Consider the following 57,671-nt stretch of genomic DNA (forward strand, 5'->3'; position numbering starts at 1 on the left):
ACCAAGAAAAAATTATAAGGATTATTTAGAATGAAACTTAAATTAGTTGCAGTGGCAGTGACTACCCTGTTGGCAGCGGGTGCGGTAAACGCAGCTGAGATTTATAACAAAGACGGTAACAAACTGGATCTGTACGGTAAAGTTCACGCTCAGCATTACTTCTCTGACGATACCAGCAACGATGGTGACAAAACTTACGCGCGTCTGGGCTTCAAAGGCGAAACTCAGATCAACGACCAACTGGTTGGTTTCGGCCAGTGGGAATATGAATTCAAAGGCAACCGTTCTGAAGATCAAGGTTCCGAAGCAGACAAAACCCGTCTGGCATTCGCTGGCCTGAAATTCGCTGAATACGGTTCTTTCGACTACGGTCGTAACTACGGCGTAGCTTACGACATCGGCGCATGGACTGACGTCCTGCCAGAATTCGGCGGTGATACCTGGACCCAGACTGACGTCTTCATGACTCAGCGTGCTACCGGCGTTGCAACTTACCGTAACACTGACTTCTTCGGTCTGGTTGAAGGTCTGAACTTTGCTGCTCAGTATCAGGGCAAAAACGACCGCAGCAAAGACGTTGAAGCGAACGGCGACGGTTTCGGTCTGTCTTCTACTTATGAATACGAAGGCTTCGGCATCGGTGCAACCTATGCGAAATCTGACCGTACTGATGACCAGATGCGTGATGGTAACAACGAATTCTACGCTTCCGGTAAAAACGCAGAAGTATGGGCTGCTGGCCTGAAATATGATGCGAACAACATCTACCTGGCAACCACCTACTCTGAAACCCGCAACATGACCAAGTTCGGTAAAGTTAACGGTATCGCTAACAAAACGCAGAACTTTGAAGCTGTTGCTCAGTACCAGTTCGACTTCGGTCTGCGTCCGTCCATCGCTTACCTGAAATCCAAAGGTAAAGATCTGGGTGTTTACGGCGACCAGGATCTGGTTGAATACATCGATCTGGGTGCGACCTACTACTTCAACAAAAACATGTCTACCTTCGTTGATTACAAAATCAACCTGCTGGACGACAACAAATTCACTTCTGACGCCCGTGTTAGCACTGACAACATCGTGGCTGTTGGTCTGAACTACCAGTTCTAATTTTGTTGTAAGTTGAATACAAAGCCAGTCCATCCAGGGCTGGCTTTTTCTCTTGATATAGACTCGGTCATAAGGAGTATGCCGTGCAGACGTTCACTGGTCGTTGTCTTTGCGGACAGAGTCATTTTACCGTAAACGTCGAAATGCTTGATGTCTATGCCTGCCACTGCACGCTGTGCCAGAAATGGTCCGGTGGTGTCGCCATGTATCTGGAAGCCTGCGGTCATCCACTACTGTCCCCTGATTCAGCAGAACCTTCGCACTTTCCCTCATCAACGCGCGGAGAACGTTTCTTCTGTTCCGGCTGTGGATGCCCCTTATGGTTTACACTGACCGATAGCGATCGCTACTTTATTCCGTGGACATTGCTGGAGCTGAATGAGGTCGATCGTCGCCGTCTGATTCTGGCGGCTGAAATCTATACCGAAACACAGCCTGCTTTCTGGAGGTTGACGGGGCAATACGCTCGCCTGAGTGGAAAAGAAGTCGAAGCGATGGATTACCCCTGTCATTTAGCTCACTAGTTATTGACGGTTCACTTTTGCCAGGCTGAACCACATCCCTACCGCTAATACGATAAGCATGCTGCCAGCGCTGCTCAATGCCACGCTGTGCGACCAGGTAAATGCTTCTCTGGCAGCTGCAAGCAACGCGTCGCTAAGAGACGGCGAAAGGGAATGTGCTAATTGCACCGCCTCACCCATTGACGATGAAGCACGTTCCAGCTCCTGCGCATTTAGGCCGGCAGGCGGTAGAATCGACGCGGAAAAACTACGGCTTAGCAAGAGACCAAAAATCGCGATCCCAAGACCGGCCCCCAGTTCATAGGCCATGGTTTCGATAGCCCCCGCAGCGGCGGCTTTTTCAGCCGGGGCTGCCGCCATAATGGCCGCCGTTGAGGCCAGTAGCGCGCTGGCGGCACTGAACCCCAGTAACGCCATTAATATCCAGGCCTGGATCTGCTGAGTGCTGAAATCCGTCATTGCCAGGCCGTAGAAACTGACTGCACTCAACGCCATACCTGCCGTTGCCACGCAGCGCAATCCCAGCCGTGAAACCAACAGACCGGCAATCGGGCCGCTGAAGCCACTCGCCAGCATGACGGGTAGCATAAACAGCCCCGCCTGATACGGCGTTAAACCGTGAACAAACTGTAATTCCTGGGCCATCAGCAACTCGAACCCTACCAGGGTGATCATCGCAGTCATCGCCATTACCACGCCACTTAAGATAATGCGATGGGTGAACAACCGCATATCAATCATTGGGCGTGAGGCCGCGAGTTGAATACGCACAAATTTCCACAACAGCACTGCTCCGGTTAGCAGCGTCAATACGATAACCCCGGTCGCCATATGCCCTTTTAGCGCCGTTTTAGCACTGTAAACCAGCAGTAAAATCGCCACGATCAACATAATCGCATGGCCAAAATTTAACGACTGATCGCGACGTCCGCTCTGGCGTGGCACGTAACGTGCGGTCAAGGCCATCACCACCAGAACAATGGGCACATTGATTAAGAACACAGAGCCCCAGTAGAAATGCTCCAGCAACATACCACCGACTAAGGGACCAAATGCCGCACCGCCGGAACCGACGGCAGCCCAGACGCCAAGCGCCATATTGCGATGACGTTGTTCGGCAAAGGTGGCACGAATACCTGCCAGCGTCGCCGGAACGATCATCGCTGCACCAATGGCCAGCACGGCCCGGGTTGCGATTAGCCAGCCGGCACTGTGAGCAAACGCGGCAGCCAGCGAAGCCAGACCAAATAGCCCACCACCCAGCATCAACAAACGTTTAAAACCGATGCGATCGCCCAACGCCCCCATCGGTAACACCATACCGGCCATCACCAGAGAATAGATATCAATGATCCACAGCAGCTCGTTACCACTGGCACCCAGCGTCATACTCAGCGTGGGCGCGGCAACGTGCAGCACCGTTGCATCAATCGCAACAGGGATGTAGACCAGCACAATAATCACTAACGTTAACCACTGACGAAACATAAAACTCCCTACAAAACTGAAACTGGACACATGTCCAGCTTTAGCGATCCTACGGAAAATTGAACGCATGTCCAACTTTTTGTTAAACTGCCAATAATGTGAATATAGGGAGGAAGTATGAGCTATATGAATCGGGATGAACGTCGGGAATTGATCCTGCAGGCGGCAATGCGCGTGGCGCTTGAAGAAGGATTTACCGCCATGACCGTGAGACGCATTGCCGCAGAGGCTCAGGTAGCGACCGGGCAACTGCATCATCATTTTACCTCTGCCGGTGAGCTCAAATCCCAGGCTTTTGTCCGCTTGATCCGCACCCTTCTTGATGCCGAACTGGTCAGTGAAAATGCAACTTACCGTGAACGACTTCATGCCATGTTGGGAAGTGAAGACGGTGGGTTCGAACCGTATATCAAGCTGTGGCGCGAAGCGCAGATCCTGGCCGATAAGGACCCGGAAATCAAAAGCGCTTACCTGCTCACAATGCGTATGTGGCATGAAGAAACCGCTGCAATCATTACCCACGGGCAGAAAGCGGGTGAATTCTCCTCAGGGCCTGATGCCGCCGACGTCGCCTGGCGTTTAATTGCGCTGGTTTGCGGACTGGATGGGATGTATATGCTGGGCTTTGCAGAAATGGCCGATCCGGCTTTCGATCGCCACCTGGATCGCATGATAACGCTAGAGTTATTTATTTGATGTTATACATGAATTAACAATACATCTTTTCAGTTTACAATTAGTAACACTTAAGCAACGTGTTATTCCTCTGACACGCCGCGTTATTGCGCTTTTTTATCTATCCTTTCAGTCAATATTCCTAAAACTTTTCAATAATTTCTAATTAGCACCAGTGCGGAACCCCAGGCGTTTATTTATTGAACGACGTGCGCATGTGAGGAAAATATGTCATCACCAAATGAGAAGAATAATCGTTATCTTTTGACTGACTGGAAACCAGAAAATCCCGCTTTTTGGGAAAATAAAGGCAAACACATTGCGCGAAGAAACCTCTGGATATCAGTGAGTTGCTTACTACTCGCGTTCTGCGTCTGGATGTTATTTAGTGCGGTTGCGGTAAACTTAAATAAAATTGGTTTTAATTTCACCACCGATCAACTCTTTTTATTAACGGCATTACCCTCTCTGTCTGGCGCAATATTACGCGTCCCCTACTCCTTTATGGTACCTATATTTGGCGGCCGCCGTTGGACCGTTTTTAGTACGGTAATTCTGGTTATTCCCTGCGTATGGCTCGGTTTCGCTGTGCAAAATACCGCTACCCCTTTCGGTGTATTTATCATCATTGCGCTGATGTGTGGTTTTGCCGGTGCCAATTTTGCCTCCAGTATGGGGAATATCAGTTTCTTCTTCCCGAAAGCGAAGCAAGGCAGTGCGCTGGGCGTGAATGGCGGTCTCGGTAACCTTGGCGTCAGCGTGATGCAGTTAATCGCGCCGTTAGTCATTTTCCTACCCCTATTCACCTTTTTAGGGGTACAAGGCGTACCGCAGCCTGATGGTTCGTTATTGTCACTGGCAAACGCCGCATGGATTTGGGTTCCGCTGCTGCTGCTCTCAACGCTGGCTGCGGGCGTGGGAATGAATGACATCGCCAGTTCCAAGGCCTCAATCGCCTCTCAGTTACCGGTCCTTAAACGCTTTCATCTGTGGCTGCTAAGCCTGTTGTACCTTGCCACTTTCGGTTCGTTTATCGGCTTTTCAGCCGGTTTTGCCATGCTAGCGAAAACCCAGTTCCCCGACGTTAATATTCTGCAACTGGCGTTCTTTGGGCCGTTTATTGGCGCCCTGGCACGCTCGGCGGGCGGCGTTATCTCTGACAGGTTCGGCGGAGTACGGGTCACGTTAATCAACTTTATCTTTATGGCGCTGTTTAGTGCGCTGCTGTTTCTTACCCTCCCCGGCTCAGGAGAAGGAAATTTTGTTGCCTTCTATCTGGTGTTCATGGGCTTGTTCCTGACCGCGGGACTGGGCAGCGGTTCAACCTTCCAGATGATTGCAGTGATCTTTCGCAAAATCACCATCTACCGCGTGAAGCTGCAGGGTGGAACGGAAGAACAGGCCCAGCGTGAAGCGGTGACCGATACCGCAGCGGCACTGGGTTTTATCTCCGCCATCGGCGCCGTGGGGGGGTTCTTCATTCCAAAAGCCTTTGGTTCTTCTCTGGCGCTGACCGGTTCGCCGGTAGGAGCAATGAAAATCTTTTTAGTGTTTTACATCGTCTGCGTGCTGGTGACCTGGTTGGTCTATGGCCGCAAATCGCAAAAAAAATAACAACTATTTGGCCTGCAGATCGTAGGCAGCGTCCATTAGGAGCAGGAGAAATGTCATGAGTAAACTGTTGGATCGCTTTCGCTACTTTAAACAAAAGGGCGAGACATTTGCCGAGGGGCATGGGCAAGTGATGCACACCAACCGGGACTGGGAAGACAGCTATCGTCAACGCTGGCAGTTCGACAAAATTGTGCGGTCTACCCACGGCGTGAACTGTACCGGCTCATGCAGCTGGAAAATCTACGTCAAAAACGGGCTTGTGACCTGGGAAACACAACAAACTGACTACCCGCGAACCCGCCCTGACCTGCCCAACCATGAGCCACGCGGCTGCCCACGCGGTGCCAGCTATTCCTGGTATCTCTACAGCGCTAACCGACTAAAATACCCGCTGGTACGTAAACGTCTGATCGAACTGTGGCGTGACGCCCTGAGCCGCGAATCCGATCCGGTGCTGGCCTGGGAATCTATTATGAACGACCCGCAGAAGTGCCAGAGCTACAAACAGGTGCGCGGGCGCGGCGGGTTTATTCGTTCCAACTGGAAAGAGCTAAACCAACTGATTGCCGCCGCCAACGTCTGGACGGTAAAAACCTATGGCCCGGACCGGGTTGCCGGATTCTCACCCATTCCCGCCATGTCGATGGTTTCCTACGCGGCGGGTACGCGTTACCTCTCGCTGCTAGGTGGAACCTGCCTGAGCTTCTATGACTGGTACTGCGATTTACCGCCGGCATCACCCATGACCTGGGGTGAGCAGACCGACGTTCCGGAGTCAGCCGACTGGTATAACTCCAGCTATATCATTGCCTGGGGCTCAAACGTCCCACAAACCCGTACGCCAGACGCCCACTTCTTTACGGAAGTGCGTTACAAAGGCACCAAGACAATTGCCATTACGCCGGACTACTCGGAGGTCGCCAAGTTATGCGACCAGTGGCTGGCACCGAAACAAGGGACCGACAGCGCACTGGCCATGGCCATGGGGCACGTGATCCTCAAAGAATTCCACCTCGACAAACCCAGCGATTACTTCCTCAATTACTGCCGCCGCTACACCGATATGCCCATGCTGGTCCTGCTGGATGCCCGCGAAGATGGTAGTTTTGTTCCTGGTCGAATGATGCGTGCTTCAGACCTGATAGATGGTCTGGGTGAAACCAACAACCCGGAGTGGAAAACCGTAGCGTTTAACAGCAACGGTGAACTGGTCGTGCCGAACGGTTCGATTGGCTTTCGTTGGGGTGAAAAAGGGAAATGGAACCTGGAGCCGCTGGCGGCTGGCGCGGAAACGGAACTGTCGTTGTCATTGCTCGGACAGCACGATAACGTGGCCGGTGTCGCTTTCCCTTACTTTGGCGGCAATGAAAACCCACATTTTCGCAGCGTGAAGCAGGAACCGGTACTGATTCGACAATTGCCGGTAAAACGTCTCACCCTCGCGGATGGCAGCGTTTGCCCGGTGGTCAGCGTCTATGATCTGGTACTGGCAAATTATGGTCTGGACCGTGGACTGGATGATATCCATAGCGCGAAAGATTACACCGAAGTTAAAGCCTACACACCGGCCTGGGGCGAACAAATTACGGGTGTTCCGAGCCGTCATATCGAACAAATCGCCCGTGAGTTTGCCGATACCGCACACAAAACCCACGGTCGCTCGATGATCATCCTCGGTGCGGGTGTGAACCACTGGTACCACATGGACATGAACTATCGAGGGATGATCAACATCCTGGTGTTCTGTGGCTGTGTCGGACAAAGCGGCGGCGGCTGGGCACACTATGTGGGTCAGGAGAAACTGCGCCCGCAAACCGGCTGGTTGCCATTGGCCTTTGCGCTGGACTGGAACCGTCCACCGCGCCAGATGAACAGTACCTCGTTTTTCTACAACCACTCCAGCCAGTGGCGTTATGAGAAAGTCACCGCGCAGGAGCTGCTCTCTCCGTTGGCCGATGCCTCGAAGTTCACCGGACATCTGATCGACTTCAACGTCCGCGCCGAGCGGATGGGCTGGCTACCGTCTGCTCCGCAACTCAACCTTAACCCACTCACGGTAAAAGCAAAGGCACAACAAGCCGGATTATCCCCTGCTGAATATACCGCGCAGGCGCTGAAATCCGGTGATATCCGCTTTGCCTGCGAACAACCTGACAGCGGCAAAAACCATCCACGTAACCTGTTCGTCTGGCGTTCTAACCTGTTGGGCTCTTCCGGTAAAGGGCATGAATACATGCTCAAATATCTGCTGGGTACTGAAAGCGGGATTCAGGGTGAAGCGCTTGGCGAAACCGATGGCATTAAACCGGAGGAAGTGGAATGGCAGTCGGCGGCGATTGAAGGCAAGCTCGACCTGTTGGTGACGCTCGACTTCCGCATGTCCAGCACCTGTCTGTTCTCCGATATCGTGTTACCTACCGCCACCTGGTATGAAAAAGACGATATGAATACCTCGGATATGCATCCGTTTATTCACCCGCTGTCGGCTGCAGTCGATCCTGCCTGGGAGTCAAAAAGCGACTGGGAAATTTATAAAGGCATCGCCAAGGTGTTTTCTGAGGTGTGTGTCGGCCATCTGGGACAAGAAACCGATGTGGTACTGCAACCGCTGCAGCACGACTCCCCAGCTGAACTGGCGCAGCCGTTTGATATTTTGGACTGGCGTAAAGGCGAATGCGACCTTATTCCGGGTAAGACCGCGCCCAATATCGCCGTTGTGGAGCGTGATTATCCCGCCACTTACGAACGCTTCACCTCGCTCGGGCCGTTGATGGACAAGCTCGGCAACGGTGGGAAAGGTATTGCGTGGAATACCCAGGCAGAGGTCGATTTCCTCGGCAAGTTGAATTACACCAAGCGCGAAGGTCCGGCGAAAGGCCGCCCGCTGATCGACACCGCGCTGGATGCCTCGGAAGTGATCCTCGCACTGGCGCCGGAAACCAACGGTCAGGTGGCGGTGAAGGCGTGGGAAGCGCTGGGGGCAATGACCGGTCGGGACCATACGCATCTGGCGTTGAACAAAGAAGACGAAAAGATTCGTTTTCGCGACATTCAGGCGCAGCCGCGCAAAATCATCTCCAGCCCGACCTGGTCGGGTCTTGAAAGCGAGCACGTCTCCTATAACGCCGGTTATACCAACGTGCATGAGCTGATCCCATGGCGCACCCTGTCGGGTCGTCAGCAACTGTATCAGGATCACGCGTGGATGCGCGCCTTCGGGGAAAGTCTGGTGGCGTATCGTCCACCCATTGATACCCGTAGCGTCAGCGAAATGCGTGAGATACCGCCAAACGGCTTCCCGGAGAAAGCACTCAACTTCCTGACGCCGCACCAGAAATGGGGCATCCACTCTACCTACAGTGAAAACCTGCTGATGCTAACGCTGTCACGTGGCGGGCCGATTGTCTGGATCAGTGAAACTGATGCTAAGGAGTTAGGTATTGAAGACAACGACTGGATCGAAGCTTTCAATGCAAACGGAGCACTAACCGCACGCGCGGTGGTCAGCCAGCGTGTACCGCCAGGCATGACCATGATGTACCACGCACAGGAACGAATCATGAATATACCCGGCTCCGAAGTCACCGGAATGCGCGGCGGTATTCATAACTCCGTCACCCGTGTGTGTCCTAAACCGACCCACATGATTGGCGGCTATGCGCAGTTGGCGTACAGCTTCAACTATTACGGAACAGTCGGCTCTAACCGCGATGAGTTCATCATGATTAGGAAAATGAAAAATATTAACTGGCTGGATGATGAAGGTCGCGATCAGGTACAGGAGGCGAAAAAATGAAAATACGCTCACAGGTAGGCATGGTTCTGAATCTGGATAAGTGCATCGGCTGCCACACCTGCTCCGTCACCTGCAAAAACGTCTGGACCGGGCGTGAAGGGATGGAATATGCGTGGTTTAACAACGTCGAGACAAAACCCGGCATTGGTTACCCGAAAAACTGGGAGGACCAGGAAGAGTGGCAAGGCGGCTGGGTGCGCGATGTTAACGGTAAGATCAGACCGCGCCTGGGCGGCAAGATGGGGGTCATCACCAAAATTTTCGCCAACCCTGTCATTCCGCAAATCGATGATTATTACGAGCCGTTTACCTACGATTACCAGCACTTGCACAGTGCGCCGGAAGGCAAAAATCAGCCCACTGCCCGCCCGCGCTCGCTGATTGATGGTAAACGGATGGACAAAATTATCTGGGGCCCAAACTGGGAAGAATTACTTGGCGGTGAATTCTCAAAACGTGCCCGTGACCGTAACTTCGAGAAGATGCAAAAGGAGATGTACGGTCAGTTTGAAAACACCTTCATGATGTATTTGCCACGCCTGTGCGAACACTGCCTGAACCCAAGCTGTGTCGCCACCTGCCCGAGTGGCGCTATCTATAAGCGTGAAGAAGATGGCATCGTGCTGATCGACCAGGATAAGTGCCGTGGTTGGCGTTTGTGCATCAGCGGTTGTCCGTATAAGAAAATCTACTTTAACTGGAAGAGCGGCAAGTCAGAAAAATGCATCTTCTGCTATCCACGTATTGAATCCGGCCAACCTACCGTGTGTTCCGAAACCTGCGTCGGACGTATTCGCTATCTTGGCGTGCTGCTGTACGATGCCGATCGCATCGAGGAAGCGGCCAGCACCGAACATGAAACCGATCTTTATGAGCGTCAGTGCGATGTGTTCCTTAACCCGCACGATCCGGCCGTCATTGAAGAAGCGCTGAAACAGGGTATTCCGCACAACGTGATTGAGGCGGCTCAGCGTTCACCGGTTTACAAAATGGCGATGGACTGGAAGCTGGCACTGCCGCTGCACCCGGAATACCGCACTCTGCCGATGGTCTGGTATGTGCCGCCGTTGTCACCGATTCAGTCTTACGCTGATGCCGGTGGTCTGCCGCACAATGGCAACATTCTGCCCGCGGTTGAGTCACTGCGAATCCCTGTCCAGTACCTCGCCAACATGCTCAGTGCAGGTGATACCGGTCCGGTACTGCGCGCCCTGAAACGCATGATGGCGATGCGTCACTACATGCGCTCGCAAACCGTGGAAGGTGTAACCGATACCCGTGCAGTTGAGGAAGTGGGCTTAACCGTTGAACAGGTTGAGGAGATGTACCGCTATTTGGCCATTGCCAACTACGAAGACCGCTTTGTGATCCCAACCAGCCATCGTGAAATGGCGCGTGACGCTTTCCCGGAGAAAAACGGGTGCGGCTTCACCTTCGGCGACGGCTGTCACGGCTCGGACACCAAGTTCAATCTGTTTAACAGTAGCCGCATTGACGCTATCGATATCACCGAAGTACGCGATAAAGCGGAGGGTCAATGATGCAAATCCTCAAGGTTATCGGTCTGCTGATGGAATATCCGGACGCGTTGCTCTGGGAGTGCAAAGATGACGCTTTCGCGCTGGTCGCCAGTGATGCGCCCATGCTAAGCGGCTTTACCCACGAGCTGCTCAATGCCCCGTTACTGGATAAGCAAGCCGAATGGTGTGAAGTATTTGACCGTGGACGCGCCACCTCACTGCTGTTGTTCGAGCATGTGCATGCCGAATCCCGCGACCGCGGTCAGGCGATGGTCGACCTGCTGGCCCAGTACGAAAAAGTTGGGCTTCAACTCAACTGTCGCGAACTGCCGGATCACCTGCCGCTGTATCTGGAATATTTAAGCGTGCTGCCTGAAGCAGAAGCCAAAGAGGGATTGCAGAACGTTGCACCGATACTGGCGCTGCTCGGCGGTCGGTTAAAACAGCGCGATACCCCCTGGTATCAACTGTTTGACGCCCTGCTGTTGCTTGCCGGAAGCCCTCTATCAAGTGACAGTGTCACGAAGCAGGTTGGTGCTGAAACCCGCGATGATACCCGTCAGGCACTGGATGCCGTCTGGGAAGAGGAACAGGTGAAATTTATTGAGGATAATGCGACTGCCTGTGACAGTTCACCGTTACAAAACTATCAACGACGCTTTAGCCAGGACGTGGCACCACAATATGTCGACGTCAGCGCGGGAGGCCCGAAATGATACAGTATCTGAACGTCTTTTTTTACGACATCTACCCGTATCTGTGCGGTACAGTGTTTATCCTCGGGAGTTGGTTACGCTACGACTACGGACAGTACACCTGGCGTGCCTCCTCCAGCCAGATGCTGGATAAACGCGGTATGGTGCTATGGTCAAACTTGTTCCATATCGGCATTTTGGGGATCTTCTTTGGACACCTGTTTGGCATGTTAACCCCACACTGGATGTATGCCTGGTTCCTGCCAGTTGCCGTGAAACAACAGATGGCGATGATTGCCGGCGGTCTGTGTGGCGTATTGACGCTGGTAGGCGGCGCGGGTCTGCTGGTGCGCCGTCTGACGAACTCGCGTATTCGCGCAACGTCCTCCACTGCAGATATCCTGATCCTGTGTATCCTGTTGATTCAGTGTATCCTCGGCCTGACCACTATCCCGTTTTCGGCACAACATCCGGACGGCAGTGAAATGCTGAAACTGGTGGGCTGGGCGCAGTCGGTCGTCACCTTCCAGGGCGGTGCGTCTGCGCATCTGGATGGCGTGGCGTTAATCTTCCGGGTACACCTGGTGCTGGGGATGACGATTTTCCTGCTGTTCCCGTTCACTCGTCTGGTTCACGTCTGGAGCGCACCGGTTGAGTATTTCACCCGCCGTTACCAGATAGTACGTTCTCGCCGATAAATGTCTCTGATGCCAGATGACGATAGAACTTTCCCGGCCTACAGCAAGATTATGTAGGCCGGAAAAGATGCAGAGCGTCGCCATCTGGCATTTAGCACGTTATGATGCTTCTCCATTCCAGGAGAACGCCAATGAAACCACAGGTTTACCACGTTGATGCCTTTACCTCAGAACCCTTTCGCGGCAATTCAGCGGGGGTTGTACTGCATGCTGATGGCCTGAGTGACGCCCAGATGCAGTTGATTGCGCGTGAGCTGCGCCATTCGGAAACGGCTTTTCTACTGACCAGTGACGACAGCGATGTTCGTATTCGCTACTTCACGCCAACGGTCGAAGTGCCCATCTGTGGGCATGCTACCGTCGCCGCGCATTATGTTCGCGCCAACGTGCTGGGGCTGGGTGATACGACCGTCTGGCAAACGTCACTTGCCGGTCGGCACCGGGTCGACGTACATACGCACGGCGCTGACTACCGCATCAGCCTGGAGCAAGGGAAACCTGTTTTTGAGGCGCCGCTGGATGGGGCCATTCGCCGCGCGATTATTAACGCGCTGCACCTCACTGAAGACGATATGCTGCCTGGGTTGCCGATTCAGGTAGCATCTACCGGGCATTCAAAAGTGATGATCCCACTGAAGCCCGAGGTGAATATTGACGCCCTTTCCCCTGACCTGCCCGCGCTGACGGCAATTAGCAAAGAGATTGGCTGTAACGGCTTCTTCCCGTTTCAACTCCGTCCGGGCGAAAACGCAACCGATGGCCGCATGTTTTCACCGGCTATCGGAATTGTGGAAGATCCGGTTACCGGCAACGCGAATGGTCCAATGGGGGCCTGGCTGGTACACCATAACCTGATGGCCCATGATGGCAAAACGTTGCATGTTCAGGGGCACCAGGGGCGTGCGCTGGGACGCGACGGTGTGGTTGATGTGGCGGTAATAATCCGTGATAACCAGCCAGAAAAAGTGACGATTTCCGGCTCTGCAGTGATCCTGTTTCACGCCGAATGGGCGATCGATTTTTAAATCTTCAGGTAGGCCGGATAAGGCGATTACGCCGCATCCGGCATTAATTCTGATGCCCCTATTTTCCCGCCTCCGGATGCGTATCAAACGCCGCCATTACTGTCGCCAGTTCCTCCTCGCTAAAGCCGTGTTTTACATCGTCAACGCCCAGGCCGAAGCGTTCCTGCAACAGCGTATACAAGCTGGCAACGTCAGGCAGATTAATCTGCTCTACCGCGTGACCATCCTGATAATGAGTAAAGTGGAAATTGGTCAACGTCAGCTTGCCGCCGTCGGGTAAATGGCGACACATCAGCAAATGGTGGCGGAAATGCGACTGCGGCCAGTGTGCAGACCAGAAATTACCCATCAGATAATCGCTGTGATGTTGCACCACCAGATCGAATCGGTACATTGACTGCCAGTGATCATGATGGCGGAACTGCAATATCCAGTCTTCCCCCTCCTGAATCAGGCGATATTCGCCGTGTGGCGTCTTCTGCTCAATGTTAGCCTGCAGACGAATCGGCGCTGTCAGCGTTTGTCCGCCAAATCCAACATCAGCGATCCACTGTTCACCCTGTAATTCAACCAGTAACAGGCGATGTGTACGCGGCGGTAGGCTTGACGGATTCGCCAATACCACGCGTCCCAGCAAACTGCGTACGGTAAAGCCGATGTCGCGCAGCGCCCGTTCAAATACACCATTTTGTTCAAAGCAATAGCCACCGCGGCGAGCAGTGACCAACTTCTCTTCAAGGGACACATCGTCAAGCTGCATTTCACGCGGCAGCAGCACATCAAGATTTTCAAAGGGTATGGCACCGTTATGCAGTAAGTGCAGCGCTCTCAACGTTTCAATGTCGACGTTGGGCACACCTGGCCAGCCAATACGGGCAAAATAAGCGTTTAAAAAAGGCGTCATACGGGATTCCTGTTTGTTGAATGTTGTACTTATAACGCATTTTTAATTTTACGCTGTCGCTTTTGTGCGCTGTTCCCCCCGGCGAGGCGACAAAATCGCTAATCCCGTTACTATCTATGTTTATTGTGATGTCATTTTTATTCTGCCGAGGAGTCGCTATGAGTCATTTTCGTCCGGTTGAATTACAACACGCCAGCCGACTGCTTAATCACGGCCCCACCATTTTGATAACCAGTCGTGACGCGAATACAGAACGGCGTAATGTGATGGCGGCCGCGTGGTCAATGCCCGTGGAATTTGATCCGCCGCGGGTAGCCATTGTTGTCGACAAGACTGCCTGGTCGCGCGAACTGATCGAACGTAGCGGTCAATTTGGCATTGTTATTCCAGGTGTTGCCGCGACGAACTGGACCTATGCCGTAGGGAGTGTTTCCGGTCGAATAGAAGATAAGTTCAACTGCTACGGCATTCCGGTAGTCAAAGGCCCGGTATTGGGGCTGCCGCTAGTAGAAGCCAAGTGTCTCGCCTGGATGGAATGCCGCCTGCTTCCTGCCACAGCGGCTCAGGACAAATATGACACCTTGTTTGGCGAAGTGGTCTCGGCTGCCGCTGATGAGCGAGTCTTCGTGGAAGGTCGTTGGCAGTTTGATGATGGCAAACTTAATACCCTGCATCACCTTGGTGCCGGAACATTTGTCACCAGCGGGAAACAGGTTACTGCCGGTAAATAATCACCGACAAATGGATGGCAGATCCGCCTGTCATCCCCATCAGCCTTCTCAAAACTTCCGAAAAACCAGTCAGATAAATCGTTTCCCTTACCTTGCCGAATCATTCATGTGAATTATAGTTAATCGTGCACTAAGTCAAATATTGGTTCAAAACGCAATCCGTTAAAGCAGCATCCCCCCAGAACTGGACTTATGAAGTGTCAGAGAGGTTTTACGATGCAACTTAATAGAATCGCACAAAGCTTTATACTTGCTGGGTTATTAACGTCTTTTGCTGTTCCCGTCATGTCTGCTGAAGCCCCAAAAGAGGCGACGGCAGCCACGCAACAAGCCAACAATGCACTCTACAATCAACTCCCCTTTTCTGATAACACCGACTTTACCGACGCGCACAAAGGCTTTATCGCCCCGATTCCTCAGGACGTGATCAAAGGTGAACAAGGCAACGTTATCTGGAATCCGCAACAGTACGCGTTTATTAAGGAAGGCGATAAGGCACCGGATACGGTAAACCCGAGCTTGTGGCGCCAGTCTCAGTTGATCAATATCAGCGGGTTGTTTGAAGTCACGGAGGGAGTCTATCAGATCCGTAACCTCGATTTGTCGAATATGACCATCATCGAAGGTAAAGAAGGTATCACCGTTGTTGACCCATTAGTGTCGGCAGAAACGGCCAAAGTCGGCATGGATCTCTACTTTAAAAACCGTGGCAAAAAACCGGTTGTCGCGGTGATTTATACCCACAGCCACGTCGACCATTACGGTGGTGTGCGCGGTGTTGTTGATGAAGCCGATGTTAAAGCAGGCAAAGTGAAGGTCTATGCGCCTGCCGGTTTTATGGAAGCAGCGGTTGCTGAAAACATCATGGCCGGTAACGTCATGAGCCGCCGCGCCAGCTACATGTACGGCAACCTGCTAAAACCGGATGCTAAAGGCCAGGTCGGCGCGGGACTGGGAACCACCACTTCCGCAGGGACGGTTACACTGATTGCGCCAACGAATATCATCGAGAAAGATGGGCAAAAAGAGGTTATTGATGGCCTGACCTATGACTTCATGTTGGCTCCAGGCTCCGAAGCGCCTTCAGAAATGTTGTGGTACATCGAAGAGAAAAAACTCATCGAATCGGCTGAAGATGTCACCCATACCCTGCACAACACCTACTCTCTGCGCGGTGCAAAAATTCGCGAACCGTTGCCGTGGTCCAAATATATCAACGAAGCAATTGTTCGCTGGGGTGATAAAGCGGAAATTCTGATGGCACAGCACCATTGGCCGACCTGGGGCAATGACAAGGTGGTGAGCCTACTGAAAAGCCAACGCGATCTGTACCGTTATATTAACGACCAGACGCTGCGCATGGCCAATGAAGGTCTGACCCGTGATGAAATCGCGGCGAACTTTACGTTGCCGGATTCACTGGCACACACCTGGGCGAACCGCGGGTACTATGGCTCCGTTAGCCATGATGTGAAAGCCACCTACGTGCTGTACCTCGGCTGGTTTGACGGCAACCCAGCCACACTTGATGAACTGCCGCCGGAAGAAGCGGCGAAGAAATTCGTCGACTATATGGGCGGTGCGGATGCCATTCTGCAAAAAGCAAAAGCTGACTACGATCAGGGCAACTATCGCTGGGTTGCACAGGTGGTGAGCAAAGTCGTATTTGCCGATCCGAACAACCAGGCCGCGCGAAACCTGGAAGCCGATGCGCTGGAACAATTAGGCTATCAGGCAGAGTCTGGTCCGTGGCGTAACTTCTACCTGACGGGCGCACAAGAACTGCGCAACGGCGTGGTGAAAGGCCCGACGCCGAATACGGCCAGTCCGGATACTGTCCGCGCCATGACGCCAGAAATGTTCTTCGACTACCTGGCGGTACATATTAACGGGCAGAAAGCGGGCGATGCGAAATCAGTATTCAATATCGACCTTGGTAGCGATGGTGGTAAATACAAACTGGAGCTGGAAAACGGTGTTCTGAACCATACCGCTAATTCCGAAGCGAAAGATGCGGATGCCACTATCGCGCTCAATCGCGATACGCTGAACAAAATCATCCTCAAGGAAGTGACGCTGAAGCAGGCGCAAGACAGCGGTGACGTGAAAATTACCGGAGACGGCGCCAAGCTCGACGCCATGCTCGGTTACATGGACAAATTTGAATTCTGGTTCAATATTGTCACGCCATAATGGCATCAAAAACGGGCGAATGACTCGCCCGTTTTTTCTCACATACTGTAACCGGGTTTTTTAATCAACGTGTCCATCTGCGGCACGATTTCCGCATCCCATACGGCTTGCCACGCCTCAGGCTCAATCTCATTCAATGCCACGCTGACTGAGCTGTCTTTGCTTTGCAAATGACGAATAATGACATCTGTAATATCCGCCGCCAGCGCGGTTTTTTGTTCATCAGTAAGGGCGCGAGGAAAACATTTAATATCGATATGCGGCATTGCAGGTTCCTTATTGTTTTGGGCAAAAAAGCTATCACCTAATATGCGCCAGTTAGCAAAATTCCTCCAGACGTCTTTGGTCTACAATGATGCTCAGATGCACAACGTTACCGGCCTGGCAAACGTTGAAAGCCGATTTCGACGATCGGCTTTTTCAAAACTACCCGCGTTAATTCTTACAAACAAACCGCTCACCAAACGCAATATCTTGCCGCAGTTCGCTTTGCATTGCCTCGAGTGCATCCTGCTCAATGCGGCTCAGGTCAGTTAGCGCAATAACGCGAGATACACCGTTGACGCCCAATTCTACTGGCTGGGCAAAAAAACGGGCGTATGGGCTGCCGCTTTCTACATATGCGCATTCCACAATGCCTTGTTCCCCACTCAGTGCACGGAGTAACGACAAACAAAAACGTGCGGCTGCCTGCCCCATTGATAATGTGGCCGACCCGGCTCCCGCTTTAGCCTCGACGACCCGAGTCCCGGCATGTTGTACCTGGTCTGTCAGCGCACGGATCTCGTCATCGGAAAGTTTTATCTCCGTAAGCTGCGAGAACAACGGCAGGATCGTGACGCCCGAATGCCCGCCGATGACCGGAACCTCAACGTCCCACACGCTGCAGCCTTTCATTTGTGCAACAAACGTATTTGCGCGAATAACATCCAACGTGGTGATGCCAAAGAGCTTGCTTTTATCGTAGACGCCAGCCTTTTGCAGGACATTAGCGGCAATCGCCACTGTGGTATTAACCGGGTTAGTAATAATACCAATACAGGCATCCGGGCATATTTTTGCGACATCACCAATAAGCTGATGAATAATATTGGCATTAATACTGAAGAGGTCAGAACGATCCATTCCCGGCTTACGGGCAATACCAGCACAGACAATAACAATATTTGCACCATCTAACGCATGTTGGATCTAAGTGCCACAATATCCGTGAATATGCACATCGGTTGGGATATGGCTTAAATCAACAGCAATCCCTGGGGTTGCTGTTGATATATCGTAGAGTGCGAGTTCAGACCCCTCTGGCATGTTTAATTTAAGGAGTAACGACAAAGCTTGCCCTATTCCTCCGGCAGCGCCAAGAAGCGTAACTTTCATATAATATCCTTTACAAGGTTATCGACAGATATAATCAACCACGCGATGTTTCAGATAAACATCACGGTAAAATAATCGCTAATAACAAATCAATAATTATTCCTAAAAATCAAAATACGCCAAGCATTGGCCAATAATACAATGCGCATAATGCATAAATCAGACAAGCAATCGCACACAGTACAATACCGACGCGCGGATAATCATTGATAGCAACCTTCCCGGTACCAAAGACCAACACGCCCGGAATGGTGTTATAAAACATCAATAATGGATAAGCGCCAATAATCATCCCACCCGGTAACGCCAGCATTGCCGGTGGCAGACCTGCCGCATGGGCAATACCAATTAGTACAGGCAACATTGCTGCCGCCATCGCGGTCGTGCCCACAAAGAAAATATGCATGTATTGCACGACGATAAGCACGACAATCAGCAAGGCGATGGTACTCAGCGTGGATAAACCCAGATGGTTAAAGATCAACATCGATATCCATTCTGCCGCACCGGTTTTCATCAAAATAGCCCCCATACTGACACCGCCGCCGCAAATGAACAGCACTTGCCACGACACGCCTTTATTGGCTTCCGACCAATTAATCACGCCAATTTTAGGAAAGAAGAGCAGACAAGCCCCCAGCATACAGGCCGTGGTAGAATCGACACCTATCCAATCACCGGTGACCCACAGGAAGACCACGCCGAGGAAAATCCACAACGTTTTCCACTCGGCCGCAGACATTTTTCCCATCCCGTCCAGACTGTCTTTAATCAGTTGCTCTCCACCGGGGATATGCGATTGCTCAGGCGGATAAGCAAACTGCAGGTAGATCCAGGTAATAAACGTCATCAGTAATGCTGGCGGGAATCCGACTATCAAAAAATCCAGATAGGAGATCATTGGCCCACCGGCATTATGAATAAATTCAACGGTAATGGGGTTTGGTAAATTGGCTGTCAAAATACCGCCGCTGATCGTGGAATTAGTAAACGACATGGTGAGCAGCAAATTAACTGCAAATTTTGTTCGCCCTTCTTCTTTAAATAACGCAATCAAATTCAGACAAATGGGTAGCAGTATCGCGACTCTTGGCGTGGACGACGGAATAAAGAATGCCAGCACAATATTCGCAATGGTCACCCCCAGTGTTAAATTACGCACGCTACTGCCGGTAACTTTAAGTATTAAAAAAGTAATCCGTTCCGCTAAGCGTGTTTTGGTTAGCGCCACAGCCATAATAAATGCGCCAACCAGAAGATAAGAGGAAGATGAAGAAAATCCCGACAGTGCCATTTTTAAGCTGCATACTTTTAATAATACGGCAGCAGGAACAATCAGTAAGCTTGAAACAACAATGGGGATGGGTTCGGATAAGAACAGGATAAAAACACCCGCAAACAATACCAGCGCATGCTTCCCCTCCATGGAAAGTCCTGCCATGGGAAATGTATAGGTAATCGCCATCGCCAGGATCGCTAACGGAATTCCCCACCGTTTCTTAAACGACAACGCTTTTATTTTTTCTGCCATTATTATTAGCCTATTTGAGCAAGCCAGCCACAAACGTGGCTGGCATCTGTAGAGTTAACCCGGATAAACAGCGTCAATCGTTTCGCAGCCTTTCGCCGCGAGCGCTTTATCCACCCAACTGCGATCGGCTTTTCCGGTCTGCGCCGCAACCAGTTTTGCATGGTCGTTGGCAGAAAACTTGCGAGCTTCTTCCAGCAATTTTGCCGCATCATGTTTAGGGATCACAATGACGCCATCACTGTCACCGACGATAATATCGCCCGGCGTAACGTGAATATTGCCGCAGGCTACAGGAACATTGACTTCGCCTGGACCTTCTTTGAATGGGCCGCCAGGGGTGTGACCTGTCGCATAAACTGGAACCCCCATTGCATAGATGGTATCAAGATCACGCATTGGTCCGTCCAGCACGATGCCCGCAATGCCTTGAGATTTGGCGTAGGCGACCATGATCTCGCCCATCAGCGACTGGCTGCTGTCCCCTTCGTTGGAAACGATCAGAATGTCGCCAGGTTTAATCATGTTCAGCGCTTTATGCATCATCAGATTGTCGCCAGGACGCGCTTTTACCGTCAGCGCAACACCAACCATATTTTGTTCCGCAGGTGCCGTCATGCGTCGGATGCGGCAATTCATCGCGCTCAGTCGCCCCATACAGTCGGCAATATTTGCTGCTGGTATGGTTTTGAAACCTTCGATAACATCAGCTGTAGGCAGTTCACGTTGAGTAAAGACTCTGAATCCAATAGACATTTTATTCTCCAGTACGTCGTAAATATTATTTAATCAGGTGGTTAACACACAGACTCGGGGATAGTGGTTTTCCGTTAAGGAAATTAATCACGTTGTCAGCGGCATGCGCAGCCATCGCGTCTAACGCATCAGGCGTGGACCCGCCAACATGCGGGGTCATAACAACGGTGGGTTGTGAGGCAATAGCATCGCTGAGGGGCAGTGGTTCATTAACGAAAGTGTCCAGACCTGCACCTGCAATTTTTCCACTCTGCAAAGCCGCTACCAGCGCATTTTCATCAATCAGCGGCCCTCTGGCGGTATTAACCAGAATTGCACCATCAGGCAGTAGTGAAAGCGCCTCTTCGTTAATCAGATTTCGGGTAGCGGGAACCAGCGGACAATGTAGGCTGAGCACCTGGCTTTGGCGAAGCAACGCCGGTAAATCGTTGACAAGTGTGACCTGTTCGATTGGGCTGGCCTTGAGCATGGGATCGTAAGCGACGACCTTCATGCCCAGCGCTATACAGAATTGCGCCAGCGTTTGTCCTATTTGGCCAAAACCCACCAATCCCAAAGTGCGTCCACTTAATTGTTGGCCGTTTCCGGCGCGGCTCCAGTTCCCTGTGCGTAAATCTCGGTCATAGGATGCAATGCGCCTGGCGGCCGCCAGCATGAGCCCTAATGCCAGTTCGGCAACCGATTGTGAGTTTGTTCCCGGCGTCACGAGGACGGGAATATTTCGTTCCGTCGCCGCATCGACATCAATGTTGCTTACGCCTACGCCATGTTTGGTGATGACTTTCAGCGTTGGACAAGCACGGATAGCTTCGCCCGTTAGCGCCATCGTGCGTGAAATAACAGCATCAACAGGCTCAGTGGATAAAATCGACAGGATCGCCTGCGGATCCGTTGAATCATTTACATAGATTATTTTACAGTCAGCATCTATTAGTTTTTTAACACCCTTCGGCGCCAGTTTTGGTGCCGTCATTAATACGGTAAAACGCATCCTCTTCTCCTTGCCATAGTCGGGATGGGAGATTTTTACCCCAGGACAAGGCGACGCAACAGGCAATAATATTGATAGCGGCAATAACTTTTCGTTAAATAGCGTAAAAACAAAATTCGCTTATAAACATCATAAAATACAGTTGGTTGTATTAATTCACCAGGATGTTATTGCGTAATAATGCGGAACTGACAGGCGGCATGGTTCACACATTTCGCCGTATTTTCTTACTTTTTATGCAAGAGAAAACGTCATCTTTTTGCTGTCAGGTCAAAAAATAATGGCGCGTCATTCTCTACCATGCTGTGACGCTAATACCGGGCGGATGGGAAAAGGTGCTGTAGAGTCATGAATCTCAATATTCGCGATTTGACGTTTTTTTATGTTATTGCAGAAGTGGGTAGCCTCGCTCAAGCCTCAGAACGCCTTGGGCGCTCGCAACCTGCGCTGTCAAAATGCATCCAGCGTCTGGAAGAGGAAGTGGGTACACAATTATTGACCCGCAGCGGGCACGGTATAACGCTTACCGCCGCGGGTGAGTTACTGCGCGAACGGGCCAGAAAGCTCTGCTTTTTTATGGAGCAAACGGAACAGGACCTCGAAAACTATGTTCGCGGGGTGTCAGGCAAAATACGTATAGGCTGTGTACCGACTGTCGCTGAATATCTCATTCCTAAGCTTTGTCAGGCTTTTCTGACAGAAAACCCCCTCGCTATGCTCGAAATTGTTCCCGGAGTAAATAATTATCTCTGGGATAATCTGCAGAATTATCAGTTAGATATCATTATTGTTACTAAAACGATTAGCTATGAGAACGCTATTATTTACCCGATAATGGAGGATGCTGTGGTTTTAGTCGGCAGCTGCGAGCATCCTATTTTTACAAAAGAGTTGAAGTCAATTACGCCTCAAGACCTTGTCGAATACAAATGGTTGTTATCGGGGAAAAATACGGCCTCCCGACGCTGGATCGATCAGTTTTTTATTAGCCGGGGGCTTCCGCCACCGCGAGCCCAGATAGAAACATCATCGTTCCATCTCATGCCAAAAATCCTTGCGGCAAATAAAGAATTACTGGGCTTCATACCCCGGCGTAATTTGACCAAGGGCGGCGTGGTATATAAACAATTGAAGGAAATCCCGCTGGAAGGAACAGCAAATTCCCGTCATTTTATTCTTGGTCGACTCAAGGATCGCAGCCCCTCTCCCATCACAGAACGACTTATCAGGATGATCCGCGAACAGGGGCAAGACATGTTTTAAGCGTTCATCGCGTCAAATAATTCTGTTATTTTTCAGTACAGTACGCAGCCGCGGGATTTGACAAACCGCGTCCGCGATGGCGCTGATATTGGGCGTATTGTCCTGAAACCATTCATGTCCTGGCCCCCAGGTGCGCATAACAGCAATATAAACATCCAGCAACGTGAGCTGATCGCCAAACGCGTACGGTTCGGCGCTTAGCTGGTCATTCAGCCACATATAAAGCGATTTACGGTACTCAATGCAGCCCTTTTTCAACTGAGCCGGGGCGTCCGGTGCCCAGCGTTGTGGGTAATCGGCATAGGTAAACGTGGGATAGACATTTGCCACCAGCCAAATCAACAGGCGCTGAAATTGTTGACGTTCCACATGTCCGACAGGCGGCGCCAGTTCGGGCCTGCTGTCCAGAATCATCAGCGCAACAGCCGCCGTTTCCGTCATCACATTGCCATTTTCCAGTATCAGTGTGGGCACCTGACACAGCGGATTCATAGTTTTTAGCAACGCCCGCGACGGCCCGTCGCTGTCAAAGCCGTCCACATTAATAAAGCTGTAAGGGATCTCCGCCAGTGTAAGCATCACTTCACTGATGGCCGATCCCCAGCCCGGTACCCCATAGACCTTAATCATGTTGCAACCCCTCAATGTTAAAACCCTAAGTGTAGAGCAGCATTCGACAATCTATGCAGCCGGAATTATTACTCTCATAATAACAATGCCGGAGACTACAACCGTCATAACGGATACGGGAGAGAATAAGAGATGCGTTCGAGTATGTTTGAATATATGAGCATTTTTGTGCAGGTTGTCGAACAAGGTGGTTTTGCCAAAGCCGCTGATGTGTTGCACCTGCACCGCCCCGCGGTGACGAAAGCAATTCAGCATCTTGAGGACGATCTGGGGACGAAACTCCTAAACCGAACGACGCGGAAGGTTACCCTGACCGAAGAAGGTGACGCATTTTACCGGCGGACCAAGGCACTGCTGGGTGACGTGGATGACATCATGGCCTCTTTCTCACCAACACGGCCTCCGCGTGGAAAGCTCAGGATCAACGCGCCACTGTCGTTGGCTCACTCGATTATCGTTCCCGCGCTAAGCGACTTTCAGTCACGCTATCCGGACGTTGAGATTGTTCTCACCTCCACTGACCGCAAAATTGATCTGCTTGCGGAGGGGATCGACTGCATGATCCGCATTGGAGAATTGCAGGACTCCTCGCTAATATCCCGACGACTTGGCGAGGTTAAAATGGTGACCTGTGCGTCCGCAGATTATCTGGCTACACGGGGCATCCCACAGACACCGGATGATTTAGCTCAGCATCAGGCACTCAACTTCTTTAGCGAACGTCATCGTGACGCGCTGGAGTGGTCCTTTATCAACGACGGGAAAACAGTATCGATCGTGCCAGCAAGCCGAATGAGCGTAGACAACTCCGACATTCTGCTAACCGGTTGTTTATCTGGGCTGGGAATCATACACGGCGTTCACGCCGTACTGGCGCCCTACCTCCAGTCGGGACAACTGATTGAGGTGCTGCGTGACTATGCGGGAGAAGCTAAACCGGTGTCTGTTCTCTACCCGGACAGGCGCTATTTGGCCCCGCGCGTGCGGGTTTTTATTGACTGGCTGAGTCAGCTTTTCGTACAGCAAAAACCACGACTTCAGGGATTATTACAATTTGAGTAATAGTGAAGTTCCGTAATGGCGGTTTTTCACCCTCACCAGAACCAATACATTGTGCGGACTCAAGTCAGAACAATTTACCGAGGTCCGCTATGTCTAAAGTCGTGGTTTTCAATCAAATGGGTGGCGCTGATGTGCTGAATATTCAGGATATTCAGACCCCGGCACCGCTTGCAAACGATGTTCAGATCCGCGTTCGTGCAATAGGTATTAACCGGGCGGAAATTATGTACCGTACCGGTCAGTATATTTACCAACCCAATTTTCCTGCTCGCCTGGGCTATGAAGCCTCCGGCATTGTTGAAGCCGTCGGTGACAATGTGCACGAGTTCGCACCAGGCGATCGCGTGAGCGTCATTCCGGCATTCAGCTTTCATCAGTACGGTATGTATGGCGAAATCGTCAATGCGCCCGCTCATGCGGTCGTCAAACATCCGGAAAACCTGAGCTTTGCCGAGGCCGCCGCCAGCTGGATGATGTATGTGACTGCTTTTGGCGCGCTGGTGGAGTATGCCAATATCGGACCTGGCGATAACGTGCTGATCAATGCCGCGTCCAGCAGTGTTGGTCTCGCCGCAATTCAGATCGCCAACATGGTCGGTGCAACACCTATTGCGATGACGCGAACCCATGAGAAACGCGACGCCCTGTTACAACTGGGTGCCGCTGAGGTCATTGCCAGTCAGGAGCAGGATCTAGTCGCAGAAATTAACCGTATAACTGGTGGCAAAGGTACCCGCGTGGTCTTTGATCCGGTCGGCGGCCCCGGTGTGGCGAAAATAGCCCAGGTAATGCCTGCCGGAGGGTTATTTTTCCAGTACGGTTCGCTGGACGGTCGCGATTTGTCGATCCCGGTGATTGAGATCCTTGGCCGCCATTTGACCTTCCGCGGCTATGAGCTTTTCGAAATCACCACTGATGCTGAAAAACTGGCTCGGGCTAAACGTTTCATCTTTGAAGGATTGCAATCTGGGCAACTCAAACCACTGATTGATAAAACCTTTGCGTTTGATGACATCGTTAAGGCACACCAGTACATGGAAGCCAACGGCCAGGTAGGCAAAATCGTCGTTACCCTGTAATCGCTGTGCGGCACAACCCTGTGCCGCAACGCCCTTTTCCGCGTATTTACAGAACCTTCGACAAAAACTGCTGCGTGCGCGTGTGGCGTGGATAATTTAGCACCTGTTCACTGCTACCCTGCTCGACGATTTTGCCGTCAACCATAAACACCACCTGATCGGCCACTTCCCGCGCAAACCCAATTTCATGCGTCACCACAACCAGCGTGGTTCCCGACTGTGCCAGTGACTTAATCACGTCCAGCACTTCGCCCACCAGTTCAGGATCGAGTGCGGACGTCGGCTCATCAAATAGCATCACGCGCGGATTTAACGCCAGCGCGCGGGCAATGGCGATACGTTGCTGCTGGCCTCCGGATAAATGCCGCGACCAGGCATCGGCTTTTTGCCGCAGTCCGACAGCATCCAACAAGGTAAATGCCCGCTCAATAGCCTCTTTGCGCGAAGCCAGTCCGTGTGCAACAGGCGCTTCAATCAGGTTTTCCAGCACCGTTAAATGCGGGAATAAGTTAAAGTTCTGAAATACGTAGCCCACATTGATACGCTGGCGCAGGATTTCCGCCTCTTTCAGCTCATACAACCGGTCTCCCTGAAGGCGGTAGCCAATATAATCACCGTCAATCTGAATAAACCCCTCATCGACACGCTCCAGATGATTAATCGCCCGTAATAGCGTTGATTTACCTGAACCGGAAGGCCCGAGAATAACCGTGACCGTACCGGGTGGGATCTCCAGCGATACGTTGTCCAGTGCCTTATGGCGACCAAAATATTTGCTGACGCCGGTAATGGAAATATGACCTTCAGGCGAGTGGGACATGGATAGCCTCCTGCTGTGGAGCCTGGCGGCGACGTTTAACCGTGCGACTCACCCTGGCGGTGTTAATAGCGGATCGTCTCTCACTGCGTGCCAGCGCGCGTTCAACCAGATGCTGAATTAATGACAACACGCTGGTGATCACCAGATACCACACGGCGCCAACCATCAGCAGCGGAATCACTTCCTGGGTGCGGTTGTAGATCATCTGGATGGTGTAGAACAGTTCCGGCATGGCCAGTACATAAACCATCGCCGTTCCTTTTGCCAGGCTGATAATTTCATTGAACCCGGCGGGTAAAATAGTGCGCAATGCCTGTGGCAGGATAATACGCAGCGTGCGGCGCCAGGCAGGTAATCCCAGTGCGGCTGCCGCCTCATACTGACCATGATCAACCCCAAGAAATCCGCCGCGAATAATCTCAGCGGTATAAGCACTTTGCACCAGCGTCAGGCCAACAACCGCAGTGGAAAACTGTCCGAGGACATTGATAGTATCAAAGCTGCCCCACTGGAGAGCAGTGAACGGTATGCCGATCGCCAGCGTGTCGTACAAATAGGAGAAGTTGTACAAAATGATCAACACCACAATCAGCGGGAGTGAGCGAAACAACCAGATGTATCCCCACGCCAGGCTGGTTAGTAGCCAGGATGATGAGAGTCTGGCCAGCGCCAGCAACCCACCAAATACCACGCTCAGTAATGTCCCAATGAGCGTCAACAACAGCGTTTGCCCAAGTCCAGACAAGATAACCGGGTCGAAGAACCAGCGAGCAAACACGCCCCATTCCCAGCGCGGATTAAACGCGACAGACTGAATAATCGCCGCCAGCACAAACAGGGCAATAATCGCCCCTACGGTGCGCATCGGGTAACGTGCCGGGACGACTTTGATGGTTGCAGTCGTTTTCATCTTCTCTCCTCAGGCAATTTTGGCCTGACCTGCGATAGTCAACAGTTTGGTGAAGCGCAGTCGTCCATCAAAAGGCGGCTGGCTGTACTCTTCTGGATTACGTGTGGTATCGAACTGAGGATCGTACCCCTGACTCAAATAAAGCCGGACAGCCTCTGGCTGGCGAAAGCCCGTGGTCAGGTAGATACGGCTATAGCCCGCCAGTAATGCCCGCCGCTCCAGTTCCTGCACCACGTGCGCTGCCAGCCCCTGCTTACGCAGGTCGCTTTTAGTCCAGATGCGCTTAATTTCAGCGGTGTCTTTGTCATAGGGTTTGTAAGCCCCGGTGGCGATAATTTCGCCGTCGCGCTCCAGCACCACAAAGATCCCCTGTGGAGCCAGATACCATTCGGTTAGCTCCACTTCAGCATCACGAGAAAAATAATCGCCATAGCGGGCGGCATATTCACCAAACAGTCCGTTGAGGATCGGCTGTAGCTCAATGGCTTCGGGCGAGACAACGCGGAATTGATCGCTCACATTGACCTCCTTAGTCGCCTAAACCGGCAGGGTTAACTTCAGATTGCGGGATACGTTCTACCCCTTCCCCCCAGCGGTTCAGCACCTTGTCATAGTCACCATTGCCGATCACACCGTTGAGGGCAGTTTGCACCGGCAGCACCAGGCCACTGTCTTTTTTCAGCGTGACGGCAATATGTGCGGCTTTCGGCCATCCGCCATCGACGCTGCCCACCAATTGCGTTTTACCATTGAGCGCCGCTTTCCAGGCCCCAATGACATTCGGACCAAAGTAAGCATCTGCACGACCTGACTGTAGAGCCAGCGTCTGAGCAGCATCATCTTTGGTATACACTGGCGTAAACGGTTTTAATCCTTTCTTCAGATTCTCTTCGTTCCACGCCAACAGAATGGCCTCCTGATTCGTCCCTGAACCGACGATAATGCGCAGCCCGGCAATATCTTCCGCCTGTTCAATTTTCGTCAGCGTGCTGCCGGTTTTGACATAAAAACCCAGGGAGTCCTTACGATAAGTGGCAAAATCGAACTTCTCTTTCCGCGCTTTGGTCACAGTGATATTGCTGATCGCAGCATCGTATTTCCCGGACGCCACGCCCAGTGGCCAGTCTTCCCATGACGTGGGTACGACATTTAGCTCCAGCCCCAGGCTATCGGCAACCAAGCGAGCAATATCGGCCTCACTGCCGATGAGCGTTTTATTATCATCGGCAAATACAGTAAGCGGCGGCTGGCTCAGTCCGGCGATAGCGACCGTGAATTTACCCGGTACAGCCAGGTGCAGGTTAGCGGGTAACTGCGCAATCGCCTGTGGATTTTTAGCCGTATTAATCGGTGTTTTATTGGCTTCCAGGCTCACGCCGGTGCCGTTGATAGTGACGTCATTTGCCCAGACAGTCGCGCTGAAAGCCAGTGACAGCGCAAGAAGTAGTGATTTTTTCTGCATAGCGTTTTTCTCTTATTGTGTGAATTGATTTGCAGGTGTTGCCAGCCCCAGGCTTGCCCGCAGCGTCGTGCCGGGATAGTCGTGGCGAAATAAACCGCGCGCCTGAAGCACGGGAATAACCTGTTCGACAAACCGTGGAAAGGTATCTGGCGTTCCCCCCTGAATGATGAAACCGTCGGCGGCTTTCTCCTCGAACCACTGCTGCAGACCATCAGCAACGTGTGCCGGTGTTCCACTAAAACGTGGTCGTGGACTGGCAGCTTCCAGCGCCACCTGACGCAGGGTTAATCCCCGCTCCCGCGCATTGCGCTTGATCTCGTCAGTGGTACTACGAAAACTGTTTTCCCCGAGGGTGCCAAGATCCGGGAACGGTGCGTCCAGCGGGTACTGGCTAAAATCGTGATGTTCAAAATAGCGTCCCAGGTAATTCAGCGCGTCGGTGATCGACACCAGTGCTGCGGTCGCCTGATACTGTTGCTCTACGTCAGCGTCACTGTCGCCAACAATAATGCTGACGCCCTGGAAAATATGCAGTTCATCGGCATGACGTCCGACAGCTTCAAGCTGACTTTTGACATCCTGGTAAAATGCTTTGGCTTCAGACAGCGATTCCTGATGGGTGAAAATAGCGTCCGCATGCTGCGCCGCCAATTTTTTCCCATCGTCTGACGCGCCTGCCTGAAATATAATCGGACGGCCTTGTGGAGTACGGCCAATATTTAATGGCCCTGCCACCTGGAAATAATCACCATGATGGTTCAGGGTATGTAATTTCTGCGGATGAAAGAACTCGCCACTTGTTTTATTGCGGACAAACGCATCGTCTTCCCAGGAATCCCACAGACCTTTCACTACCCGTAAATATTCATCGGCAATGCGATAACGTTGCGCGTGCTCAGGATGCTGGGCACGGGAATAGTTTTTAGCAGAACCTTCCAGTGGGGATGTCACCACATTCCATCCGGCCCTGCCCTGGCTAAGATGGTCCAGGCTGGCAAACTGTCGTGCGGTAGTAAACGGCTCGCTATAAGAGGTAGAAACCGTGCCCACCAGGCCAAGATGACGGGTAACGCTTGCCAGTGCAGATAATACCGTCAGCGGCTCAAAACGATTTAAAAAATGTGGAATAGACTTTTCATTAATATACAGGCCGTCAGCGACAAAAATAAAATCCAGTTTCCCTTTCTCCGCAATATGTGCAGTCTCTTTTACAAAATCAAAATTAATACTGGCATCAGCACGCGCTGCCGGATGACGCCATGCTGACATATTCCCGGAAGCACCATGCAAAATAGTGCCCAGACGTAGTTGCCGATTTTCAGCCATAGTAACCCCTACCCAACAGGTAAATTAAAGGTGTGCGAATGCCGTTTTTGCTAAATGTGCAAAGTAGTGTGCGGCAGGTTCAATTAACCGTTCATCCGGATTAAACCCCGGATGATGTAATCCGTATTCACTGGCACTACCGATGCTAACAAACGCCCCAGGCGTATTTTGCAAATAAACGGCAAAATCCTCCCCGCCCATATGCAGGTCGGCATGATGCGTCGTGTAACCGGATTGTCTGGCGACTTTGGTCGCAATATCGGCCCAGTGCGCGTCATTGACCAGGGCCGTGGGCCCCGCGTGCCAGATAACATCGATCTGTGCGCCAAAGGCGTGGGCAAACCCAGCGGCAATATCACTGACCCGTGATTTGACCTGTTGTTGCACCTCTGCGCGATGTGTCCGGAGCGTCCCTTCCAGCTCAACGGATTCCGGTAGTACGTTCCATGTATTTCCCCCCTGAATTCGGGTAACGCTAAGCACCACCGAGTCCAGCGTATTGACCTCACGGCTGGCGACACTTTGTAATACCGTCACCAATTGACTGGCGAGCAGGATGGCATCTTTTCCCTCGTGCGGACGTGCCGCATGCGCGCCTTTTCCGGTAATACGCAGCACAAGGCGGTCCACATTGGCGTAAAACGCCCCTCCTCGGGTGGCAAAATCGCCTACCGCCAACCCGGGCTCGTTGTGCATGCCAAAAATCGCGGCCACATTTTGCAGGGCTCCGGCACGGATCAGCGTTTTAGCGCCACCAAAACTTTCTTCTGCCGGCTGAAACAAAATACGCACGCGCCCCGGTAGTGTGTTTTCCTCCTGCTTAAGCAACAGTGCGGCGCCGAGCATCACGCTGGTGTGAATATCATGTCCGCAGGCATGCATCACCCCCGGCGTGACGGAGCGAAACGGCACATCGGTATTTTCTTCGATCGGTAAAGCATCGATATCCGCCCGCAGAGCGATGACATTTTCTCCCTGACCGATTTCGGCAACGACACCCGTTTTCAGATTGAACGGCAATAGTGTGACATCTGCAGCATGCAACCAGTCACGAATACGCGCGGTTGTCGCGACTTCCTCGAGGGACAGCTCCGGGTGCTGATGTAGCTCGCGACGCCAATCGATAAGCTGTGAGGCTAATGACATCAGACAACCTCCATCGTACTGTGGGCCTGTGCCAATAGGCGTAACGATGTCAGGCGTGCATGACCTTCAGCCACCGGCGTATCGATAATGAACTCATCAATACCGTATTGCGCCTGCAATGAACGCAGTGTTGCCACCACCTCCTGGGCGCTCCCCTGCAGTAGCGCCTGCTCACGCCGGGCAATTGTTCGCGGTGCGCTGCCCGCCTGTGCGGCGAAAGCCAGCGCCTGCTCTTCGCTGGCAACGGTGACGCGTTGTCCATCCTCCAGCTCGACGCCCCAGATTTGTACCTCTTCCGCCAGTTGCGCAGCTATATCACTGCTGTCAGCCACAATAACCTGCACGGCGACAATCGTTGGACGTGAACTGTTGGCCTGCCAGAAGCTCAGCACCTCATGCAGTAACGCTTTATCGCCGTTTAGGTGCGCCGCGAAAATAAAGTTCCAGTCAGACTCTGCCGCCAGACGTGCACTTTCTACGCTCGCGCCCAGCACAAATCTTTGCGGCGGCGAAGGCGGTAGCGGTGTCGGGAATACTGTCTGCCCGCTTTCTGTCCCGGTCAGCGCCAGCCAGGCATTCAGTTGAGTAAGCTGGTCGGCAAAACTGCCTTTTTCTTCCTGATGCAGACCCACCTGCAGTGCCTGTGTTGACAGCGGTAAGCCGCCTGGTGCTTTCCCAACCCCAAGATCGACACGTCCTGGTGCCAGTGAGGCCAGAAGATTAAAGTTTTCCGCTACTTTGTAGGGGCTATAGTGTTGCAGCATGACGCCACCGGAGCCCACACGAATGTGCTGGGTTTGTCCCAGTATCCAGGCGATCACCAGTTCCGGTGATGGGCTGGCAAGTTGCGGCGTATTGTGATGCTCAGCTATCCAAAAACGATGATATCCCCACTCTTCTGCGCGTTGTGCCAGGCGCAGCGTACGGGCCAGTGCGGTTGCGGCAGTTTCACCTTCCCCGATGGGGCTTTTATCCAGAATACTCAGGCGATATGACATGTTGCAGGCCTATATTTGTTAACATGTCAGTATTATTAAATTATCAAATAACCATATAGAAACATTTAATTCACATTTGCTCAGCTAAAAAACAGATAACCAACCCCGCAGCGATCAGGGATAACGTTCATACCAACAGGAGTCAAACTTCCGGTTTTTAACGCGGCACTATGCAGAAAAAATGGCTTGTATTTGCATACTACAAAATATAATAGGTTTTTTATTGATACCGGGGAGACGGCAACATCCTTTTCCGTTTGATTTATTTTTACACACGCGTTCAGCAATAAATTTACTTTAAGTCAGTCTAAATATCTATCTGTGTTATGCGCTTGTATTGATTGTTTCATTTTTATGAAAAAGACATTAGTTCCACGCATTAATTTTTTTATTTTAAATACTTTCACAGAACTGATGATTAGTAGAGAATGCAGCGTTTCTTATTAAAATGGTTTAAAACAGCTTTTTAATATCCCCTGGCACTATTACGGGGATCTTTGTATGAATTATACATACCATCATGGGGCCTTTATGAAAAGTAACATGCCCGTTACACAAATTGAGCACACACTTAACGGTAAAGCGACGCTGCTATCGACGACAGATAAAGAGAGTCATATTACCTATGCAAACTCCGCGTTTATCGATGCCAGTGGTTTTAACGAAAGTCAATTAATGGGTGAACCGCATAATATTATTCGCCATCCGGATATGCCGCCAGCCGCGTTTGCTGACATGTGGTACACGTTGCAGAAGGGTGACAGCTGGACGGGAATGGTGAAAAACCGGCGTCAAAACGGCGACCACTACTGGGTACGCGCCAACGTCACACCCGTTTGGCACAATGAAAAGTTAACGGGCTACATCTCAGTGCGTACTGTTCCTTCGCGAGACGAAATATCTCAGAGTGCGCAGCTGTATGAAAAAATAAATAATCAACAACTTAGCGGATTCCGTCTTTTTAAGGGTATTATCATTCGCCGTGGCATATTGGCATGGACTTCAATGTTTAAATGGTTGAGCATTAGTCAACGCGTCAATTATGCTTTGGGAGTCGTTGCCCTGCTCTCTTTGTTATTAATCTTCGCCCCTGTAAACCACTTTATTCAATCCGGCGGTTTACTGGCGTTATTTCTGTTATTCGCTATTTACCTTAAGTGCCAAATTTGTCAGCCAGTTAATACACTATTGACTCAAATGAAGAAAGTCGTATCCGGACGAAAACCCGACAACTGCCATTTAAATCGTGTAGATGAAATTGGCATGTTAATGCGACTGGTTAATCAATCCGGACTTAATCTAAATTCACTGGTTGATGATGTCAGTACGCAAATATCCGGAATTCGGGCCATCAGCCAACGCGTTTCAAAAGAAGGTATCGCGTTACATACACGTTCTGAAGAAACATCCGCAGACCTTCAGCAAACCGCTGCCGCCATCGAAGAAATTGGTAGTGCAGTGCAGCAAACTGCAGAAACGGCCGCTCACACCATGACGATGGCCGATAAAACCAGCACCAATGCCGCTGAAGGCGGCGATATTATGAAACAAACTATCGCCATGATGCAGGCGATCTCTCGTGATAATGGTCAGATTGTCGACATCATTGGCGTAATTGATAGCATCGCCTTCCAGACAAATATTCTGGCGCTCAACGCGGCTGTTGAGGCGGCACGTGCCGGAGAATCCGGGCGCGGTTTTGCCGTCGTGGCCGCGGAGGTGCGCAATCTTGCGCAACACTCTGCATCAGCGGCAAAAGAGATCAAACAGCTTATTGAGAAGAACGTCGCTAACGTCAATACCGGCGTAAAAATGGTTGAACAGACGGAGACGCATCTCACTGGGATGATCAGCGATGTGTTACAGATGTCGATGATGATTAAAGACATTAGTCTGGCAACGCGGGAGCAAACTCAGGCGCTGGATCTGATTAATGATTCCATTTCGCGTGTCGGTACCATGACACACAATAATGCCGAGATGGTGGAGCGTGTCACTGACGCGACTGCCGATTTAACGCAGCGCTCATCGCGATTGCAACAGGCCGTACAGGTCTTTGGCGTGTCGGCGTAAAGCAAACAGCGCTCATTCTGCTGACGATCAGGATGAGCGCCTTCTTTCACATCGCCCACCGCCTCTATTTTTACTGAATCGAGTCCACATCCCGTCAATTCAGGCCGCAGAAAAAAACCACTTCCCCTGTGTCCAGGCTTTGCGTCACTTATCAATTGAATGTAGGATGCTCGGCCGACAGTTTTCCCGCGGTAACACAATGAAGGGTAACGCTGTTTTCGCCGCAACTGCTGCGGCAAAAAGGATTTTGTAAATTAGTCAGGTTAACAGGAAACGTAATGAACACACACAACACGCAAGCCGCGGAACAACACGCGGCGAAACGACGCTGGTTGAATGCTCACGAAGAGGGGTATCACAAAGCGATGGGTAACCGGCAGGTACAAATGATCGCCATTGGCGGTGCTATTGGTACCGGGTTATTTTTAGGGGCTGGCGCACGTTTACAAATGGCCGGACCCGCTTTAGCACTGGTCTATCTGGTCTGCGGTATTTTTTCATTCTTCATTCTGCGGGCACTCGGTGAACTGGTTTTACACCGCCCTTCCAGCGGCAGCTTTGTCTCTTATGCCCGCGAATTTTTAGGTGAGAAAGCAGCCTATGTAGCTGGCTGGATGTACTTCATCAACTGGGCGATGACCGGAATCGTGGATATCACGGCCGTAGCCTTGTATATGCACTACTGGGGCGCATTTGGTGATGTACCGCAATGGGTGTTTGCCCTCGGCGCGTTGGCCATTGTCGGCACCATGAACATGATCGGCGTAAAGTGGTTTGCGGAGATGGAGTTCTGGTTTGCACTGGTCAAAGTGCTGGCTATCGTTATCTTCCTGGTCGTCGGGACTGTTTTTTTGGGCACGGGAAAACCGCTGGATGGTAACGCCACGGGCTTTCATTTGATCACCGATAATGGTGGTTTTTTCCCGCATGGCCTGCTGCCAGCGCTGGTACTGGTCCAGGGTGTCGTCTTTGCATTTGCCTCCATTGAACTGGTAGGCACAGCGGCTGGTGAGTGCAAAGATCCGCAGACGATGGTACCAAAAGCGATTAACAGCGTTATCTGGCGAATTGGCCTGTTCTATGTGGGTTCAGTGGTGTTGCTGGTCATGCTGCTGCCGTGGAATGCCTATCAGGCAGGTCAAAGCCCGTTTGTTACCTTCTTTTCCAAACTCGGCGTTCCCTATATTGGCAGTATTATGAATATCGTGGTGCTTACCGCTGCGCTTTCCAGCCTCAACTCGGGGTTGTACTGCACTGGTCGTATTTTGCGCTCAATGTCGATGGGCGGTTCCGCGCCAAAATTTATGGCCAAAATGAGCCGTCAACACGTACCTTATGCCGGGATACTTGCCACGCTTGTCGTGTACGTCGTTGGGGTTTTTCTCAACTACCTGGTGCCTTCGCAGGTGTTCGAGATCGTGCTTAACTTTGCCTCACTGGGCATCATTGCATCGTGGGCATTCATTATGGTGTGCCAGATGCGTCTGCGCCGGGCCATTAAAGATGGCAAAGCGGCAGACGTTCACTTCAAACTGCCTGGTGCGCCGTTTACGTCCTGGTTAACACTGTTGTTTTTACTGGCTGTGCTGGTGCTGATGGCGTTTGACTATCCGAATGGGACCTACACTATCGCCTCATTACCGCTGATTGCCATTCTGCTGGTCGCTGGCTGGTTTGGTGTACGTAAACGCGTCGCGGAAATCCACCGTACCGCGCCGTAACGCTTTAAGGTAGGTCAGATTTCTGACCTACCCATTTGAGCGACTTAGTTTGCTTCAATTAGCTGAGCAACATCATTGCTGTTAATTTCCCGCGCATTCCCATCCTGATCGGTATAGCTGGTCATTCCCGTATCTTTATCCAGTTTTGGTTTGCCCTGGGTGGTAATAGTTTGTCCGCTTTTCGTCGTCATGACGTAATCGGTGGTACAGCCAGCCAGCGTAAACAGCATTACGCCCGCACAAAGACAGATTAGTGGCTTTTTCATGGTATTCCTGTGTTATTCAGTTAGCCGTTGAGGGCGTAGTGTAAGTCTCTGAAGTTTGTCAGGCTACCGGTGGGGTGTAACGAGGCGTATCGTGGGGTATAGAGAAATGACAGGAGGGGTTGCCCCCTCCGAATAATTACAGGGCGATACGAATAACATCGTCAGGTTGAGTCGCTTCCTGTTCGCGTGTGGATTTCTGTTTCACACTCACGTACAGGGTTTTGCCATCGGCAGAGAGCGCCAGGCTGTTTGGGAACGTCGGGGTATCGAAGGTTTTAACCACTTTATAGCTTTTCGCGTCGATCACGCTGACTTTACCGGCCTGACGGTGGGTTACATAGGCTTCATTGCGTGTCGGATTGAACAGTACGGCCAGAGATTCCGGTGCGGCAACTTTTGCCAGCACATTGCCGTTACGGGTATCGATAACCAGCACTTCCGCCGCTTTGGAGTCAGTGACAAACGCACGATGACCGGCCGTATCCAGGCTCAGGTTAATGAAGAAGTGCTCTTTGCCATCGTCCAGCAGTTTTTTGCGGCTAAGAATTTTGTTGGTGGCGGTATCAATGGTAATGAATTCGCCATCGGCATTGGCGGTATACAGGCGTTTAGCCTTGCTGTCGACGGCCAGTGCAGTGCTCATTTTACCGGTATTTGGAATAGTGTCCTGAAGTTTAACCGTATCACCGTCCACGACCCAAATCACGCTATCCTTACCAATTCCGCTGATGTATACCGTGTTGGTGGCGTCATCGGCGACCAGCTCACGAGGCTGCAGCGGACGGACGTCTTCAGAACGTTTACGCGCATCCAGTACCAGGCGCCCTTTCACCTCACCGGTTTTCGCATCAATCGCCGTCACCGCGCTATTCACGGTATTACCAAACCACAGCGTTTGCGTCGCGTTATTGATGGTCGCGCCAAACGGTTTGAGATCGTTATGAATAACCTGAGTCACTTCAAGCGTCACCGGATCAAGACGGTAAACTATCCCACCTTTATCCAGCTTACGACTCTGCGAGGTGGCCAGCCACAGTGCATTTTCCTGCTGGCTATACGCCATTTCGTAGGCGCCTTTACCTACGCCTTTGCGCAGCAGTTCTTCCGCAGCCTGTGTGCTAAATGATGATGCAACGAGCAGTGAACCTAACAGTAAAGAACCACGCAGGCGCGGTGAAAACAGATGACGTAAAGACATGACGACTCCCTTTGATAAATTCAGTTGTTACTGCTTCACATAGCTTCGATGAGCAAAATCATGGTTTTGCCTTTTTAAGAATGAGAATAGTAATCATTATTTATCGCAAAGTGGAGTGTTTATTCACTTTCGGTGAAAACCTTCTTATTTTCTCCATGAATACTCGCTTGCGGCGAAATCAGTGTTACAACAGATTGGCTCTATACCCCGTGCCGGATGGCGGCGTTGACGCCAAATCCGGCCTACATTTGAGTACTGTGTAGGCCAGATAAGCGAAGTGCCATCAGGCTGTTAGCGCCTTTAGCCTCTTCGTATCACTCTTCAGCAAGACGAATTACGACCTTGCCAAAGTTTTTACCGGTCAGCAGACCGATAAAAGTCTCCGGGGCATTTTCCAGCCCCTCAGTGACCTGCTCGCGATAGTGGATCTTGCCTTCCTGGACCCAGCGCCCCATTTCTCGCTGAAATTCATGAATGCGGTGACCATAATCCTGACCAATGATAAAGCCCTGCAAGCGGATACGTTTTTTCAGTAACGTGGCCATAAGCAGCGGTAAACGGTCTGGGCCCGCCGGCAGTGATGTGGCGTTATAACCGCTCACCAGACCACACAGCGGAATACGGGCGGAGGTGTTGAGTAACGGCAAAACGGCGTCAAAAACTTTACCGCCGACGTTTTCATAATAGATATCGATACCCTGCGGACAGGCTTGTGCCAGTTGGCGTGCGAAATCGGGGGCATGGTGATCGAGGCAGATATCAAAGCCCAACACGTCGGTAGCATGGCGACATTTCTCTGCCCCACCTGCCACACCAACAACCCGACAGCCCTTCAGCTTGCCGATCTGGCCCACGGTTGCGCCAACAGGTCCGGTTGCCGCAGCAACAACCAGTGTCTCACCGGCTTTGGGCTGGCCAATATCCAGCAGCCCCATATACGCCGTAAAACCCGGCATCCCCAGCAGACCAAGCGCCCAGGAAGGATGCTCAGGGTGATCGCCTAACTTTACCAAATCAGAACCATTAGAGATGGCGAAGTCCTGCCAGCCGCTATAGCTCAGCACCCATTCACCGGGTTTAAAATCCGAATGATTCGATGCCATGACCCGACTGACCGTGCCACCCACCATCACGGCACCAATCTCAACCGGAGGCGAATAAGACGGCTCGTCGCTCATACGCCCACGCATATAGGGATCGAGTGAGAGGTAGACGTTACGCAGTAACACCTCTCCGTCACCGGGCGTCGTGATAGCCTCTTCTTCAAGACGGAAGTTACCCGGCACCGGTGCGCCATGCGGACGTGACGCCAGAACCCAGCGACGATTGCGTTGCATTTGTTGACCCATTGATGTTCTCCTCTGCTTTTGGCATGAATCCATCAATAGTAGACGCGCTATCTCTGTGATGCTTTCACATTAATTGCCAGCATGGTTTAACCGCACGACCAGATAAACGCAGGACTGTGCGGTTTCATTGATAAACCGACAGTCGTTTGGCGGCCCCAGCTCCAGGCAATCCCCGGCTTTCATTTCGTGGCGTGTATCACCTTCCACAAACACCAATTCTCCCTGCTGCAACCAGAGAAGCTGTCGGGCCTGCACGTAGGAAGAGGCGGGCATCGGGATATCACTGCCCGCCGGTAATTCGATTTGCACCAGATCGATAGGCAGATCGCTGCGCGGAGAAACGTGGCGGCGCAAATAGTGGCTTTGCGGATCGTGCCAGACCGGCTGGTCGGCGAAACGCAGCAGTTTACCCTCCTGCATTTCAGCCCGGGCAATCAGCGTGGACATGCTGATACCAAACGCACCGGAAAGCCGTCCCAGTAGCGTCGCCGTTGGACTGCTCTCTCCGCGTTCTATTTTATGGATCATCGCCCGCGACACCCCTGCACGTTCGGCAAGTTCCGTCAGCGACCAACCGCGAGATTCCCGCTCAATGCGAATTCTTGCACTGATCCGTTGATTTATGCTGTCTTCAATAGTATTCATATTGTAATACTATAGTGAACAACCCCTGAGGTTCAACATGTCAATTCGATTTGCCAGCAAAGACGACTGCGCCGCCATCGCAGAAATCTACAATCACGCCGTACTGCATACGGCCGCTATCTGGAACGATCAAACGGTCGATGCCGAAAACCGCATCTCCTGGTATGAAGCTCGCCAACTGATGGGGTATCCGGTGCTGGTAAGTGAAGAGAATGGCGTCGTTACGGGGTACGCCTCTTTTGGCGACTGGCGCAACTTTGACGGTTTCCGTCATACCGTCGAACATTCAGTGTACGTGCACCCGGAACATCAGGGAAAAGGGCTGGGGCGCAAGCTGCTCAGCAGACTCATTGAAGAAGCGCGCGCGTGTGGCAAGCATGTCATGGTGGCAGGAATTGAGTCGCAAAATCAGGCATCGCTCCACCTGCATAGCACGCTGGGCTTCAATATTACCGCGCAGATGCCCCAGGTCGGGACTAAATTTGGTCGTTGGCTGGATCTGACTTTTATGCAACTGCAGTTAGATGACCGCAGCGAACCGGATGCGCGTGGATGAATCAGACGCTGACCCTCTCCTTTCTGATTGCCGCAGGTATTGGTCTGGTGGTGCAAAACACGTTGATGGTGCGCATTACCCAGACGTCTTCGACAATCCTTATTGCTATGCTGCTTAACTCACTGGTCGGGATCGTCCTGTTTGTCAGCATACTGTGGTTTAAACAAGGTGCGGCGGGGTTTGGCGAACTGGTTTCCAGCGTGCGCTGGTGGACATTGATCCCGGGTTTACTGGGATCGTTCTTTGTTTTTGCCAGTATCAGCGGATACCAAAACGTAGGTGCCGCCACCACCATCGCGGTGCTGGTCGCCAGCCAGCTTATTGGCGGTCTGGTGCTGGATATTCTGCGTAGCCAGGGTGTACCGCTTCGCGCGCTAATAGGTCCGGTATGCGGTGCGATATTGCTGGTAGTGGGTGCCTGGCTGGTGGCAAGACGTTCGTTTTAAGCCTGATAGCGTTTCGCTTATCAGGCCTACGGAACGCCGGATGAGGTGTGAACACCGCCATCCGGCAAGGAAATATCAAAGAATAGAGCCGCCTTTGGTCAGTTGCTCACGACGCGCTTCCATATCTTCTTTATGCTGCCGCCCATGATGTGCAATTGCTGTACGCAAACGTTGTTGCTGGGTGTAACGATCTTCCCGGCTCAGCGCAACATCATCGCTCAGTTCAATCAGCAATTCATTCATATGCGTAATGACGCTGTCTTCAATGGCAGCATCAACACGTGCGCTGACCTCATCCAGATGCGACATACTCCCTCCTTAACGTATTAATTTAATTTCGCTTTTGAAAAATCACTGCCCATCAGGCTAACGCTGTATCCGCTGACGTTACTGCGTGTGGCATAGAAAGTTTTGCCATTCGCCAGCGCAATCCACGGAGCCTGCTGATAGAAAATTTCCTGCGACTGCTGGTAAAGCGCGGCGCGCTCTTGCGGTTTGCTCACCAGTTTCGCCTTTTGAACCAGCGAATTATACTCTTTATCACACCAGCGCGCGGCGTTTGATCCGGTTTTAATGCTGTCGCAACCCAGCAGAACATCAGCAAAGTTATCCGGATCACCGTTATCTGACATCCAGCCAAACAACGCAGTATCGTGCTCGCCTTTACGCATCCCGGAGAGATATTCCCCCCATTCCCAGGAGACGATTTTCGCTTTCACACCGACTTTTGCCCAGTCGCTTTGAATCATCTCAGCAATACGACGAGAGTTCGGGTTATAGGGGCGCTGTACTGGCATAGACCACAATGTCGCTTCAAAACCGTTTTCCAGCCCCGCTTTCTTCAGCAGTTCTTTCGCTTTCTGTGGGTCGTAATCATAATCTTTCAGGTCTTTGTTGAAGCCCATCATATTCGGCGGGATTGGCGATTTCGCCACCGTGCCGGAACCTAAAAAGACCGCGTTAATAATGGCTTTTTTATCTGTCGCATAGTTCAGCGCCTGGCGCACCAGTACGTTATCAAACGGTTTTTTCTCCGTATTAAACGCCAGATAACCGACATTCAACGCTTCGACCGAATGCAGCGTCAGATCCTTGTTCTTTTTGATTTCATCAAACTGCACCGGTGCTGGCGCGGGAATAATCTGGCATTCGTTGGTTTGCAGTTTCGCCAGTCGCGTCTGTACGTTTGGTGTGATGGAGAAAATCAGATGTTTCGTTGGCACCGCACCATCCCAGTAGTTCGGGTTTGCCAGATAGCGGATTTGTGAATCCTGCTTGTACTGTTGCAAGACATAAGGCCCGGTACCAATCGGCCAGTTATCGACGTTTTCCGGCGTGCCTTTTTTCAGCATCTCATCGGCATATTCTGCCGAAAGAATAGAGGCAAAATCCATCCCCCAGTCAGCAAGAAATGCGGCGTTGGGCTCGTTCAGGACAAACTGAACGTGATAATCATCAACCTTCTTAACCTCCTTGATCAGTTTGTCCAGGCCAACATCGTTGAAATATTCATAGCTACCCTGTGAAACCTTATGGTACGGATGATCAGCATCTTTCTGGCGTAATACCGAGAAAACGACGTCATCGGCATTGAAATCACGGGTAGGTTTAAAGAACTTATTACTATTGAACTTCACGCCCTGACGCAGGGTAAATGTGTAGGTCTTGCCGTCGGGGGAAATTGTCCACTCCGTTGCCAGAGACGGGACCGGGGTATTTTTGACCGGATCGAAGTTGATCAATCGGTTGTACAACACCTGTGAACTGGCGACAAACGACGGACCTGAACTGGCAATTTGGGGGTTAAATGATTCCGGCGATGCTTCAGAACAGTAAACAATGGTATCAGTACTGGCGGCATAGGCAGCGCCTGTTGGTAAGACGGCGCTGAGTGCCAGCGCGAGCAGCGTTTTCCTTGCAATCATGGTTATAAGCCTTCTTCTTTTATTATTTACTCGTCTATCAGAGCATAGCTGGCAAAGACGCACTAATAACAAATCTCTATCAGGTTATTCTAATCTGGTGGTTTTCGCTGATTAATTCATCATCGCAGGCGAAATAATTTACCTTAAGTCTTTTTCAAAACGTCAAGATTTTTCCCGATACTCTATGCCATGAAAATTCGCCCCTTTTTGCCTCTCTTCCGACGTTTGCTTACTTTTATTCCCCGTAAAGTAGATGTGTGAAGAAGTCTAAGGGGCAATTACGTGGCAAAAACTCTCTTGCGCAGCGGCAATTTGGATGACTATCAGGCCGTGGGTGGCGGTGGTCAGGCCGTGTTTGATTCAGCACTACAAATTCGTGAAACGCTTCGTCTGCGTAAACAACAGGCGATGGCGGATTGTCTGGCAATCCCACAAGTTAACGACAGTGGCGATCGGGTGGACTGGTACTCCCCGATTGAAGGAAAGGCTGTCGCGTGGAAAGCCGCTGATGAAGATGCGCGCTTTCGGGCTCTGCGCTATCTGTCCAGTACGCTGGAGAATGCCGCGGCCCTGAGTCGAAAAAGCCTGCAATCAGGTAAAACTTCCCTGCAACTGTTTGGTTCACTACTCGACAAAGCCATCCAGTTTCCAGGTGAGAACCACGTGTTCCTGGTTGATGGCAAACCCGTCATTACGTTCTGGGGCTTCGTCAATCTAAATGAAAACACCCGTGACGATGTACTCGATTGCCTGCGTCATACCGATGTTCCGCCAGTTGTAGTGGCACCTGAACCGGAGCCGGAAGCCGAAGAAATCCCGGCGGAAATCACTTTCGCCGAGGCCGATACCCCGCTGCTGACAACGGCTATTGAGCTACCGAAACCCGCGGTTCCCGAACCCTCCCCCCCGGTCATCGTGAGTGAGCCAGAGATCGCGCCGCCGCCAGTTCAGCGTAAGCCCACACGTCGCCTGCCGCTGTGGAGCCTGCCCGTTGCTGCGGCAGTCATTGCCGCCATTGCAGGGCCGCTATTGTGGAAACAGTACGCAGAATCTCCCGCACCTGCGGTTGCCCCCATTGACGTGGCAAAGGTAGACAGTACCCTCCTGCCTGAACTAACACCTTCACTACCGCTGCATCGGGCTGAAGTCATTCCACCGGTGAAAAAAGAGAAGCCCGTAGAAGGACCGGTGGTAATTGCCGCCATCCCGAAAGATGCGTTGGTAATGGATGCCAACCAGATGAAGGCTGGTACAACACGTTTTCTTAACGGCAACTGGCGTGTGCTGGTCGATATAAAAGATCCGGTCAGTGGTAAGGCCCCGTCGCTGCGTTATCAAATTCAGGCCAATAAAGGCACTGCGCGCGTGGTGCATGGCGACAATATCGTTTGTCGCGCCGAGATTTTCTCTGGTTTGCATCAATCGGGCGAATTAATGATTAAGAGTCGCGGGAATGCCCGTTGCACGGACGGTTCGCGATACCCCATGCCTGAGATCACCTGTAAAGCAGGGACAAACGACGTCGCAGCTTGTACCGCGCGTTATGACGAACACGCGGAAATCCCTTTGACGATCAAAAAGATAGGTGCCTGATTTTATGTTGGTGAATCTGTGTGATTACAAACAGAGCGTAACGCTCATCGCCAATAGCGGTGTGCAATTTCTGGATTTTGGGCTGACACCACAGGAATCTGCGCACCACGGTCGTTTTGTTCGTAAAACGGCAAACGGTCCTCTACTGCGTCTGGATTTCGATCTGGCGTCGGGACGCTATACCCTGCCGGGCAATACCGGTGGTCAACCCGAAGTCGTGAAACCGGAAAGCACGCAGACGCTGCATTATTCTCTGGACGTACTTGACGGTGTCTGGTTGCCGCTGCCGTTCCTGCGTTTTAACCCGCCCCGCACATTTGTTGAAGGCCCGGATAACTGGGCGCGTGTACAGGTGCGAAAACTCACACAACCGGACAGTGCCGGCAATACTCACCGTGTCACGGTGGCGCTGGACAGTCAGTTGACTGAAGCCCCGGCAGCATTGACGCCAAATGAGAACGATCTGCTGAATGGCACGCGATTTGCGCTGGCCTGGCACGATAATGAGATCGCAGATTTCCTCGACCAGACGTGGATTGATGGCTGGCTACGCGAGTCCTTTTTGCAGCACGTCACGCAGCAAGAAAACCGTTCAGAGCAGGAGATCCAACAAGCGCTACGAAACTTTGAATACCAGGCGCACTGGCTGAATGTGTTGACCCTGTTAGGCGAACAACTTTCCGTCCCGGAAGTGAAGCTGGTGACCCATACGCTCAGCACACCCGCGATTCCTGTCGATCTGATTCTGGATATTGGCAATACCCATACCTGCGGCGTGTTGATTGAAGATCATGGCGATGCCAATGACGGTTTGCGTCAGACGGCCGAATTACAAGTGCGTTCATTAAGCGAACCACAGTTCCTCAACGATCCCCTGTTCACCAGCCGACTGGAGTTTTCCGAGGCGCGCTTTGGAAAGCAACATTTCTCCGTTGAGAGCGGTCGCGATGATGCATTTATCTGGCCGTCGATTGTCCGCGTTGGGGATGAAGCCCGTAAGCTGGCGATGCAGCGTATGGGAACGGAAGGCAGCAGTGGGATCTCCAGCCCACGTCGGTACTTATGGGATGAAACCCCCGTTTTACACGACTGGCGCTTTAGCCAGATGAACAGTAAAACGCAGCGCGAGCCGCTGGCTACCGCCTTCCCGCTGATGAATCTGATGAACGATGACGGTCAGCCGCTGTTCAGCCTGCCGCAAGATGACCGGCTGCCAGTGTTCTCACCACAATACAGCCGCAGCACGCTGATGACACATATGTTGTGCGAGATTCTGGCCCAGGCGCTGGGACAAATTAACAGCGTAGCGACACGGCTGCGTCTCGGTTTCCCGGCCTCTCCACGCCAATTGCGTACGCTGATCCTCACGCTGCCGTCAGCCATGCCAAAACAGGAACGTGAGATCTTCCGTCTGCGTATGTTTGAAGCCATTGCGCTGGTCTGGAAAGCAATGGGCTGGCACCCGCAGGACGAAGACTTTACCACCCGCAAACAGCAAGAAAAAAGCGTCGTTCCCGTACCTGAGATCCAAATGGAGTGGGATGAGGCCAGCTGCGGGCAGTTGGTTTGGCTGTATAACGAAGCGATTTCACACTATGACGGGCACACAGAATCGTTCTTCAACGCCCTCGCCCGTCCGGACCGTCAGCCAGAACCCGGTGAAGTTAAAGGTCGTGCGCTGCGCGTCGCCTCCATCGATATTGGTGGCGGCACGACGGATATGGCCGTGGTCCATTATCAACTGGATGACGGCGTTGGGGCGAATGTCAAAATCACCCCGCATTTGCTGTTTCGTGAAGGCTTCAAAGTCGCTGGGGATGACATGTTGTTGGATGTCATACAACGCTGCATACTGCCCGCCCTGCAAACCCGCTTACAACAGGCTGGCGTGACCGATGCCGCCGCCCTGCTGGCCACACTGTTTGGTGATTCCGGGAGAATCGATACTCAGGCTATTTTGCGACAACAAACCGCATTACAACTCTTTATGCCACTGGGTCATGCGGTGCTAAGTGCCTGGGAGCAAAGCGATATTAACGATCCCGTAGCGGGGTTGCACGCCACCTTTGGCGAACTGCTTTCACAGCGTCCAACGCGCAATGTGATGAACTATATCCAACAGGCTATCGATCATGCATTACCGTCTGGTTCACCGGCTTTTGATGTGCTGAGCGTTCCGTTGCAGGTGCAGTTCAGACAGTTGCAAGAAGCGCTGCTGGCAGGGCAATTTACCCTGACATCCCCTCTGCACGCCGTTTGTGAAGCGATTTCCCACTATCGTTGCGATATTTTGTTAGTCACTGGCAGACCCGCCTGTTTGCCGGGGGTTCAGGCGCTAATCCGCCATCTGCAACCCGTTCCGGTCAACCGCATGATCTGGATGGACAGCTATCGCGTTCATGAGTGGTATCCGTTCAGCCAGCAAGGGCGTATCGGCAATCCAAAATCTACCGCTGCCGTTGGCGCGATGCTGTGTAGCCTGGCGCTGGATTTACGCCTGCCGCGCTTTAACTTTAAAGCTGCGGATATCGGCGCGTACTCGACGGTCCGCTACCTCGGTGTACTGGATAATACGGTCAATACATTGCGCGATGAAAATATCTGGTATCACGACATCGATCTGGATAAACCTGGAGCAAAACTGGATACCCGTTTGCACTTCCCGCTGCGCGGTAACGTGACACTGGGCTTTCGCCAGTTAGCAAACAGCCGCTGGCCAGCCACTCCGCTGTATACACTGAGCATCAATTCTGCTGAGCTGGCAAAAACAATTGCCGGTGACGGTGTACTAAATGTACGGCTGCAACTGCGCGGCGGCAGCAAAGAGACGGGACCGGAATTTTTCGTTCTCAGTGATGCCTGGCTACAGGATGGCACGCCCGTTGCCGCCAATGCCCTAACGTTAAAACTGAATACACTGGCAGATCGTCGCCATAGCGGCAGCCATTACTGGATTGATAGCGGGAGTGTGTACCTGAAATGAGTAAGATGTTTAACACAGCACAAGCCGCCATCGAATGGGTGAATGACACACGCCAGCGTGCAGCGCGTCTTGATGATGAAGCGGATTCTCTGCTCGCTCAGCTCACCATCGCCGCGGTTACTGAGTCTGCGCTGCATACGGCGTTTTCATCGCGTGGCTGTGTGGGGCTGTACGGTCATTCGCAGCCAGCAAAAGCACATCTGTTGTCCGCACTGTGCAGCGACACCAGTGGGAAATTGAATATTGCTACACCGGATCGCAGCTTTGATTACTTTTCGCATATCAATCCGGGCCATGCGCCGACCAATATGGCGATCCGCTTTACGCGTGAAGATAATCCCGTTGATAGCGAGTGGCCTCTGCGTCTGCGCTTACTGAGTGAAGCGGAACTGGTGCAGCTATTTATCACGCAGTTTTGCGCAATGCCTGACAGCCGCCAGGTTGAAAAATCAATTATTGAAGCCCGGTTAGAAAAATGGCAAACGCTGCGTCAGCGTCATCCGGTTCAGGGCGTCACGGCACATGACGTAGCCGCCATAGGCCGTTTCTGGCGCTCTTGTGTTCCTGCGAACCAGCAGCAAATTGATGATGCGCTATGGCATCAGTTTGCTACGTTGCTGCCGGCACTGGATCTGACCACCCGCGCTCACGCCTGGGCGCTGTTGTGGGGAGAACAACCAGAGTTAACGCAGCAATGGCTGGCATTAGCGCACACTTTGCAACAAACCGGACAGGCACACGAGCTAGCCGCACCGCTGAGTTTGCTGGTCGATCATTTTGGCTTGCCTGCCGAAAGCTTCCTGACCCAGGTCGCATTAACCGGGAACGACGCGCAAAGCGATGTGGTGGTTCATCCTGTTGAAAACCATCAGTTGCTTAACGCGGTCAGTCTGTCGCTGGAATCGCTGGCACTGCTGACGCGTGAACTGGTGCTGACTGTTGAAGACTCAGTTTTGGAAAACGTCGACCTGCTCGATATCCCCCTCGCACCTGATGCTCACCCCAACCCGCTGTGGCGGGCCAAATTAGGCTGGATGCTGGAACATTACCGCCAGCATCTGCAACCCGATGTCCTGCTGATCTGCAACGCAGTGTCTTCACGCTCGCAGACACCGGCCATCACGCGCAAATTAATGAGCTGGGCCAACGATACCCAACCCGTACATGATGCGGCATTACCGGGGGTTGTGTGGGCCATTACGCCACAAGATGCTCGTTTTAGCACACAGCAAAACCTTGATGAGGCCGTGCAGCAATTAATGGGCAAGCCCGGGTTGCGCTGGGGGACATTGCAGGCACTGGATAAACACAGCTTGTTGCGCCTTGCTGAATGGTTGTCCCAGGCGACATCAGCGCAACAACGCCAGTCTCGGCTAACGTCCCTGCATGAACAGCATCAACAGCATGTTCGGGAAACGCTGATGAGTTGGCTTAACGACAGCGAAAGCGTGCCAGACTCCAGCGAGACAGTGATCCGCCAGCTTCAGGCCCAGGCAGCAAAGCATGGTGAACTTCTGGAGGGGTTACTACCACCGATGCGCTGCTTTGAGTCGTTGCTGCGTATCCAGCAGCCACGCGAAGAACAAGTCAGTGGACTCTTTAATGAAGAGATCGACCTGTTTGCCGACGTCCGGGAGCCATTGCACTCATCCGAAAGCAAAGAGACCGGGTACCAGGCGCACAAAATGTGGATCAACCATGTGCGTCAGTGGTGTCGTGATGACAATAATGCGCGCCGATTACGGCTTGAGCCGCGAACGCTGCGACAGGTAGCCGACATTCTTATCACTACCAGCTATCGGCTGGAGATGCCTCAGCGGCTTCAGCAGATTATGCAGCGAGAGAACGTCTGCGGGGCGCAGTTACACGCCGATATCGGTGATTTTATTACCTGGCTCGGCTACGCCAACGTTGCCGAGGAACAACGCCCTGCCAGCAGAGTCCTCAAGGGCGCGGCTATTTTCAGTGCGCCAGTACAACAACCGATGTCGCGCCTGACTCAGTTGGATGAGCAGCCGCAGCACGGTGCAAGCCGACACGTTTACGACTGGCTGGTTGCGTTGTACACTCGTGCAAATGAAAACGTGGGATACCAGCATCCTCTGGACGTAACCAATGACGACAGACTGCGCTTAGTCGCTCTGCTAACCCCCTGATGCGGCATTGACAGCGACATCAGAAAAGAGAAAACAGGAGTGCGACAGGAAAGCTCATCGGCCATGTCGCCCCGACTAATACCGCGCTCAGAAAGCGAATACGTTTTTTATCACGCGACAGAAACCAGGTGATGATTGCCGCAATAGCGGCCATCACCGCATAAAAAATCAACATTTTTTGGTACAGAGACATTTAGGGCATCCAGGCCAGAAGGGAAAATCGCGCGCAATATGCTCTCTTTCATGACCCACATCAAGTTTTATTCATTTTTTTAAGAAAAACGCCTGAAAAACAACCCACTTTCAATATGTTCAGATTTCGTACTATTGCGGATAGTTATAAGCCGTACTATACCCAAAGGGGTTAAAACGAAAGGTGGCAAAAATGAATGTTTCCAGTAAGACTGTGGTGCTGATAAATATATTTGCTGCTGTAGGACTTTTCAGCCTGATATCCGTAAGGTTCGGCTGGTTTGCTTGATGTGACTCTTTTTGATGAATTGCAGCGCCTGCTGGCAGAGAGAAAATCTTCTCTCTGCCATTAGTAAACGATCTTCCCACTCCGCCACTGCCTGGTAAATTATCCTTAATATGTAATACCCCTAATCCTTCTGCGGCATTATTCCCCCGTGATAGCGGGTCGGTGTTGTACCTGTTAGCTGCCGAAAAAACACGATGAAGGCACTGTCGCTAACAAATTCCAGCTGTTGCGCCACCTGGCTTATTGAGTCCCCCTCCGCCAACATCTCCATCGCTTTTAACAACCTGAATTGCTGCCGCCAGGTCTGATAGTTCATCCCTGTATCTCTGATAAAAATGCGGCTGATTGTTCGTTCGCAAGCACCGACCTGGCGGGACAACTGATTCAGTCGGGGCGGTAACGCCCCCATTCGAACCCCTTCCAGCCACCGATCCAGGCGAACATCTGAGGGAAACTGCAACGTCCAGTTTTCACGACGTGCAGCCCTGATTTCTTCACAAAAAACAGTGATGAGGCTGGCCTGCTGCGTTTCTGCCATCTGCCAGGGCCAGAATGCCATCCGTTCTATGACTTCAAAAAAGAGCGGGTTCACTTCGACAACCTGTAGTGGCAAGGCGGATAACGTCGGCAGAATGGTTGAAAAATATAATGACCGATAAGCCATCACCCCGCGCATGATGGCCCGGTGAACCGTACCCGCGGGGATCCAGACCGCACGGCGAGGCGGAAGAAGACACAGGGTATTTTCCAGTTCAATGGTGATGCACCCCGCCGCCGAAAAGAGTAACTGATGGCGAAGATGACTGTGCCGACCTGAATCATGTACGCCCATATCAGAGGCAATACCAACGACTGTTTCCTTAAAACCATCCGGGTCGAAGACATCATCAGGCGCAATTTTCATCATCTGTCCGATATTTGATATATAAAGTCCTGATAATGGTAATTAGACATTTTCTATTCAGCAATAATCCCCCCAAGTTTTTTGTTTCTCTGGATATTGTTATGAATATGACTCATCGACCGCCCTTATGGCTTCTCACATTACTGATTATGTTTCCACAACTGGTGGAAACCATTTACAGCCCGGCATTGCCAAATATCGCCACGTTTTTTCAAATAAGCAGTGAACGTGCTGCTCAAACACTTTCCGTTTATTTTGTCGCCTTTGCCGTGGGGGTTGCACTGTGGGGCTGGCTTAGCGACTGCATTGGACGACGCTGGGCAATGATGGCTGGACTCCTCTGTTACGGGACAGGTTCCGTAATGGCGGTTATTGCCACTGATTTCAGCATCTTGCTGCTGGCCCGTATGGTATCAGCCATTGGCGCGGCCGCCGGGTCTGTGGTGGTGCAGACTATGTTGAGGGACAGTTATGAATCAACAACACTGTCCCGCATTTTTTCCATTATGGGCGCAGCACTGGCAATCAGCCCGGTTTTTGGTCTGGTGAGCGGAGGTTGGTTAGTCAGTCTATACGGTCATACAGGCGTTTTTACTGCGCTGGTATTGCTGGCGATACTGTTGCTAATGCTAACCGCAGCCTTATTGCCGGAAACACGGCCGGAGACGACGCGCAGACCACAATTAACGGGCCTAGTCTCCCGCATGGTGAGGGACAGTACACTGTGGAAAAATGCCATGCTGGTTGCACTGCTGAATACCATGCTATTCAGCTATTACAGCCTGGCCCCGTTTCTTTTCGGACAGTTAGGATGGAGTTCCAGAGCATTTGGATGGACGGGATTCTTGCTTGCCCTCGCGTCACTCTCAGGCAGCCTGCTGAATCGCAAGCTGTTAATGATCAGTTTGTCATCGGAATATCTGGTGCGCCATGCCTGTGCTTTAGCTCTGCTGTCTGGTCTCGCAGCATGGTGGCTACAGCATTCAGTCTGGATTCTGCTGCCTGTGGTCGGGGTTGTTGTTGCCTATGGCATTGCGATCCCCAATGTGCTGAGTCAGGCTCTGCATCACTATCGTGAACAGGCCGGGGCCGCGGGGGCTCTGTTCGGATTATGCTACTACCTGTTATTGGGAATGATGTTAGGGTTAGCGGGTATCGTGCAGCAACTGGGACTGGTTCTGACTGTCTGTGCGTTCATCGCCTGGCTATGTAGCCTGTGCCGTCGTTAGAACACTCACCTAAATATTCAGGCCCCGACATTGTGCCGGGGCCTGATTATGTGCAAATTAGCCTGACCTCGCGGATATTTCCAACTTACCGCCGTCCGATGGCGACGAGGCCAGTGGCGCGCATAGTATAGAGACACGTTTGACGATATTTAGCTATCCGTGCCCCTTTTACCGTCAGCGGTTTAAGATATTACTCATGCTTGATCATGACATGGCGAATCACCGTGTAATCTTCCAGTCCGTAGACCGACATATCCTTGCCATAGCCTGATTGTTTTTGTCCCCCATGAGGCATTTCACTCACCAGCGTGAAGTGGGTGTTGACCCAGGTACAGCCATACTGCAGGCGGGCGCTCAGTCGGTGCGCGCGACCAACATCCCGCGTCCAGACTGACGATGCCAGTCCATACTTCGAATCATTGGCCCACGCCAGGACCTGATCTTCATCATCAAAGACGGTAACACTGACCACCGGACCAAAGACCTCACGCTGCACAATAGCATCTTCCTGTTTCGCGCCCGCCAGCAACGTTGGCGCAAAATAGTAGCCTGAACCCTCCACCTTTTTGCCGCCGGTGATGACCTTGATGTGTCCGAGCGCTTTCGCGTCATCGACCGCTTTTACTACCCTGTCAAGATGCGCCTGTGAGCTTAACGGTCCCAGTTCTGTCGTTTCATCATTCGGTGCGCCAATTTTCAGGCTGGCAACGGCGGCGCCGAGTTTTTCGACCAACGCATCATAGATGCCTTTTTGCGCGTAGATTCGACACGCAGCAGTGCAATCCTGTCCGGCGTTGTAGTACCCAAAAGTCCGTACACCACTGACCACCGCATCAAGATCGGCATCATCAAAAATAATCACCGGGGCTTTCCCACCCAGTTCCATATGCGTACGTTTAATCGAAGGCGCAGTATGCTGGATAATATGTTCCCCGGTCACAATTGAGCCGGTCAGTGAAACCATGCGTACTTTTTCATGGCCGGTCAGCGGATCGCCCACCGTTTTACCCCGGCCAAACAGGACGTTAATCACGCCTGCCGGGTAAATATCTTTCGCATATTCTGCCAGTTTAAGCGCCGTCAGCGGGGTAATTTCTGAAGGTTTAATCACCACACAGTTGCCGGCGGCCAGTGCGGGAGCCAGTTTCCATGCCGCCATCATTAGCGGATAGTTCCAGGGCGCGATGGAGGCCACCACACCTAACGGATCGCGACGAATCATGGAAGTATGCCCTTCCAGATACTCCCCGGCGGCCTGTCCTTGCAGGGTGCGCGCTGCCCCCGCAAAGAAACGGAAAACATCCACGATGGCCGGAATTTCATCATTAAGCACACAATGTAGCGGTTTACCGCAGTTGAGCGATTCCAGCTCCGCGAAGGTCTGTGCATTATCTGCAATGGTATCCGCCAGCTTTAACAACAGCTCCGAACGCACTTTCGGCGTGGTTTGGCCCCAGGCGGCAAACGCGTTGTCTGCCGCGCGCACTGCGGCATCAACCTGCATGGCTGACGCCTCAGCAATTTCCAGAATAAGTTCACCAGTGGCAGGGTTATAAACTGGTTGCTTTTCACCTTCACCGCTGACCAGCTCACCGTTAATCAGTAATTGATGTTGCATAGCAATTTCCCATATCGTCGTTTATTTACCGTTTCCGGCGACGGTGTCGCCTTCACGCGTTAGCCACCAGGCCCCTAAAATTGGCAGTGTTGTTACCAGCATTACCAGCAATGCCACAACGTTGGTAACAGGCACATCTCGTGGACGGCCCAGTTGATTGAGCAGCCACAGAGGAAGTGTTCTTTCATGTCCGGCGGTGAACGTTGTCACGATGATTTCATCAAACGACAAGGCAAACGCCAGCATACCGCCCGCCAGCAGTGCTGATGCCAGATTGGGCAGCACGACATAACGAAAGGTTTGCCAGCCGTTGGCGCCAAGATCCATAGACGCTTCAACCAGACTCCATGAGGTGCGGCGAAAACGCGCCACGACGTTGTTAAAGACAACCACCACGCAAAACGTCGCATGACCCACCACGATCGTGAGAAAACCCGGCTCCAGGTTGATGGTCTTAAATGCCGTCAGCAGTGCCAGGCCGGTAATAATGCCCGGCAGCGCAATCGGCAACAGCAGCAACAGCGATATTGCGCTTTTACCGAAAAAGTCCCTGCGCCACAGCGCAGCCGCCGCCAGCGTACCCAGTACCAGAGCGATTGCTGTCGACAACGCAGCGATTTTAAGTGACAACGTCACTGATTCAAGAATATCGCTACGCTGCGCCGCCACGCTAAACCAACGCAGTGTCAGTCCCTGCGGCGGAAAACTAAAAGCAGCCTCCTCTGTATTAAAAGCATAGGTGCCGATGATGAGGATGGGAAAGTGCAGAAAAAGAACCCCTCCCCATGCTGCCAGTTTGAGTAACCAGGGTGCGCGTTCAGAGTGCATCGAAAGCTCCCAGACGCTTCACGAACGCCAGATACAGTGCAATTAAGACAATGGGCACCAGAGTGAATGCCGCCGCCATTGGCATATTGCCGATAGCCCCTTGTTGCGAATACACCATGTTGCCGATGAAATATCCCGGCGGTCCCACCAGTTGCGGCACAATAAAGTCACCCAGCGTCAGTGAGAACGTAAAGATAGAACCAGCGGCTATACCGGGTATTGCCAGTGGGAAAACCACATAGCGGAAGGTTTGACGAGGGCGCGCGCCCAAATCAGCCGATGCCTGCAAAAGCGAGGGTGGAAGCCGTTCCAGAGCAGCCTGAACCGGCAGGATCATAAAGGGAAGCCAGATGTAGACAAAAACCAAAAAGCGCCCTAATCCCGATGTTGACAGCGTATTACCGCCGACAGCTGGCAAAGTGAGGAAAGCGGTCAACAGTGGCTCCAGCCCGAGATGGGTTAAAAACCACTGCGCCACGCCGTCTTTCGCTAACAGCAGCGTCCACGCATAGGCTTTGACGATATAGCTCGCCCACATCGGCAGCATGACGGCAATGTAAAAAAAGGCTTTCATTTTGCCACTGGTATAGCGCGCCATATACCATGCCATCGGGAACGCCAGAATGGCGCTGGCAATCGTCACCGCCACTGCCATTGTCAACGTTCGTACAATGATGTCGTAATTGGCCGGATTAAACAGCGCCTGCAGATTCGCCAGCGTCAGGTCTGGCGTCACCGACATGGTGAAATCGTCGAAGGTGTAAAAACCTTGCCACAACAGCGTCAGCAACGATCCAAAGTAGACGATGCCAAACCACATCAACGGCCCGAGCAGCAGCAAAAACAGCCCAAGCCCTGGATTACGCCAGAAGAACCCCGAGATACGGTTCAGCTTTGTCGGCTGTGCGGGCGAATGTATGACGTTCATAGCCATTCACCTCTCCTCTATCAGCGGAACCATGACATCGCGTGACCACGATGCCATCACCTGCTGACCCGGCGACAGCGTCGACGGCAGCATTTCTCCCGTCAGGTTCGCCTGGCTCACCAGCAATTTTTCACCGCCAGCAAGTTTCAGCTCAAAACGCGTCGCCGCCCCCTGGTACTGCACCGCCTGAATGACCCCCCGAGCCTGAACCTCGCCTCCCATATCATTTAACCGAATATGTTCCGGGCGCAGCGAGAACATCCCCTGCAACCCGCAGACGTTTGCCGACATCGCTTCGTCAAAGACGTTTGACGTCCCCACAAAACTCGCCACAAACGGCGTGCGCGGACGCATGTAGAGTTCGCGGGGGGAATCCACTTGCTCAATACGACCATTGTTAAATACCGCCACACGATCGGACATCGACAGCGCCTCACCCTGATCGTGGGTGACAAAGATAAAGGTGATGCCGAGTGACTGCTGGAGTTTTTTCAGCTCCAGTTGCATCTGTTCGCGTAGCTTGAGATCCAACGCACCGAGTGGCTCATCCAACAGTAAAACGCGAGGCTCATTGACCAACGCACGGGCAATCGCTACACGCTGACGCTGTCCACCCGAGAGTTGTGATGGCTTGCGTTCATGGACAAAGCCGAGCGCAACCTTGTCTAACGCCTCTCGCGCCCTGGCATGACGCTGCTTTTTATCAATGCCTTTCACCATCAGCCCATAAGCCACGTTGTCGAGAATCGACATATGCGGGAAGAGTGCGTAATCCTGAAATACCGTGTTGACGTCCCGTTCCCAGGGCGGTAATTCACTGGCTTGCTTGCCAAAAATTTTAATTGAACCGCCAGAAAGCTGCTCAAACCCTGCAATCATGCGCAGACAAGTCGTTTTGCCGGAGCCGGATGGCCCCAGCATAGAGAAAAACTCACCATCATTAATTGCAATACTTACCCCATCAACTGCACGAACATCCCCGTACAGACGCGAGACATTATGAAACTCCACTGCGTACGTCATAAAACCCCCAGCGGAATTAACGACCGCCCATAATGGCGATGTAATCCTGCGTCCAGCGACTGTAAGGAACGAATTTTCCACCTTCTGCGATTGGCGTTTTCCAGAAAGCAATCTTGTCAAAATAGCTATAGCCGTTGGTTTCACAGCCTTTTTCACCCAGCAGCGGGCTGGCTTTACAACCTTCAGGGACTACCGGCAGAGATCCAAACCAGGCAGCGACGTCGCCCTGAACTTTCGGGGTTAATGACCAGTTCATCCATTTGTAAGCACAGACAGGATGCTTCGCTTCGCTATGCAGCATGGTGGTGTCAGCCCAACCGGTGACGCCCTCTTTCGGGAAAACCGTGGCAATTGGCTGGCCTTCTGCTTTCAGGGCGTTAGCCTGGTAAGGCCAGGCACTTGATGCCACCACACCTTCGTTTTTGAAGTCACTCATTTGTACAGTGGTGTCATGCCAGTAGCGATGGATCAGTGCGTGCTGATCGCTCAGGACTTTGATGACCGCCTGATACTGTTTCTCGGTCAGCTGATAGGGATCGGTGATACCCAACTGCGGCTGAGTGGCTTTGACGAACAGCGCCGCATCGGCGATATAGATCGGACCATCGTACGCCTGGACTCGCCCTTTATTGCTTTTTCCGTCCTCAAGTTTTTGCTCGACGAACACCACGTTCCAACTATCTGGCGGCGTTGGGAAAATTTTGGTGTTATACATCAGCAAGTTGGGGCCCCATTGATACGGAGTGCCGTAAACTTTCCCCCCGACGTTAAACCATTCCCCTTTAACCACACGCGGATCGATAGTTTTCCAGTTTGGGATAAGCGCAGGATTTATAGGCTGGACACGTTTGCCCATAATCAGGCGCAGTGACGCATCGCCAGACGCCGTCACCAGGTCATAGCCGCCTTTCGCCATCAGGCTCACCATTTCGTCTGATGTGGCCGCTGTTTTAACATTGACGGCACAACCGGTTTCCTTCTCAAACTGTGAAACCCAGTCATATTGTTTATCGGTTTGTCCGCGTTCGATATAACCCGGCCAGGCAATAATATCCAGGCGCCCTTCCGGTTTATCTAATGATGTTGGGGGTTCGGCTGCCTGGGCTGTCATCAGCGTCATACTGAGTGCACACAAGCTACTGAGGGCAAATTGCTTGCTCATAACGTCTTACTCCTGTCGAAAAAATATTGAGCGGCAGCCTTGCCGTAAATATATGTCCTTTCCTAAAAATAGTCGGGGTGTTGAAAGCGTTCCTGCTGGCGCAAGGAAATTTAATCAGGTTGTGAGCTAACGCTCATTACGCTACGGGTTATAGCAAGGTGATTTAATCTTCTGGAGTATAGACAAGGAGTTAGGTGCCAGGGTGGCACCTGGAAGAACTATTGATATTTCGTATGGTGGCACCTGATATAAATAACATCAGGGTT

At 52.0% G+C, this 57,671-nt stretch carries 48 protein-coding genes and 2 pseudogenes; 23 read left to right on the forward strand and 27 right to left on the reverse strand.

What is annotated here, in order from left to right; translation table 11 throughout:
- The first annotated feature begins 30 nt into the window (after positions 1-30).
- Together ompD and QMN38_RS03605 are read left to right on the forward strand one after the other, a co-directional pair.
- Positions 31-1,110, forward strand: a complete 1,080-nt coding sequence (gene ompD / locus QMN38_RS03600) for a porin OmpD (protein WP_271442843.1) — start codon at positions 31-33, stop codon at positions 1,108-1,110.
- 143 nt (positions 1,111-1,253) lie between these two features.
- Entirely contained in the window at positions 1,254-1,634 is a 381-nt protein-coding gene (locus QMN38_RS03605) for a GFA family protein (protein WP_271442846.1), read from the forward strand.
- Here QMN38_RS03605 and QMN38_RS03610 read toward each other — a convergent pair whose 3' ends face one another.
- Positions 1,635-3,122: an MFS transporter gene (locus QMN38_RS03610; protein ID WP_323604503.1), complete on the reverse strand. Its 1,488-nt coding sequence runs from the start codon at positions 3,120-3,122 to the stop codon at positions 1,635-1,637. It lies immediately after the preceding gene.
- Positions 3,123-3,239: 117 nt separating this feature from the next.
- Between QMN38_RS03610 and QMN38_RS03615 the strand changes: the two genes are divergently transcribed.
- The 7 genes from QMN38_RS03615 (at position 3,240) to QMN38_RS03645 (ending at position 13,145) form a co-directional block, all read left to right on the forward strand.
- Positions 3,240-3,818 (forward strand): TetR family transcriptional regulator, encoded by a 579-nt coding sequence (locus QMN38_RS03615; protein ID WP_323604504.1) that lies wholly within the window; start codon positions 3,240-3,242, stop codon positions 3,816-3,818.
- Positions 3,819-4,025: 207 nt separating this feature from the next.
- Positions 4,026-5,411, forward strand: coding sequence for a NarK family nitrate/nitrite MFS transporter (locus tag QMN38_RS03620; protein ID WP_323604505.1), 1,386 nt, complete (start codon positions 4,026-4,028; stop codon positions 5,409-5,411).
- Positions 5,412-5,466: 55 nt separating this feature from the next.
- Positions 5,467-9,207: a nitrate reductase subunit alpha gene (locus QMN38_RS03625; protein WP_323604506.1), complete on the forward strand. Its 3,741-nt coding sequence runs from the start codon at positions 5,467-5,469 to the stop codon at positions 9,205-9,207.
- A complete protein-coding gene (narH, locus tag QMN38_RS03630; protein ID WP_137381847.1) occupies positions 9,204-10,748 on the forward strand; it encodes a nitrate reductase subunit beta in 1,545 nt (514 codons plus the stop codon). The genes QMN38_RS03625 and narH overlap by 4 nt, the downstream gene beginning before the upstream one ends.
- Positions 10,748-11,443, forward strand: a complete 696-nt coding sequence (narW, locus tag QMN38_RS03635; RefSeq protein ID WP_323604584.1) for a nitrate reductase molybdenum cofactor assembly chaperone — start codon at positions 10,748-10,750, stop codon at positions 11,441-11,443. The genes narH and narW overlap by 1 nt, the downstream gene beginning before the upstream one ends.
- Positions 11,440-12,120 carry a respiratory nitrate reductase subunit gamma gene (narI, locus tag QMN38_RS03640; RefSeq protein WP_271442340.1) on the forward strand — a complete coding sequence of 227 codons (681 nt, stop codon included), beginning with the start codon at positions 11,440-11,442 and terminating at the stop codon, positions 12,118-12,120. Before narW ends, narI begins: the two co-directional genes overlap by 4 nt.
- A gap of 131 nt (positions 12,121-12,251) precedes the next feature.
- Positions 12,252-13,145 (forward strand): PhzF family isomerase, encoded by an 894-nt coding sequence (locus QMN38_RS03645; protein ID WP_323604507.1) that lies wholly within the window; start codon positions 12,252-12,254, stop codon positions 13,143-13,145.
- A gap of 58 nt (positions 13,146-13,203) precedes the next feature.
- Here QMN38_RS03645 and nhoA read toward each other — a convergent pair whose 3' ends face one another.
- Positions 13,204-14,049 carry an N-hydroxyarylamine O-acetyltransferase gene (nhoA, locus tag QMN38_RS03650; protein ID WP_323604508.1) on the reverse strand — a complete coding sequence of 282 codons (846 nt, stop codon included), beginning with the start codon at positions 14,047-14,049 and terminating at the stop codon, positions 13,204-13,206.
- A gap of 158 nt (positions 14,050-14,207) precedes the next feature.
- Between nhoA and QMN38_RS03655 the strand changes: the two genes are divergently transcribed.
- Positions 14,208-14,780, forward strand: a complete 573-nt coding sequence (locus tag QMN38_RS03655; protein ID WP_271442337.1) for a flavin reductase family protein — start codon at positions 14,208-14,210, stop codon at positions 14,778-14,780.
- A gap of 216 nt (positions 14,781-14,996) precedes the next feature.
- Positions 14,997-16,973 (forward strand): alkyl/aryl-sulfatase, encoded by a 1,977-nt coding sequence (locus QMN38_RS03660; protein ID WP_271455048.1) that lies wholly within the window; start codon positions 14,997-14,999, stop codon positions 16,971-16,973.
- 38 nt (positions 16,974-17,011) lie between these two features.
- Here QMN38_RS03660 and pptA read toward each other — a convergent pair whose 3' ends face one another.
- The 5 genes and pseudogenes from pptA to QMN38_RS03685 form a co-directional block, all read right to left on the reverse strand.
- Positions 17,012-17,239, reverse strand: coding sequence for a tautomerase PptA (gene pptA, locus QMN38_RS03665; RefSeq protein WP_271442335.1), 228 nt, complete (start codon positions 17,237-17,239; stop codon positions 17,012-17,014).
- 169 nt (positions 17,240-17,408) lie between these two features.
- Positions 17,409-18,350: pseudogene (gene mdh / locus QMN38_RS03670) on the reverse strand (malate dehydrogenase).
- 109 nt (positions 18,351-18,459) lie between these two features.
- Positions 18,460-19,881, reverse strand: coding sequence for an SLC13 family permease (locus tag QMN38_RS03675; protein ID WP_271442333.1), 1,422 nt, complete (start codon positions 19,879-19,881; stop codon positions 18,460-18,462).
- A gap of 54 nt (positions 19,882-19,935) precedes the next feature.
- Entirely contained in the window at positions 19,936-20,634 is a 699-nt protein-coding gene (locus tag QMN38_RS03680; RefSeq protein ID WP_137381838.1) for an RraA family protein, read from the reverse strand.
- 25 nt (positions 20,635-20,659) lie between these two features.
- Entirely contained in the window at positions 20,660-21,625 is a 966-nt protein-coding gene (locus QMN38_RS03685; protein WP_271442332.1) for a hydroxyacid dehydrogenase, read from the reverse strand.
- A 348-nt stretch (positions 21,626-21,973) separates the two neighbouring features.
- Here QMN38_RS03685 and QMN38_RS03690 point away from each other — a divergent pair, with 348 nt between their 5' ends.
- Positions 21,974-22,888 (forward strand): LysR family transcriptional regulator, encoded by a 915-nt coding sequence (locus QMN38_RS03690; RefSeq protein ID WP_271442331.1) that lies wholly within the window; start codon positions 21,974-21,976, stop codon positions 22,886-22,888.
- 12 nt (positions 22,889-22,900) lie between these two features.
- Here QMN38_RS03690 and QMN38_RS03695 read toward each other — a convergent pair whose 3' ends face one another.
- On the reverse strand, positions 22,901-23,518 hold the full coding sequence (locus QMN38_RS03695; protein ID WP_323604509.1) for a glutathione S-transferase family protein: 618 nt from the start codon (positions 23,516-23,518) through the stop codon (positions 22,901-22,903).
- Positions 23,519-23,650: 132 nt separating this feature from the next.
- Between QMN38_RS03695 and QMN38_RS03700 the strand changes: the two genes are divergently transcribed.
- Positions 23,651-24,580 carry a LysR family transcriptional regulator gene (locus QMN38_RS03700; RefSeq protein ID WP_271448827.1) on the forward strand — a complete coding sequence of 310 codons (930 nt, stop codon included), beginning with the start codon at positions 23,651-23,653 and terminating at the stop codon, positions 24,578-24,580.
- Between the two features lie 89 nt (positions 24,581-24,669).
- The gene (locus QMN38_RS03705) at positions 24,670-25,659 is read left to right on the forward strand and encodes a zinc-dependent alcohol dehydrogenase family protein (protein WP_271448826.1); all 990 of its coding nucleotides are present in this window, start codon (positions 24,670-24,672) and stop codon (positions 25,657-25,659) included.
- A 46-nt stretch (positions 25,660-25,705) separates the two neighbouring features.
- Here QMN38_RS03705 and QMN38_RS03710 read toward each other — a convergent pair whose 3' ends face one another.
- The 6 genes and pseudogenes from QMN38_RS03710 to QMN38_RS03735 all read right to left on the reverse strand — a co-directional run bounded on the left by QMN38_RS03710 (position 25,706) and on the right by QMN38_RS03735 (position 32,321).
- Positions 25,706-26,479: an amino acid ABC transporter ATP-binding protein gene (locus tag QMN38_RS03710; RefSeq protein WP_137381829.1), complete on the reverse strand. Its 774-nt coding sequence runs from the start codon at positions 26,477-26,479 to the stop codon at positions 25,706-25,708.
- Entirely contained in the window at positions 26,463-27,389 is a 927-nt protein-coding gene (locus tag QMN38_RS03715; protein ID WP_271455043.1) for an amino acid ABC transporter permease, read from the reverse strand. Before QMN38_RS03715 ends, QMN38_RS03710 begins: the two co-directional genes overlap by 17 nt.
- Positions 27,390-27,398: 9 nt before the next feature.
- The gene (locus QMN38_RS03720) at positions 27,399-27,908 is read right to left on the reverse strand and encodes a GNAT family N-acetyltransferase (RefSeq protein ID WP_323604510.1); all 510 of its coding nucleotides are present in this window, start codon (positions 27,906-27,908) and stop codon (positions 27,399-27,401) included.
- A 10-nt stretch (positions 27,909-27,918) separates the two neighbouring features.
- Positions 27,919-30,177 (reverse strand): annotated as a pseudogene (locus QMN38_RS03725) (NtaA/DmoA family FMN-dependent monooxygenase).
- Positions 30,178-30,201: 24 nt separating this feature from the next.
- Positions 30,202-31,323: an amidohydrolase gene (locus QMN38_RS03730; RefSeq protein ID WP_323604511.1), complete on the reverse strand. Its 1,122-nt coding sequence runs from the start codon at positions 31,321-31,323 to the stop codon at positions 30,202-30,204.
- On the reverse strand, positions 31,323-32,321 hold the full coding sequence (locus QMN38_RS03735; RefSeq protein ID WP_323604512.1) for an MsnO8 family LLM class oxidoreductase: 999 nt from the start codon (positions 32,319-32,321) through the stop codon (positions 31,323-31,325). The genes QMN38_RS03730 and QMN38_RS03735 overlap by 1 nt, the downstream gene beginning before the upstream one ends.
- A gap of 531 nt (positions 32,322-32,852) precedes the next feature.
- Here QMN38_RS03735 and QMN38_RS03740 point away from each other — a divergent pair.
- Positions 32,853-34,394, forward strand: a complete 1,542-nt coding sequence (locus tag QMN38_RS03740) for a methyl-accepting chemotaxis protein (protein WP_323604513.1) — start codon at positions 32,853-32,855, stop codon at positions 34,392-34,394.
- Between the two features lie 278 nt (positions 34,395-34,672).
- A complete protein-coding gene (ansP, locus tag QMN38_RS03745) occupies positions 34,673-36,115 on the forward strand; it encodes an L-asparagine permease (RefSeq protein ID WP_121584666.1) in 1,443 nt (480 codons plus the stop codon).
- Between the two features lie 44 nt (positions 36,116-36,159).
- On the opposite strand, the gene QMN38_RS03750 is transcribed toward ansP, so the two are convergent.
- The 4 genes from QMN38_RS03750 to QMN38_RS03765 form a co-directional block, all read right to left on the reverse strand.
- Positions 36,160-36,381: a YgdI/YgdR family lipoprotein gene (locus QMN38_RS03750; RefSeq protein WP_043016274.1), complete on the reverse strand. Its 222-nt coding sequence runs from the start codon at positions 36,379-36,381 to the stop codon at positions 36,160-36,162.
- A gap of 136 nt (positions 36,382-36,517) precedes the next feature.
- Complete coding sequence (gene yncE / locus QMN38_RS03755; RefSeq protein WP_323604514.1) at positions 36,518-37,579, reverse strand: 7-bladed beta-propeller protein YncE; 1,062 nt, start codon at positions 37,577-37,579, stop codon at positions 36,518-36,520.
- A 314-nt stretch (positions 37,580-37,893) separates the two neighbouring features.
- Positions 37,894-38,928: an NADP-dependent oxidoreductase gene (locus QMN38_RS03760; protein ID WP_323604515.1), complete on the reverse strand. Its 1,035-nt coding sequence runs from the start codon at positions 38,926-38,928 to the stop codon at positions 37,894-37,896.
- A gap of 69 nt (positions 38,929-38,997) precedes the next feature.
- Complete coding sequence (locus QMN38_RS03765; protein WP_048211614.1) at positions 38,998-39,573, reverse strand: helix-turn-helix domain-containing protein; 576 nt, start codon at positions 39,571-39,573, stop codon at positions 38,998-39,000.
- Between the two features lie 37 nt (positions 39,574-39,610).
- On the opposite strand from QMN38_RS03765, the gene QMN38_RS03770 reads away from it, so the two are divergent.
- Positions 39,611-40,129, forward strand: coding sequence for a GNAT family N-acetyltransferase (locus QMN38_RS03770; protein WP_323604516.1), 519 nt, complete (start codon positions 39,611-39,613; stop codon positions 40,127-40,129).
- Complete coding sequence (locus tag QMN38_RS03775; RefSeq protein ID WP_271456844.1) at positions 40,126-40,575, forward strand: DMT family transporter; 450 nt, start codon at positions 40,126-40,128, stop codon at positions 40,573-40,575. The genes QMN38_RS03770 and QMN38_RS03775 overlap by 4 nt, the downstream gene beginning before the upstream one ends.
- A gap of 75 nt (positions 40,576-40,650) precedes the next feature.
- Here QMN38_RS03775 and QMN38_RS03780 read toward each other — a convergent pair whose 3' ends face one another.
- Together QMN38_RS03780 and QMN38_RS03785 are read right to left on the reverse strand one after the other, a co-directional pair.
- A complete protein-coding gene (locus QMN38_RS03780; RefSeq protein ID WP_005126760.1) occupies positions 40,651-40,884 on the reverse strand; it encodes a YdcY family protein in 234 nt (77 codons plus the stop codon).
- A 17-nt stretch (positions 40,885-40,901) separates the two neighbouring features.
- Entirely contained in the window at positions 40,902-42,500 is a 1,599-nt protein-coding gene (locus QMN38_RS03785; protein WP_271448818.1) for an ABC transporter substrate-binding protein, read from the reverse strand.
- Positions 42,501-42,782: 282 nt separating this feature from the next.
- On the opposite strand from QMN38_RS03785, the gene QMN38_RS03790 reads away from it, so the two are divergent.
- Genes QMN38_RS03790 through QMN38_RS03800 form a run of 3 tightly spaced genes read left to right on the forward strand, consistent with a single transcriptional unit; the run spans position 42,783 to position 49,232 of the window.
- Positions 42,783-44,093: an SrfA family protein gene (locus tag QMN38_RS03790; protein WP_323604517.1), complete on the forward strand. Its 1,311-nt coding sequence runs from the start codon at positions 42,783-42,785 to the stop codon at positions 44,091-44,093.
- A 4-nt stretch (positions 44,094-44,097) separates the two neighbouring features.
- Positions 44,098-47,076 (forward strand): virulence factor SrfB, encoded by a 2,979-nt coding sequence (locus QMN38_RS03795; RefSeq protein ID WP_323604518.1) that lies wholly within the window; start codon positions 44,098-44,100, stop codon positions 47,074-47,076.
- Complete coding sequence (locus QMN38_RS03800; protein ID WP_323604519.1) at positions 47,073-49,232, forward strand: virulence factor SrfC family protein; 2,160 nt, start codon at positions 47,073-47,075, stop codon at positions 49,230-49,232. Before QMN38_RS03795 ends, QMN38_RS03800 begins: the two co-directional genes overlap by 4 nt.
- A gap of 19 nt (positions 49,233-49,251) precedes the next feature.
- Here the strand turns inward: QMN38_RS03800 and QMN38_RS03805 are convergent, their stop codons facing one another.
- Positions 49,252-49,425 carry a GhoT/OrtT family toxin gene (locus tag QMN38_RS03805; RefSeq protein WP_137381813.1) on the reverse strand — a complete coding sequence of 58 codons (174 nt, stop codon included), beginning with the start codon at positions 49,423-49,425 and terminating at the stop codon, positions 49,252-49,254.
- A gap of 192 nt (positions 49,426-49,617) precedes the next feature.
- Here QMN38_RS03805 and yncL point away from each other — a divergent pair, with 192 nt between their 5' ends.
- On the forward strand, positions 49,618-49,713 hold the full coding sequence (gene yncL / locus QMN38_RS03810; protein ID WP_071828932.1) for a stress response membrane protein YncL: 96 nt from the start codon (positions 49,618-49,620) through the stop codon (positions 49,711-49,713).
- A 121-nt stretch (positions 49,714-49,834) separates the two neighbouring features.
- Here yncL and QMN38_RS03815 read toward each other — a convergent pair whose 3' ends face one another.
- A complete protein-coding gene (locus QMN38_RS03815) occupies positions 49,835-50,617 on the reverse strand; it encodes an AraC family transcriptional regulator (protein ID WP_323604520.1) in 783 nt (260 codons plus the stop codon).
- Positions 50,618-50,718: 101 nt separating this feature from the next.
- On the opposite strand from QMN38_RS03815, the gene QMN38_RS03820 reads away from it, so the two are divergent.
- Positions 50,719-51,846, forward strand: a complete 1,128-nt coding sequence (locus tag QMN38_RS03820) for a multidrug effflux MFS transporter (protein WP_323604521.1) — start codon at positions 50,719-50,721, stop codon at positions 51,844-51,846.
- Between the two features lie 190 nt (positions 51,847-52,036).
- On the opposite strand, the gene patD is transcribed toward QMN38_RS03820, so the two are convergent.
- From patD to ydcS, 5 genes are read right to left on the reverse strand one after another with little or no spacing between them, the layout of a single operon-like run.
- The gene (gene patD / locus QMN38_RS03825; RefSeq protein ID WP_323604522.1) at positions 52,037-53,464 is read right to left on the reverse strand and encodes an aminobutyraldehyde dehydrogenase; all 1,428 of its coding nucleotides are present in this window, start codon (positions 53,462-53,464) and stop codon (positions 52,037-52,039) included.
- Positions 53,465-53,485: 21 nt separating this feature from the next.
- The gene (locus tag QMN38_RS03830; RefSeq protein ID WP_005126751.1) at positions 53,486-54,292 is read right to left on the reverse strand and encodes an ABC transporter permease; all 807 of its coding nucleotides are present in this window, start codon (positions 54,290-54,292) and stop codon (positions 53,486-53,488) included.
- Entirely contained in the window at positions 54,282-55,226 is a 945-nt protein-coding gene (locus QMN38_RS03835; protein WP_005126750.1) for an ABC transporter permease, read from the reverse strand. Before QMN38_RS03835 ends, QMN38_RS03830 begins: the two co-directional genes overlap by 11 nt.
- The gene (locus tag QMN38_RS03840; protein WP_323604524.1) at positions 55,227-56,243 is read right to left on the reverse strand and encodes an ABC transporter ATP-binding protein; all 1,017 of its coding nucleotides are present in this window, start codon (positions 56,241-56,243) and stop codon (positions 55,227-55,229) included.
- Positions 56,244-56,259: 16 nt separating this feature from the next.
- Positions 56,260-57,405 (reverse strand): putative ABC transporter substrate-binding protein YdcS, encoded by a 1,146-nt coding sequence (ydcS, locus tag QMN38_RS03845; RefSeq protein WP_137381809.1) that lies wholly within the window; start codon positions 57,403-57,405, stop codon positions 56,260-56,262.
- Between the last annotated feature and the right edge of the window lie 266 nt (positions 57,406-57,671).

Origin of the sequence: Citrobacter sp. R-1.5.2, from assembly GCF_035064245.1 — a bacterium.
Lineage (GTDB): Bacteria > Pseudomonadota > Gammaproteobacteria > Enterobacterales > Enterobacteriaceae > Citrobacter.

What these genes read in the sequence shown, in the direction of transcription:
- QMN38_RS03840 (WP_323604524.1), bottom strand. Translation starts at nt 56,243, where the DNA reads ATGACGTACGCAGTGGAGTTTCATAATGTCTCGCGTCTGTACGGGGAT.
- QMN38_RS03820 (WP_323604521.1), top strand. Translation starts at nt 50,719, where the DNA reads ATGAATATGACTCATCGACCGCCCTTATGGCTTCTCACATTACTGATT.
- QMN38_RS03645 (WP_323604507.1), top strand. Translation starts at nt 12,252, where the DNA reads ATGAAACCACAGGTTTACCACGTTGATGCCTTTACCTCAGAACCCTTT.
- narI (WP_271442340.1), top strand. Translation starts at nt 11,440, where the DNA reads ATGATACAGTATCTGAACGTCTTTTTTTACGACATCTACCCGTATCTG.
- QMN38_RS03760 (WP_323604515.1), bottom strand. Translation starts at nt 38,928, where the DNA reads ATGGGTCAACAAATGCAACGCAATCGTCGCTGGGTTCTGGCGTCACGT.
- QMN38_RS03700 (WP_271448827.1), top strand. Translation starts at nt 23,651, where the DNA reads ATGCGTTCGAGTATGTTTGAATATATGAGCATTTTTGTGCAGGTTGTC.
- QMN38_RS03815 (WP_323604520.1), bottom strand. Translation starts at nt 50,617, where the DNA reads ATGAAAATTGCGCCTGATGATGTCTTCGACCCGGATGGTTTTAAGGAA.
- QMN38_RS03685 (WP_271442332.1), bottom strand. Translation starts at nt 21,625, where the DNA reads ATGCGTTTTACCGTATTAATGACGGCACCAAAACTGGCGCCGAAGGGT.
- patD (WP_323604522.1), bottom strand. Translation starts at nt 53,464, where the DNA reads ATGCAACATCAATTACTGATTAACGGTGAGCTGGTCAGCGGTGAAGGT.
- QMN38_RS03730 (WP_323604511.1), bottom strand. Translation starts at nt 31,323, where the DNA reads ATGTCATTAGCCTCACAGCTTATCGATTGGCGTCGCGAGCTACATCAG.
- ompD (WP_271442843.1), top strand. Translation starts at nt 31, where the DNA reads ATGAAACTTAAATTAGTTGCAGTGGCAGTGACTACCCTGTTGGCAGCG.
- narW (WP_323604584.1), top strand. Translation starts at nt 10,748, where the DNA reads ATGCAAATCCTCAAGGTTATCGGTCTGCTGATGGAATATCCGGACGCG.
- QMN38_RS03750 (WP_043016274.1), bottom strand. Translation starts at nt 36,381, where the DNA reads ATGAAAAAGCCACTAATCTGTCTTTGTGCGGGCGTAATGCTGTTTACG.
- QMN38_RS03705 (WP_271448826.1), top strand. Translation starts at nt 24,670, where the DNA reads ATGTCTAAAGTCGTGGTTTTCAATCAAATGGGTGGCGCTGATGTGCTG.
- yncL (WP_071828932.1), top strand. Translation starts at nt 49,618, where the DNA reads ATGAATGTTTCCAGTAAGACTGTGGTGCTGATAAATATATTTGCTGCT.
- QMN38_RS03830 (WP_005126751.1), bottom strand. Translation starts at nt 54,292, where the DNA reads ATGCACTCTGAACGCGCACCCTGGTTACTCAAACTGGCAGCATGGGGA.
- QMN38_RS03615 (WP_323604504.1), top strand. Translation starts at nt 3,240, where the DNA reads ATGAGCTATATGAATCGGGATGAACGTCGGGAATTGATCCTGCAGGCG.
- QMN38_RS03795 (WP_323604518.1), top strand. Translation starts at nt 44,098, where the DNA reads ATGTTGGTGAATCTGTGTGATTACAAACAGAGCGTAACGCTCATCGCC.
- QMN38_RS03625 (WP_323604506.1), top strand. Translation starts at nt 5,467, where the DNA reads ATGAGTAAACTGTTGGATCGCTTTCGCTACTTTAAACAAAAGGGCGAG.
- QMN38_RS03835 (WP_005126750.1), bottom strand. Translation starts at nt 55,226, where the DNA reads ATGGCTATGAACGTCATACATTCGCCCGCACAGCCGACAAAGCTGAAC.
- QMN38_RS03675 (WP_271442333.1), bottom strand. Translation starts at nt 19,881, where the DNA reads ATGGCAGAAAAAATAAAAGCGTTGTCGTTTAAGAAACGGTGGGGAATT.
- QMN38_RS03785 (WP_271448818.1), bottom strand. Translation starts at nt 42,500, where the DNA reads ATGATTGCAAGGAAAACGCTGCTCGCGCTGGCACTCAGCGCCGTCTTA.
- QMN38_RS03655 (WP_271442337.1), top strand. Translation starts at nt 14,208, where the DNA reads ATGAGTCATTTTCGTCCGGTTGAATTACAACACGCCAGCCGACTGCTT.
- ansP (WP_121584666.1), top strand. Translation starts at nt 34,673, where the DNA reads ATGAACACACACAACACGCAAGCCGCGGAACAACACGCGGCGAAACGA.
- QMN38_RS03690 (WP_271442331.1), top strand. Translation starts at nt 21,974, where the DNA reads ATGAATCTCAATATTCGCGATTTGACGTTTTTTTATGTTATTGCAGAA.
- QMN38_RS03610 (WP_323604503.1), bottom strand. Translation starts at nt 3,122, where the DNA reads ATGTTTCGTCAGTGGTTAACGTTAGTGATTATTGTGCTGGTCTACATC.
- QMN38_RS03770 (WP_323604516.1), top strand. Translation starts at nt 39,611, where the DNA reads ATGTCAATTCGATTTGCCAGCAAAGACGACTGCGCCGCCATCGCAGAA.
- QMN38_RS03800 (WP_323604519.1), top strand. Translation starts at nt 47,073, where the DNA reads ATGAGTAAGATGTTTAACACAGCACAAGCCGCCATCGAATGGGTGAAT.
- QMN38_RS03765 (WP_048211614.1), bottom strand. Translation starts at nt 39,573, where the DNA reads ATGAATACTATTGAAGACAGCATAAATCAACGGATCAGTGCAAGAATT.
- QMN38_RS03660 (WP_271455048.1), top strand. Translation starts at nt 14,997, where the DNA reads ATGCAACTTAATAGAATCGCACAAAGCTTTATACTTGCTGGGTTATTA.
- QMN38_RS03735 (WP_323604512.1), bottom strand. Translation starts at nt 32,321, where the DNA reads ATGTCATATCGCCTGAGTATTCTGGATAAAAGCCCCATCGGGGAAGGT.
- QMN38_RS03605 (WP_271442846.1), top strand. Translation starts at nt 1,254, where the DNA reads ATGCTTGATGTCTATGCCTGCCACTGCACGCTGTGCCAGAAATGGTCC.
- QMN38_RS03740 (WP_323604513.1), top strand. Translation starts at nt 32,853, where the DNA reads ATGAAAAGTAACATGCCCGTTACACAAATTGAGCACACACTTAACGGT.
- QMN38_RS03805 (WP_137381813.1), bottom strand. Translation starts at nt 49,425, where the DNA reads ATGTCTCTGTACCAAAAAATGTTGATTTTTTATGCGGTGATGGCCGCT.
- QMN38_RS03620 (WP_323604505.1), top strand. Translation starts at nt 4,026, where the DNA reads ATGTCATCACCAAATGAGAAGAATAATCGTTATCTTTTGACTGACTGG.
- QMN38_RS03775 (WP_271456844.1), top strand. Translation starts at nt 40,126, where the DNA reads ATGAATCAGACGCTGACCCTCTCCTTTCTGATTGCCGCAGGTATTGGT.
- QMN38_RS03780 (WP_005126760.1), bottom strand. Translation starts at nt 40,884, where the DNA reads ATGTCGCATCTGGATGAGGTCAGCGCACGTGTTGATGCTGCCATTGAA.
- narH (WP_137381847.1), top strand. Translation starts at nt 9,204, where the DNA reads ATGAAAATACGCTCACAGGTAGGCATGGTTCTGAATCTGGATAAGTGC.
- QMN38_RS03710 (WP_137381829.1), bottom strand. Translation starts at nt 26,479, where the DNA reads ATGTCCCACTCGCCTGAAGGTCATATTTCCATTACCGGCGTCAGCAAA.
- pptA (WP_271442335.1), bottom strand. Translation starts at nt 17,239, where the DNA reads ATGCCGCATATCGATATTAAATGTTTTCCTCGCGCCCTTACTGATGAA.
- QMN38_RS03715 (WP_271455043.1), bottom strand. Translation starts at nt 27,389, where the DNA reads ATGAAAACGACTGCAACCATCAAAGTCGTCCCGGCACGTTACCCGATG.
- ydcS (WP_137381809.1), bottom strand. Translation starts at nt 57,405, where the DNA reads ATGAGCAAGCAATTTGCCCTCAGTAGCTTGTGTGCACTCAGTATGACG.
- nhoA (WP_323604508.1), bottom strand. Translation starts at nt 14,049, where the DNA reads ATGACGCCTTTTTTAAACGCTTATTTTGCCCGTATTGGCTGGCCAGGT.
- yncE (WP_323604514.1), bottom strand. Translation starts at nt 37,579, where the DNA reads ATGTCTTTACGTCATCTGTTTTCACCGCGCCTGCGTGGTTCTTTACTG.
- QMN38_RS03680 (WP_137381838.1), bottom strand. Translation starts at nt 20,634, where the DNA reads ATGTCTATTGGATTCAGAGTCTTTACTCAACGTGAACTGCCTACAGCT.
- QMN38_RS03695 (WP_323604509.1), bottom strand. Translation starts at nt 23,518, where the DNA reads ATGATTAAGGTCTATGGGGTACCGGGCTGGGGATCGGCCATCAGTGAA.